The sequence below is a fragment of the Chromobacterium sphagni genome, from assembly GCF_001855575.1.
Taxonomy (GTDB): domain Bacteria; phylum Pseudomonadota; class Gammaproteobacteria; order Burkholderiales; family Chromobacteriaceae; genus Chromobacterium; species Chromobacterium sphagni.
The window spans coordinates 1,788,892-1,844,871 of the sequence record NZ_MKCS01000001.1; the positions used below are offsets into that span (position 1 = coordinate 1,788,892).

Here is a 55,980-nt window from a genome sequence, read left to right on the forward strand (position 1 = left end):
TTTTATCCCTAGGATACGCCAAGCCACCGACCATGCAGACACTCACCCTGATCCGCCCCGACGACTGGCACCTGCACCTGCGCGACGACGCCGCGCTGGCCGCCGTGCTGCCCGACACCTGTCGCCAGATGGGCCGTGCCATCGTTATGCCCAATCTCAAGCCGCCGGTCACCACCGTGGCCGCCGCCGCCGCCTACCGCGAGCGCATCCTGGCGGCGCGCCCGGCCGGCAGCGCCTTCGAGCCGCTGATGACGCTATACCTGACCGACAAGACCAGCCCGGATGAAATCCGCTTGGCGAAGTCCAGCGGTTTCGTCCATGGCGTCAAGCTGTATCCGGCCGGCGCTACCACCAACTCAGACCATGGCGTCACCGATGTTGCCCGCGCGATGCCGGCGTTGCAGGCGATGGCGGAGGTCGGCATGCCGCTGCTGGTGCACGGCGAAGTGACGGCGGCGGAAATCGACGTGTTCGACCGCGAGGCGGCGTTCATCGAGCAGGTGATGAAGCCGCTGCTGCAAAAGCTGCCGGATCTGAAAGTGGTGTTCGAGCACATCACCACCCGCGAGGCCGCCGAGTTCGTCGCCGCCGCGCCGGCCAATGTCGCGGCTACGATCACCGCCCACCACCTGCTGATGAACCGCAACGCGCTGTTTGTCGGCGGCATCCGTCCGCATCATTACTGCCTGCCGGTATTGAAGCGCGAACTGCATCGACAGGCGCTGGTCAAGGCAGCCACGTCGGGCTCGGCCAAGTTCTTCCTCGGCACCGACAGCGCGCCGCACGCCAAGGGCGCCAAGGAGGCGGCCTGCGGCTGCGCCGGCATGTACACCGCCAATGCCGCGATAGAACTGTACGCCGAGGCCTTTGAGGCGGCCGGCGCGCTAGACAGGCTGGAGGCATTCGCCAGCCTCAACGGTCCGGCCTTCTACGGCCTGCCGGCCAATCCGGACCGCGTCACGCTGGTGAAGGAAAGCTGGACCGTGCCGGCCGAGCTGGTATATCCGGGCGATACGCTGGTGCCGCTGCGCGCCGGCGAGGAGATCGCCTGGCGTTTGCAGCGCTGATTGCAGAAATGCAGTCGCAAAAAGCCGCTTTTGGGCGGCTTTTTGCATTTTATGCGATTGGGACGGGGGAATTAGCGAAAGCAGCATAGCCTGCAAATCAGGGGATGATGATCCGGCTGGGAACGCAGCGGCGGCGGACGTCTTTGCATCATGATATTTGCTCGGATCAGGCAATAGCATTCGACATGGCTGCATGTCGTGCGTATAAAAAGACATGCATAATCAAGCCATTGATTTGCATTGATAGTCTATTGTCGGACAAATTGTCCGGCGTGAGAAAAATGAATGGCACATTATGGGTTTTGGGGCTTGAAGTATTCAAAACCCTCTGCGCATAATCTGCGGACCCACTCTGGATACAATCGAGTGAAAAAATTCGAACAACCCGTTGTCACGGGATGCTACAGAATCAGGAGAGTAGAGATGTCTAATAAGCAATCGCTGCAGGTGATCGCCGCCGCCGTCGCGCTGGCCATGGCCTCGGGTTCCGTGTTTGCCGCCAAGGTGCCGGCCGGCGTCAAGCTGGCCGCCAAGCAGGAATTCACCCGCAACACCGGCTCCGAGCCGGAAACCCTGGATCCGGTGGTGGCCGAATCGGTTCCCGCCAACACCATCACCGCCGATCTGTTCGAAGGCCTGACTGGTCTGGACGCTTACGGCAAGGTTGTGCCGGGCGTGGCCGAAAGCTGGAAGCAGACCGACGCCACCACCTGGGTGTTCCACCTGCGCAAGAACGCCAAGTGGTCCGACGGTAGCGGGGTGACCGCCGGCGACTTCGTCTATGGCTGGCAGCGCTTCGTCGATCCGAAAACCGCTTCGCCGTACGCCACCACCTACGGCATGTTCATCGTCAACGGCAAGGAAATCGCCGAAGGCAAGAAGCCGGCCGCCACGCTGGGCGTGAAGGCGGTGGACAAGTACACGCTGGAAGTGAAGACCCCGTATCCGGTGTTGTTCCTGCCGTCGCTGGTGGCCAATACCCAGCTGGCCCCGCTGCCCAAGGCCGTCATCGACAAGTACGGCAAGGACTGGACCAAGCCGGGCAAGATGGTCAGCAACGGTCCGTTCCAGCTGAAAGACTGGCAGGTCAACAGCAAGATCATCACGGTGAAGAACCCGAGCTACTGGGGTGCCAAGGATGTGCAGCTGACCAAGATCACCTATCTGCCGATCGAGGACAGCAACGCCGACGTCAAGCTGTATGAGTCCGGCCAAAACGATTATGTGCAGCAATTGCCGCCGGGCACCTTCGACAAGTACAAGGCCCAGTATCCGAAGGAAATCCGCAACGCCGAATTCCTGGCGCTGCGCTACTACTCCTTCAACAACAAGGACCCGCTGCTGAAGGACGTGCGCGTGCGCAAGGCGCTGTCGATGGTGATCGACCGCGACATCCTGGCCAAGAAGATCACCGCCGATGGCCAGATTCCGGCTTATAGCGTGATGGTGCGCGGCATCTCCGGCGCCGACGCCTCCACCTACGACTGGGTGAAATGGCCGATGGCCAAGCGGGTGGAAGAGGCCAAGAAGCTGTTGGCCGAAGCCGGCGTCAAGCCTGGAACCAAGGTCACCTTCACCTACAATACCAACGACTATCACAAGAAGATGGCGATCTTCGCCGCTTCCGAGTGGAAGTCCAAGTTGGGACTGAACACCGAGCTGGAGAGCCTGGAGTTCAAGGTGCTGCTGAAGAAGCGCCATGACGGCGACTACCAGATCGCCCGCAACGGCTGGAACGCCGACTACAACGACGCCACCACCTTCCTGGCATTGGTGCAGTGCAATAACGACCAGAACGACAACAAGAACTGCAACGCCAAGGCGGAAGAGCTGATCAAGCAGGGCAACCAGTCGCTGGACCCGGCCAAGCGCAAGCAGCTGTTCTCCCAGGCCACCAAGATGATCATGGACGACTACCCGATGCTGCCGTTGCTGCAATACACCGCGCCGCGCCTGGTGAAGTCCTATGTGGGCGGCTATGGCAAGAGCCCGCTGGATCGTTACCAGGGCAAGGACCTCTACATCATCGCCCACTGAGCGTGATGCAAGCGGCCAGCGCTAGCGCTGGATGAACAGAGGCCGGAGGCCCGCCTGGCGGACTCCGGCCTGCGATGTAGATTGGCGGCCAGTCCGGCCCGCGCCTAGGCGCGCGGTCGCCCTGCGCCTGCCAAGCGGAGTTTGATATGTGGTCTTATACTTTCCGACGCATTCTGGCGACGATCCCCACCTTGCTGGCGGTCATCACGGTCTGTTACCTGCTGCTGCACCTGACGCCGGGCGGCCCGTTCGACGGCGAGCGCAAGGTGTCCGCCGCGGTGCTGGCCAACCTGCAGGCCAAGTACCATCTTGACCTGCCGCCGTGGCAGCAATACCTGTATTACCTCAACAGCCTGCTGCACGGCGATCTGGGCGCCTCCTTCCGTTATGCGGACTGGAGCGTCAACGATCTGGTGAGCAAGGCCTTGCCGGTGTCCGCCAGCATAGGCGGCGGAGCCATCCTGATCTCGCTGGTGCTGGGCGTGCTGTTGGGCACCATCGCCGCGCTGCGCCAGAACAGCCTGATCGACTACTTGGTGATGCTGTTCGGCAATATCGGCGGCGCCTTCCCGTCCTTCGTGTTGGGGCCGGTGCTGGTGATGATCTTCGCCATCTGGCTGAAATGGCTGCCGGCTGGCGGCTGGGACAATTTCAATCCCAAGTTCATGATCCTGCCGGTTTCGCTATTGGTGTTCATCAACGTTTCCACCATAGGCCGGGTGATGCGCGGCAGCCTGATCGAGGTGCTGAACAGCAATTTCATCCGCACCGCGCGCGCCAAGGGCCTGCCATTGCGCACCATCGTGCTGCGCCACGCGCTGAAACCGGCGCTGATGCCGGTGGTGTCGGTGATCGGCCCGCTGGCCATCTCCTCCATCACCTCGGCGGTGGTGACCGAGACAGTGTTCGGCCTGCCGGGTCTGGGCAAGCTGATCGTCAACGGCGCATCCAACCGCGACTACACGCTGGTGCTGGGACTGGTGGTGCTGGTGACGGTGATCACCGTGTTGTTCAACCTCCTCGTCGACCTGGCCTACGCGCTGCTCGACCCCAAGATCCGTTACTGAGGGGGATTCCGCAATGATAAAGACAAAACAAGCCGCCGCGGCCGTGGCGCTGGAAAACGGCCTGAGCGAAGCCGCGGTCGAAGGCCGCAGCCTGTGGCGCGACGCCCGCATCCGCTTCTTCCGCAACAAGGCGGCGGTGGTCAGCCTGGTGATACTCAGCCTGATCACGCTGGCCTGTATTTTCGGTCCGATGCTGCTGTCCAGCGGCTATGCCGACACCGACTGGGATGCGATGAGCGAGGCTCCGACCCTGCACAATATGCACCTGTTCGGCACCGACGCGCTGGGGCGCGACCTCTTGGTGCGCTGCCTGGTGGGCGGCCGCATCTCGCTGATGGTGGGCCTGTTGGCCACCATCGCCTCGGTGATCCTGGGCATCGTCTGGGGCGCCACCGCCGGCTTCCTGGGGGGCAAGATCGACTCGCTGATGATGCGTGTCGTCGACATGATGTACGCGGTGCCCTATCTGTTGATCGCCATTCTGATGGTGACCCTGCTGGGCCGCGAGTTCTACCTGGTGGTGCTGACCATCACCGTGTTCTCGTGGATGGACATGGCGCGGGTGGTGCGCGGCCAGGCGCTGGCGATCAAGTCCAAGGAGTACGTCGAGGCGGCGCACGCCATCGGCGTGTCCACGCCGGTGATCATCTTCCGCCACATCGTGCCCAATCTGCTGGGCATCGTGGTGATCTACACCACGGTGACGGTGCCGGGCGTGATCCTGACCGAGTCGGTGCTGTCCTTCCTGGGCCTCGGCGTGCAGGAGCCGATGACCAGCTGGGGCGTGCTGATCCAGGACGGCGCCGGCGTGATGGACTCCACGCCGTGGATCCTGCTGTTCCCGGCCGGGATGTTGTCGCTGACGCTGTATTGCGCCAACTATATCGGCGACGGTCTGCGCGACGCGCTGGACCCGAAAGACCGCTGACCCCCGCAGGATAGATGAGGCAAGCCATGAGCATTCTGAAAGTAACTAACCTCGGGGTTCAGTTCCAGACCAACGACGGCGTGGTCAATGCCGTCAACGGCGTGAACTTCGAGCTGAACAAGGGCCAGACCCTGGGCATCGTCGGCGAATCCGGTTCCGGCAAGAGCCAGACCGTGCTGGCGATGATGGGCCTGTTGGCCAAGAACGGCAAAACCAGCGGCGAAGCGTTGTACCACGGCCAGAACCTGCTGACGATGGGCGCCAAGGATTTGAACAAGATCCGCGGCGATCGCATCTCGATGATCTTCCAGGACCCGATGACCTCGCTCAACCCCTACCTGACGGTGGAGCGGCAGATGACCGAGGTGCTGGAGCTGCACAAGGGCCTGAGCCGGCGCGCCGCCAAGAAGCGCGCGATCGAGCTGCTGGACGCGGTGCGCATTCCGGAGGCCGCGCGCCGGGTGGGCATGTATCCGCACGAGTTCTCCGGCGGCATGCGCCAGCGGGTGATGATCGCGATGGCGCTGCTGTGCGAGCCGGAAGTGTTGATCGCCGACGAGCCCACCACCGCGCTCGACGTGACGGTGCAGGCGCAGATCCTGACCCTGCTGAAAGACCTGCAGCGCGACTTCGGCACTTCCATCATCATGATCACCCACGATCTGGGCGTGGTGGCGGGGCTGTGCGAGAACGTGCTGGTGATGTACGGCGGCCGGGCGATGGAGTACGGCCGGGCCGACGACATCTTCTACCACCCCAGCCATCCCTACACCATAGGCCTGTTGGGCGCGCTGCCGCGGCTGGACCACGATGGTTCCGAGTTGGTCAGCATTCCCGGCAATCCGCCGAATATGGCCAATATGCCCAAGGGCTGCCCGTTCTCCGAGCGCTGCGTGCACAGCAGCGCGCGCTGCGTGAGCGAACTGCCGCCGCTGTCGGCCAGCAGTCTGAACCCGCAAATCCTGCGGGCCTGTCACAAGCCGGCGGAAGAGCTGGTCAAAGCCGCCGAGGAGGTGACGCATGTCTGAAGCAGTCAAGCAGCCGATCCTGTCGGTGCGCAACGTCAAAGTGCATTTCCAGGTCAAGGGCGGCGACGCCTGGCCGTGGAGCCCCAGAAAGACCCTGAAGGCGGTGGATGGCGTCAGCTTCGACCTCTACGCCGGCGAAACGCTGGGCGTGGTGGGCGAGTCCGGCTGCGGCAAGTCCACCCTCAGCCGCGCCATCCTGAATTTGATTCCGGCGACGGAAGGCGAAATCATCTGGATGGGCAAGGACCTGCGCCAGGGCAGCGACAAGGACTGGCTGAGTGTTCGCAAGGACATTCAGATGATCTTCCAGGACCCGCTGGCGTCCTTGAACCCGCGCATGACCATCGCCCAGATCATCGGCGAGCCGTTGCGCGTGCACAAGCCGGAGCTGTCGGCGGACGAGGTGATGAAGCGGGTCAAGGCCATCATGAAGCGGGTGGGCCTGCGTGAGCAGATGATCAACCGCTATCCGCACGAGTTCTCCGGCGGCCAGTGCCAGCGCATAGGCATCGCCCGCGCGCTGATCCTGGAGCCCAAGCTGATCATCTGCGACGAGCCGGTGTCGGCGCTGGACGTGTCGATCCAGGCGCAGATCATCAACCTGTTGAAGGAGCTGCAGCGCGAGATGGGATTGGCGCTGATCTTCATCGCCCACGATCTGGCGGTGGTGAAGCACATCTCCGACCGCATCCTGGTGATGTATCTGGGCCGCGAAATGGAGCTGGCCAAGAAACACGCGCTGTACGACGTGCCCTCGCACCCGTATACCCGCGCGCTGCTGTCGGCCATCCCGATCCCGGACCCCAAACTGGAAAAGAACAAGGTGATCCAGATCCTGCAAGGCGATCTGCCCAGCCCGATCAATCCGCCGTCCGGCTGCGTGTTCCGCACCCGCTGCCCGCTGGCGGTGGAGCGTTGCGCACAGGAGGTGCCCAAGTTGCGCAAGCTGTCCAGCGATACCCAGTCGTCCTGCTTGCTGGCCTGAGGCCGGTTCATCCATCAGTCGCCGCCGCCCTTCCTCTCGGATCGGCGGCGGTTTCGTTTTCATGCTTGCGCGCTGGTCCAGCTGGTATGCTTGCAATGTGAATTATCACGGGAGAGGGCGATGGCAAAGCATCTTCCCGTCACGCTGGCCTGCCGTTTCACGGCCAGCCAATGGACGGAGCAGTTGCTGCAGCAAACCGACGGCGCCGGAGAGCTCAAGCGCGCCAGCATCGTCAACGCGCTCAGCGGCAGCCTGGAGGGCGAGGGCTGGCTGGAGTACCAGCTGCTGTATCCGCAGGCGGCGGGCGGCGACGTGCCTTTCATCGGCTATGAGCGCGTGGTGGCGCGCTGGGGGGAAAGGCGGGGCAGCCTGGTGCTCAAGCACGACGGCATATATTCGCCGGAGCATGGTGTCAGCGGAACGCTGACCGTAGTGCTCGGCAGCGGCAGCGGCGACTTCGCCGGTCTGGCAGGCGACGGCCGCATCGTCGCCAGGGCGGGCGAGCATGGCGGCGAATATCTGCTGACGCTGCGCCCGGCCTGAAGCGCGGCGGACCGTGTTGGAAATGCGTCATAAATCCCGCCTCCCTGGCGGTTGGGGCTAGCTTTTTGCCTGATTCTTTTGAGTTTTTCACGAGCAATGGTTAGGATCTTGACCTTCTAGGTAGAAATATTTCAGGCGATGCCGTCACCGGCATCGCTGCTCGCCGCCGCCGCGGCGGGAAGTCAAAGCCAATGCCGCCAGCCGACTGCTGGCGGCTTGTCGTTTCATCGGAACCAGGAATGCACTACGCGCAACAAGAATATTCGGTGCGCCTGCAATGGGGCATGGAGGCCGCGCGGCAGTTAAGCCGGCTGGCGGAGCATTGCGTAGTTATCGATGTGTTGTCGTTCAGCACCTGCGTCGACATCGCCTGCGGCAGAGGCGCTCAGGTGCTGCCCTACCGCCACCAGGCCGATGGCGCCCAGGCTTTCGCCGACGAGAGCCGCGCGCTGCTGGCCGGCAAGCGCAGCCATGCCAAGCCGTCCCTGTCGCCGGTTTCGCTGCAGACTCTTGCCGCCGACAGCCGGCTGGTGTTGCCATCGCTCAACGGCGCGGCGATCAGCCTGGCCAGCGAGGCGGAGCAGACCCTGGCCGGTTGCCTGCGCAATGCCGATGCCGTGGCCGAATATCTGAATCGGCAGGGCGGTTCGGTGCTGCTGATCGCCGCCGGTGAGCTCGGCCCGGATGGCCGGCTGCGCTTCGCCTACGAGGATTTCCTCGGCGCCGGCGCCATCATCCGGCAATTGGCCGGCGGCAAGTCGCCCGAAGCGCTGGCGGCGGAGGCCGCCTTCACGCTGGCGCGCCACGATCTGGAGCGCCAGCTGGCGCAGGGCATGTCCGGTTGCGATTTGAGCCAGCGCGGCTTTGCCGGCGATGTGGAGCTGGCGGCGCAACTGAGCGTCAGCGGCTGCGTGCCGGTGTTGCGCGACGGCGCGTATCGCGCGCCCAGCCTGGGCGCCGCCGCCTGACGCGGATGCCGGCGCGCCGCCGACCGGCTAACATGGCGGGATGGCGCGCGACCGCGTTGCCGTTTCCCTGCTGGAGAGTCCCATGCTGCCTGCCAAAATGGTTACCACCACTTTCGATCTGCCCGGCTACCGGGTGACGGCCAATCTGGGGGTGGTGCGCGGCATCACCGTGCGCTCGCGCTCGATTGTCGGCAATTTCTTTGGCGGCCTGCAGTCGCTGTTCGGCGGCAACATCACCATCTATACCAGCCTGTGCGAGCAGGCCCGCTCGGAAACCTATGCGCTGATGTGCGAGCACGCGGCGGCGCTGGGCGCCAACGCGGTGATCGGCATGCGCTACGACGCCACCGACGTGATGGCGGGCTTGACCGAGGTGCTGTGCTACGGCACCGCGGTGCGGGTGGAGCCGCTGGACGCGGCTCGCCAGCTCTAGCCCGGAGCGGCCGTGGTCTGCAGTTCCAGTTGGTGCAGCCGCTCGGCCTGGGCGTCGCAAAACCGGATGGCGTCGCCGCGCTGGCCGCGCAGGAACAGCAGCAGCCAGCCGTCGCCGGCGTCCGGCAGCAGGCCGCCGAAGCCGAAGCCGGCCTGCCGCAGCGCGGGCAGCAGCGCCAGCGCGTCGGCGCTCAGCGCCAGCTTCAGGTAGAGCAGCTGGCCGGCGGGCAGGGTGGCGATCTCCGCCAGCCGTGCCGCGGTCGGCTGGTGGACCGTGATCTCCAGCCGCTGGCCGTGGCGGGCCAGACTCAAGCCGGGCAATCTGGCCGACGGAGCGACGGCGGCGCGCTGTCCGAAGGCCTGCTGCAGCGGCTGCAGCCATTCGCGCCATTCGGCGGGCCAGGCCAGGTCAGGCAGGGGGCGCGGCTGCAGCGGCAGGCAGCCCAGCACGATGCTTTCCGGTTCCGGCTTGCCGAACGGCGAGTCGACGTAGTCCAGCATCAGCGCGCTGGTGTGGAAGCCCAGCGTTTGCGCCACGTACTGGCTCTGCGGATGCGAGCATACCTGTTTGATGGTCAGCAGCGCGACGCCCTGCACCGCCGCGGCCGCGCGCAGATGGCGTCCCAGCAGACTGGCCACGCCCTGGCCGCGCGCGTCCGGGTGCACCACGTTCAACGCCAGTTCGGCCTGCCCCGGCCGCGCCGGGTCTTGCCACAGCGTGGCATGGCCCACCAGCCGGCCATCCAGCAGCGCCACCGCCGAGCGCCATTGCCCGCTGGCGTTGCGTTGCTGGATCTGGCTGGGCAGATAGACGTCGGGATAGACGTAGTGGTCGCCGTAGACGGCGCGGAACAGCGCGCTGACCGCGGCGGCGTCTTCGGCCTGGTAGTCGCGCGCCCAGGCGGAGGCGGGGTGGCGGGCGCTCATGGCTGCGCCTCCTCAGGCTGGTAGTCGCGCCGGTCCACCACCCGCATCAGCTTGCCGGAGCGCGGATGGGTATGCATCTGCTCCGGACTGGTCTGCGATACCTCCAGTTGCAATTGTCCGGCGGCGCACAGCGCCGCGATGGCGTGCTGGGCGGCCAAGACGTCCTGGCGCAGCGCGGCGCAGTCCAGCTGCCGGCGGCTGGCCAGCAGCAGGCCGAGGCAATCCATGCCTTGCCGCCGTTCGATCACCAGCTGCCAGGCCAATAGCTCGGCGTGTCTTTCCAGCAGCGGCGCTAGCTGCTGCGGGAACAGCGACAGGGTGCCGACGCGGATGCGGTGGCCGTTGCCGGCGCGGCCCTGCAGCGCGAACTTGCGCCCAGGGCCGGGTGGCTCGCGCCAGCAGGCCAGGTCGCCGGTGGGGTAGCGGATCACCGGCATCAGCCGGCGCTGCAGATTGGTCAGCACCAGCAAGCCGCTGCGGCCGGTTTCTTCAATCGTCTCGCCGCTGGCCTCGTCTATGATTTCCACCAGGCTGTCGCCGTCGAACACCCGGTGCTCGCCGTGGCGGCAGCCGGGATCGGCGTAACCTATCAGGCCGGCGTCGACGCTGGCGCAGCCTACCGAGGCGATGCGCGCCTGCGGGAAAGCCTGCTTCAACAGCGCGATCTGCTCGCCGAACAGGCTCTCGCCACCGTAAAGCACGGTGTCCACCTCGTCCAGCGTTGTGTTCTTGCCGGTCAGGTGGTGGGCGAAGCGCAGCAGCTGCGCCGGCACGCCGGCCAGCGCGTTGATCCGGTGCTGGGCGATGGCGTCTGCCAGCGCCGCGTCGTCGACATTGCAGGTGAACGGAAACTCCACCACCGGCAGCGGCGCGTGCGACAGCGCGCCGTGGATGAACAGCAGGCTGGTGTAGAGGTCGCCGGCGAAGAACAGATTGGCGACGCGGTCGCCGGCCTTCAGCTGGCGGGCGATGCCGCGGCCGAAGGCCTGGACGAAGGCCTGCCATTCGGCGCGGCTGAACACCGACAGCTTGCCCTCGCTGGTGGAGCCGCCGGTCTTGAACACGTGGCCGTCCTGCAGCGGCGCGCTCAGCACCGGCCAGCTGCGCAGTGTTTGCGAGCCGCGCCAGTAGTCGGCAGGGTCCGCCAGCGGCAGGTCGGACAATGTCCAGCCCTGGTCGGGCAGCGAGCGGTACAGCTCGCGGTAGAACGGCGAATGATGCAGGGCGTGGTCGACTAGTTGTTTTAGTTTGGAATTCATGATTGCGGCTTTGGCGCCGGCGCCGCGAGGACGCCGGCGCGGGGGTTAACGGCGCAGGTCCATCACCAGCGGCGTTTTGCCGCTGTGCGGGTGGCGGCGGAATTCGGCGGCCGGGGTGGCGGTGACTTCCAGTTGCAGCAGGCCGCCGCCTATCACTTCGTTCAGCATCGGGTCCTGCAGTAATTGGGTGCGGATCCGGTTCGGATCGCCGTCGGCCAACAGATGAATGCGGTCGCAGCCGCTATCGGCCTGGTCCACCAGCCACTGCAGCGGCAGGCCTATCTCCTGGGTCAGTTCGCCCGGGTTGACGAAGATGGTCGCCACCCGCAGCAAGGCGCCGTGGCGGCCGGTGAGCTGAAAGCGCGGCGTGGCCAGGCCGCAGGCGCAGCGGCCGGACAAGCAGCGGCCCAGGTCGCCCAGGTCGTAGCGCGCCACTTGCTGCGCTTCGCGTTCGCGCGAGGTGAACACCAGGCGGCCGATCTCGCCGGTGGCGGCAGGACGGTCGCTGTCCTGCTCCAGAACTTCCAGCCATTGGATATCCGCCAGCAGGTGGAATTCGCCGTCGGCGCCGTGCGGGCAGCCGTGGCCGAGCGGACCGGCGTCCACCGAGCCGTAGATGGCGGAGCGGATCAGCTCCACGCCGAAGCTGCCGATGTAGGCGCGCTGGCCGTCGCTGATGTGCTCGCCGCCGAAGAACACCTTGCGCACGCCGCCGTAGCGGCGCAGCAGCTTGTGTTCGCATTCGAATAAGCGGTGCAGGGTGCCGGGCATGCCGACCAGGGTGTTGATCTTTTGTTCGACGATGAAGCGGGCGATTTCGCCGAAGTCGTCGTCGGACGGGCCGCCCATCGGGTATTGCACCGCGCCCATCTGGTCCAGGATGGTGAAGAAGCTGAGCATGCCGCCGTACAGTTTGCCGCCGTACAGCAGGTTCATCACCCGGTCTTCGGCCGGGTTGAGGCCGGCGGCGAACAGGCCGTCGGCGGCCGCGCGCATCTGGCGGCGGTAATCGCGGTAGCTGAAGCCGGCCAGCTTGGGCGCGCCGCTGCTGCCGCCGCTGCGGAAGAACAACTGGGCCTTGTCGTTGGCGCCCTGGCGCTGGAAGTCGGATTTGTCCATCACCGGCAGCGCGTCGAGGCCGGCCGGGGCCGGCGGCGGGGCGTCCAGCTGGACATGGCAGCCGGCCTGGCCGGCGTCCAGGCTCACCGATACCCGGCGCGACAGCCGTGCCAGCGCGTAGACGCCGTCGTGCGGTTCGCCGTGGTAGCCGTCGTGCATGCGGCCGGCCGGCGCGATGCGGCTGACGCCGGCCGCCAGCAGCATGCGGCTCAGCTCAGGCAGCTGCGCCGCCGGGGCGATCAGGCCGCAGCTTTGCAGATGGGTGCGCCAGGGGCGCAAGATGGCCGCCAGTTCGGCGCGCGGAGCCGGCCGCATCTGCAGGGTGCGGAACAGCGGCGACGGCGCCAGTTCCCGGCGCGTGTTCCACGCCAGCCGCCAGCCTTCGCCCCGCAGCACTTCGCCGTCCAGCTGGGCAAAGGTCTGATCCAGCCGCTGGAAGGCCATCTGGCTGCTGATCTCGGCGGCTTCCTGGATGTCCGGCGTCAAGGCCGGCCACAATGGCGCGCGGCGGGCCAGCGCGGCGGCCATTTGCGCGGCGGCGCGGCGCAGCGTGGCCGGGTCGTCGCTGTCGACCAGCAGGCATTGCGGGCTGGAACAGGCTTGTTGGTCGTGGCGGCAGATGTCGTCGGCCAGCGCGTCGAGCTGCTGCTCGCCAGCGGCGGGGTCGAGGTAGGAGAAGCTGATGCGGTGGCCCCAGTCTATCCAGCGGCAGCCGGCCGGCAGCTGCGCGCGAATGGCGGACAGCGCGCCGTCGCCGCCCCAGGCGGACACCGCGTCGGCGTCGGCCAGCAGTCGGCCCAGCTCGCCGCTTGGCAGCGGCAGCACCGCGATGCGGGCGGCCAGCCGGCCGCTGCGGTCGTGATGCAGGAACTCCGCCAGCAGCCGCGCGCTCAGGCCTTGGTCGCTGGTGCTGGGCCGCAGCCAGTTGATATTGCCGGCCAGCAAGCTTTCGAGCACCGCCATGAAGGGCAGCAGCGGGGCGTTGGCCGGGGTGATATGCACCACCAGGCCCAGCGGCTGCCAGGCCTCGAAGCGCGGCTGGCGGTAGTCGTGCCGGCGCAGCGAGAACGGCTGTTCGCCCAGTTCGCGTTCCAGCTTGGCCTCCAACGCCTCGCGCTGGCAGAAGCCGGCGAGCGCGGCGCGGCCGGCCTCGTCCAGCAGCGGGTGCTGGCTGGCGCTGGACAGCGCGTCGGCGAAGCGCTGCGCGCAGTCCACCACCAGGTCAGGCATCGGCGTTTGCGCCAGCGTGGCGGGCAGTTGCCGGCGCAGGTCGAGCAGCAGGACGGCGAGATCAGTGGCGGCGTGCAGGGTGCCGTGGCTCAGGTACATGTTCAGGACTCCTTGATCAGTTCGGAAGCGGCCATCGCGCAGCTGCGGCTCTTGCTGGTGCCGGCGCGGCCCAAGAGTTCGAACCAGTCGGTGGCCAGGCCGCAGCCGCATTGCCCGGCCGGTTGCAGCACAGCCAGGTCGCTCATCACCATGCTGTGCGCCGGGCTGGAGGTGATGTAGGGCGACACCAGATGCAGGAAGCCGGGTTCGCCGTAGGGCTGGCGTTCCAGGGTGGCGGTGTGGCGGATGTAGGCGCGGGCGTAGCTGGGCACATGGAAACGGTGGTTCGGGCATTCGACATAAGGCACTGGATGCTCGACCGCGCCGTAGCCGTCGCGGCAGCGCGCGTCCGGCAGGCCCAGTTGTTCGCCCAGCCGGCGGTACAACTCCAGCTTGGGGATGGCCTGGTCGGCGTGGGTTTTCCAGCCGCCGCCGAGGAAAACCAGCGAATCCGGATGCAGCTGCAAGGACGGCAAGCCCATTTCCTGCATCCGTTCCAGCGTGAACCACAGGAAAGCCGGGAAGCCGAAGATGCGCACCGGCAGGCCTTCGGCGGCGAACTCCTGCAGCGCGCGGATGGCGCCGAAGGGATCGAACTCGTTGCCCTTGCCGTTGTGGCGCAGCGCGTAGACGGCGCGCTTGACCGGCGCGTACTTGCAGAGGAACTGGTCGGTGTAGGCGGTGCCCAGCGTGATGGCGCCGGCCGGCTCGTAGCTGAGCAGCAGGTAGTTGGCGGGCTGCTCCGGGGTGTTCCAGCCGTAGTGCTCGAAGATGCGGTCCACCATGCGCTGGGCGGCGCCTATGCTGCGCGCGTCGTAGCGCATGCGGCTTTTCTGGCCTGTGGTGCCCGACGAGGTCAGTTCCAGCGCGTCCTCGCCGGCCTTGCTCAGCAGCAGCTTGCGCTTGAAGTAATTGGCGAAGATGGGCGGCAGCTGCGACCAGTCTGACAGGCCGGCCAGCCGCTCCGGCGTCATGCCGTTCTGTTGCCGCCAGCGGCGGTAGCCGGGGCTGTGCTCGCAGTGGTAGTCGACCAGTTCGCGCATCGCGGCGTCGAACAGGCGGTCGCATTCGGCGTCGGCGCGATAGGGATGCTCCAGGCTGCAAAGCGCTTCGACATGGGCAAGTGTGTTCATTGTGACTCCGGTGTCGATGGGAAAGAGGGATCAGACGGGGCTAGGCTGCGCTTGCGGCGCGCGCAGCAGCCGCCACAGCAAAGGCGCGGCCAGCACTGCGGCCAGGCTGATGCCGGCGGCGAAGCGTTGCGGGCTGGCGCCGGCGTCCAGCCAGGCCAGCAGCGCGGCGCCGCCTCCCAGCGTCGCGGTGGACAGCATGCCCAGCATGGCGGCGACGCTGCCCTTGGCGCTGTCGCTGGCGAACAGGGTGAGCCGGTACAGCGCGGCGTTGCCCAGGCCCAGGCCGAAGGCGTAGACGGCAAGGCCGGCCACCAGCGCCGGCAGCGTCGGGTGCAGCGGAGTGAGCGCGCCGATCAGCAGCAAGCCGCAGCCCATAGGCGCCAGCGCCAGCCGCAGCACCTCGGGCAGATTCTTGCGGCCGGCCAGCCGGTTCAGCAGCAGGTTGCCGGCGATCACGCCGCCGAATACCGGCAGCTGCCACAGGCCGTATTCCAGATTGCTGTAACCCAGCTGGCGGACCAGCAGCAGCGGCGACAGGCCTATCCAGGCGATCAGGGGCAGCGTCAGCAGGCCCAGCGCCAGGCTGCCGCACAGCACGGTGGGATGGCGCAGCAGCGCCAGGTAATTGGCCAGCGCGGCGCGCAGCCGCAGCGGCGTCGGCGGCTGCATGCTGCCGTCGCGGCGGGGAACGCCCACCGTTTCCGGCATCAGCCGCCACAGGCCCAGCGTCACCAGCAAGGTGGCGCAGCCCAGCGCGGCGAACAGTTCCCGCCAGGACAGCGCGCCCAGCAGTAGGCTGCCCAGCAGCGGCCCGGCCAGCGGCGACAGCAGCGCGATATTGGCCAACAGCGCCATCAGCCGCACCGCGTCCTCTTCGGCGAAGGTTTCCTGCAGCGCCGGGTAGCTGACCACCACGATGAAGCCCAGGCCGATGCCCTGGGCGAAGCGCAGCAGGTTGAACCATTCGATCGCCTGCGCGCCGGAGGCGGCGAAACAGGCGGCGGCGAAGCCCACGGTGCCGGCCAGCAGCAAGGGGCGGCGGCCGAAGCGGTCGGACAGCGGGCCTATCAGCCACTGAAAGGCGACGCCGCCCAGTAGGAAGGCGTTGAAGGCGGTGGGCACGTGGCGGCTGTCGGCCCGCAGGTCCTGGGTGACGCGCAGCATGGCCGGCATCACCATGTCGCTGGCGAGGTAGGTGAGCAGCTCGAAGGCGGTGAGCAGCAGGCAGAACAGCAAAGCCTGGCGGCGCGGGATCGCTAGCAGGGGACGGAAGGTTTCGGCGGACATGGGGAACGGCTTTCTTGCTGCAGCGGCAAATAACGACGGCTGTGGGCGGGCATGGATGGGCGTCGGCCTGGCGGCGGAGCGTCCCGTCATTCAATCGGCGCACAGGATAGGTCAATAACGCAGATGCAATGCCTGTACTTAAGTATGGTTTTCCTATGCTTGTTGCTTGATTTTTTACTTTTATGGAATATGACGTCGCTTATTTGTATTTGATTGATATCAATGTGTTCTGGCAAACCGCGCTGCGGCATGGTTGCCGACAGGAGGAGCCATCCGTTTTCGGGATTGGGGCTTGGCTGGCGCCGGACCGCGGCGCTGAAGGCGGCTGCGGCGAGGGCCATGCTCATGTTATTTTCTGTGGCGGAGGCGGTTTTCGCCGCAGAAGGACAATCCATGGCGAGGGTGGTGATGAGAGGGTACGGTTTGTGGTCGGCGGCGTGGTTTGCCGCCTGGGCGAATCAGGCGGCGGCGCTGGACCTGGCTTCGATGTGGAATTTCGACCAGCCGCAGGCCAGCGAGCAGCGTTTCCGCGCCGCGCTGGCGACGGCCAGTCCGGATGAGGCGCTGATCCTGCAAACCCAGATCGCCCGCAGCCACGGCCTGCGCGGCGACTTCGCCGGCGCGCGGGCGATACTCGTTGCGATCGCGCCGCAATTGCCGCGGGCCGGCGCCGAGGCGCAGGTCCGCTACCAGCTGGAATGGGGGCGCAGCTGGATTTCGGCCACCCACCCGGCGGCCTTGCAAACCGATGCGGCCAGGGCGGAGGCGCGGCGCGCCTATCTGCGCGCTTTGGAGCTGGCGCGCGCGGCCAAGCTGGACGCGTTGGCGGTGGATGCGCTGCATATGTTGGCCTTTGTCGATGCCGAGCCGGCGGCGCAACTGCGCTGGGACCGGCAGGCGCTGGAGCTGGCACTGGCGTCCGGCCAAGCTGAGGCCAGGCAGTGGCAGGCCTCGCTGCGCAACAATATCGGCTATGCCTTGTACCAGCAGCGCGATTACCCCGCCGCGCTGGCCGAATTCCGCCAGGCCCTGGCCTTGCGGCAGCAGGGCAAGGATGCCGCGGCCACCCGGGTGGCGTGGTGGATGGTGGCCTGGACCCTGCACGCCGGGGGCGACGACGACGAGGCGCTGGCCATCCAGTTGCGGTTGGAGCGGGAAAACGACGCCGCCGGCGATCCCGACCCCGATGTTTTCGACGAACTGGCCAAGCTGTATCGCGCGCACGGCGATTCCGGCCGGGCGGAGTATTATGTCCGGCGGCGCCAGGAAGCCGCCGACCACGTTAACCACTGAATGCGATGGATGATGAAGAGACGACTCGTGTTGTGCGCCAGCCTGTGCGGCCTGCTATTGGCCGGCGTGTCCTACTATGCGGCGGCCGACAGCGACGCCTTGTGGCGTATCGTCGGCGAGCAGTGCGTGCCCAATCAGCAGCAGCAAGGCAGGCCGGACCCCTGCGCCGAGGTCAAGCTGCAGCGGGGCGTGGCGGTGCTGAAGGACCGCAACGGCGCGCTGCAGTACCTGCTGATTCCCACCAGCCGGGTCAGCGGCATCGAGAGTCCGCAGCTGCTGCGGGACGGCGTGCCGGATTACTGGCGCGAGGCCTGGCAGGCGCGGCGCTACATGGACCAGAAGCGCGGCGCCGCCTTGCCGCGCCAGGCGGTGTCGCTGGCGGTCAATTCGCAGTATGGTCGCAGCCAGAACCAGCTGCACATCCACATTTCCTGCGTCGACCCCACCGTGCGCCAGCAGATAGACGATCTGGATGACAGCCTGCCGAGGCGCTGGCGCCAGCTGCCGGTGGAGTTGCAAGGGCACGCCTATTGGGCGCGGCGCGTGGATGCCGATCCGGACGGCAATCCGGAGGGTGACCCGTTTCGCTTGCTGGCCAACGAACTGCCCGGCGCGGGAACCGAAATGGAGCGCTACGGCCTGGCCCTGTTGCCGGCGCGCTTCGCCGACGGCGACGGTTTCGTGCTGCTGGCCGGCCGCGCCGATCTGTTCCAGGTGAACCGCGGCTCGGCGGAAGAGCTGCAGGACCATGACTGCAAGGTGCTGGACCGCTAGGGTACGCCATCCGCCGCCGGGGAGCCATCCGCGGTATCATCGCGCCCTCTAAATCATGGCGTTGCCGGTTCCGATGCGGGGCCGGGGGCGCCGGCAAACGCGAAGGGACAGGCATGAAGCAGTCGTTGGGGCTGGTGTCGCTGGTGGTGCGGGATTACGACGAGGCCATCGATTTTTACGTCAACAAGCTGGGTTTCGAGCTAAGCGACGACAGCGCGCAGCCGGAGCAGAACAAGCGCTGGGTGGTGGTGACGCCGCCGGGCTCGCAGGCTGGCCTGCTGCTGGCTCAGGCCAGCAACGAGCGGCAGGCGGCGTTTATCGGCAACCAGGCCGGTGGCCGGGTGTGGCTGTTTCTCGACACCGACGACTTTTGGCGCGATTACGAGCGCTACCGCGCGGCCGGCGTGGAATTCGTCCGCCCGCCGCTGGAGCAGGACTACGGCACGGTGGCGGTATTCCGCGACCTGTACGGCAACCAGTGGGATTTGATCCAGCGCGGGGGCTGAGCAGGCTTTACTTCGCCTTGCGCGGCGGCTTGGCCAAGTCGGTTAGCACCCGCGATGCGGCGAACAGGCCGAAGCTGGCGGTCACCACCATGCCGGCGCCGAAGCCGGCGCAGGATAGGCCCTGCGGGCCGCGCGCCGGGTCGGCGTCGCAGGCCTGGGCCTGCGGGTAGATCAGCTGTTCGGTGGAGTAGACGCAGGGCACCCGCATCTTCTTGGCGTCGCGCTCGAAGCCGTGGTGGCGGCGCAGGTTGTAGCGCAGCTTGGACAGCAGCGGGTCCTGGGTGACTTCGGCGAGGTCCGCCAGCTTGATCTTGCTCGGGTCCATCTGGCCGCCGGCGCCGCCGGACACGATGAAGGGCTGGCGGCGCTTCACGCACCAGGCCGCCATCGCCGTCTTCACCCGCAGATTGTCTATGCAGTCGACGACGTAGTCGTAGCCCTGGCCCAGCATTGCATCCAGATTGTCCTCGGTGACGAAATCCTCTATCTCCACCACCCGGCAGGCCGGGTTGATGGCGCGCGCGCGCTCGGCCAGCGCGGTCACCTTGGCCATGCCGTACAGCGGGTCCAGCGCCGGCAACTGGCGGTTGGTGTTGGATTCGGCGACATTGTCCAGGTCGATCAGGGTCAGCGCGCCGATGGCGCTGCGCGCGAGCGCCTCCACCACCCAGGAGCCGACGCCGCCCACGCCCACCACGCAGACATGGGCGCCCTGGAAGCGGGCGAGCGCGTCGTCGCCGTACAGACGGGCAATGCCGCCGAAGCGGCGTTCTAGGTCGGCTGAGTGGTCCATCGGGATAACCTGTTGCGCGAAAAACGGCCAAGGATAACCAAGGCTGCGGCTTGGTGCCAGCCCCGCCGCGTTTCTCCTGCCGGCGGCGGGGGGCCGGTTTGGGCGCGGTGTGGCGTTTTCGGCCGGCGTGAAGATTTTTTTACAATCCAACTGCTTGATTGCGTGGAACCTTTTCCGCATTGGCCGTATCTTGACTGATACGCGTCCGGTTACTGGTGGGCGCGCGTCAGGGACCGGCATGAAGCGCCATCGGCGCGTCCTCCGCCGGCCAACTCTCAGCATTAGGGAGATTCCGATGAAGCAGCAAAGATTCGATATCGATCTGGACAAGCACTACAACGCCACTGTGGTGATCGCCTGCGAAGAATGCGGACGTGAAACGCGCCAACATCTGAGAACCATCCTTCCGGACCATCCCCTGCAGTGCAGCTGCGGCGCCGACATCTCGATGGCCGCGCCCGACATCCAGAAAGCCGAACGCCAGGCGGACGCCATCCGACAATCGTATCGAATACACTGATTTCAGTCTCTGACAATTGATCACGCTGCAACCGCCGGCAGCCTTAGCCGGCCTTATCGGGCTTAGGCTCGAATCCAGGAAGCACCAATAGACGCGGCGGCCATTCGGCCGCCGTTCCGCTTGGATGGCTTTGCGAGGCTGGGAATGGCGCGCGCTATTGCGCCAGCTGGGCGTCGTATTCGCGAAAACCGTTCTCCACCGCCGGGATGATGTCGAGGAATTCAAAATAGGGCTCGGTGCCTATCTTGCTGTCGCGCAGCGCGTCGATCAGGTAATAGAAATCCTTGATCGACTTGGTTTCGAACAGGGCGATGTCGCTGCAGCGGCCGGTGAAGGCCTCGGCGTCGAACCAGCGCATGCGCACGGCGGCATAGCGGGCGTAGATCGGCTGCAGCACTTCGGCTTCGAAGCGGCGGCGCTCCGGGCGGCTTAGCCGCAACCAGTTGGGGGTGACGCGCAACAGCGCGAAGAAAGCGTAGGTTTGCTGCATGGGTCAGGCTCCTGTGAAAGTGAAACCACGCAAATGTTTGCAGCCCCAACTTTAAGTTGGTTTGCATGAGGAAAAAACTCGTGTTTCACTAGACCGATGCCCTCCATTCCGCAAGCCCGAAAACAGCCGAGTCAGGCCCGTTCCCGCCACGCCGTCGCCGCCATCCTAGAGGCGGCTGCTCGCATTCTGGCGCGCGACGGCTATGCCGGCATGACCACCAACAAGGTGGCCGAGCTGGCCGGCGTCGCCATCGGCTCGCTGTATCAATACTTTCCCAATAAGCAAGCGCTGGTGGCCGCGCTGCACCGCCGCCACGGCGAGGAAACGCTGGCCGTGGTGGAGGCTACGCTGCGGCGCGGCGCGGCGCTGTCCCCCAGGCGACAATTGGCCGAACTGGTATCGGCGGTGCTGGCCCTGCATCAGCGCGAACTGGGCCTGCACCGGGTGCTGGAACGCGAGTGGCCGGCTTTCGACGAGCCGCCGCCCAGCAATCCGCAGGACGCTGCGCTGCGCGGCTGCGTGGCCGCCTGGCTGGACGGCATCGGCGTCGGCGCCGACCGGGCCGAAGTGCTGCTCAGGATGGCGGACAGCCTGATCCACGGCCTGCTGCTGGACGCCGAGCCGCCGCCGGATCTGGCGCAACTGATTAGCGACGCGCTGGCGGGCTTTCTGGGCCTGCCGGCGGAGAATTGACACCACCTGGGAGTGCGAATGATGAAGTGGATAGACCTGCGCAGCGATACCGTCACCCATCCGACGCCGGCGATGCGCCAGGCGATGTTCGACGCCGAGGTCGGCGACGACGTCTACGGCGACGATCCCACCGTGATCCGGCTGGAGGCGCTGGCGGCGGACAAATTGGGCAAGGAGGCGGCGCTGCTGGTGCCCAGCGGCACCTTCGGCAACCAGCTGGCGCTGTTCAGCCACTGTCGGCGCGGCGAGGAAGTGATCGTCGAGGACAGCAGCCACCTGGTCTGGCACGAGGCCGGCGGCGCGGCGGTGATCGCCGGCGTGCAGCTGCGCACCATCGAGGGCCGGGACGGCGTGATGGCGGCGGCGGACATCGAGCGGCGCATCCGTGTCGGCGACGACATCCATGAGCCGCGCACCGGCCTGATCTGTCTGGAAAACGCCCATGGCAACGGCAAGGTGCTGCCGCTGTCGGCGATGGCCGACACCGTGGCGCTGGCGCGCGCGCATGGCGTGCCGGTGCATCTGGACGGCGCGCGGGTGTTCAACGCCGCCGCCCACCTGGGCTGCGACGTGCGCGAGATCACCCGTCATGCCGACAGCGTGATGGCCTGTTTGTCCAAGGGCCTGGCCGCGCCCATCGGCTCCATCCTGGCAGGTTCCGTTGACTTCATCGCCCTGGCGCGCCGCAAGCGCAAGCTGCTGGGCGGCGGCATGCGCCAGGCCGGCGTGATCGCCGCGCCGGGCATCCTGGCGCTGACCGAAATGGCGGCGCGGCTGCCGGAAGACCACGCCAATGCCCGCTACCTGGCCGAGCGCCTGGCCGGCCTGCCCTGCATCGACATCCGGCCGGACGAGGTTCACATCAATCTGGTGTGGTTCCGCTTCAACGCCGACATCGACGGCGCGGAACTGATGGCGGCGTTGAAGCAGGCCGGTTTCCTGGCCAATCCGCCGCATCAGGGCATGATGCGCCTGGTCACCCACTGGCAGGTGGACCGCGACGATATCGACCGGCTGGTGGAGACCATGCGGCAAGTGCTTTGCGATTGAGCGGCGAGAGCCGGCTATAAACAAAGCGTGAATCGATGGGAGCTGGCCGCATGTGGCATCGCTTGCTGTCTGGCGCGCTGCTGGCGGCCGGGCTGTGCAATCCCTGGCTCCAGCCGGCGGCGGGAGAGGTCCGCGCCGCCGGGCTGGACGAGGTGAAGATCTATACCGACGACGATCCGCCCTACGTGATGGTGGCGGCGGACGGCGCGGTGGCGGGCGGCACCACGGTGGAGAAGGTGACGCGGGTGATGCGCAAGGTGGGGCTGCCTTTCAGCGCTCTGCAGGCGGTGCCTTGGGCGCGCGCCTACCAGGAGGCGAAAACCCGCCCCTACGCGATGGTGTTTCCCATCGCCAAAACCCGCGAGCGGTTGAAATACCTGGACTTCACCTTCAAGATCATCGATGCCGAGGTTTATTTCTATTGGCGGAGGAGCCGCGCCGATATCCAGCTGGCGTCGCTGGACGACGCCAAGAAATACTCGGTGTGCGTGGTGCGCAACGACTACCGGCAGGAATATCTGGAGAGCGAAGGCTTTCTCAAGCTGGACACCGCCGGCGACACCACCGAGAACGTCAGGAAATTCCTCGGCGGCCGCTGCGACCTGATCGTTTCCACCGAGACCGGCATGCTCAGCAAACTGAAGGCGCTGGGCGCGGAACGGGCGCAACTGGCGCGCGGAATGAAGTTGGACAAGTTGGACAGCGCCCTGTACGCGGCATTCAACAAGAACACTCCGCCGGAGGTGATCGCCCGCTTCAAGGCCGCCGCCGCCGAGGTGGAGTGAGCGGCGCGGATCGCCGCGACCCGTCGCTTTCCAGGAGATCTGCCGCCATGTTCCACAAACTGCTGTGCCTGCTCTGCGCTTGCCTGCTCGCCTGCCCGACGCTGGCCGAGCAACTGGTCAGCGTGGACAGCCGTCCCGGAGTGACGGTGCGCTTCCTGCTGCTGGAGCCGGCGGGGCCGGCGCGCGCCAGCCTGATCCTGTTCACCGGCGGCGAAGGGCAGCTCAAACTGTCCGACAGTGGCGAACTGGGCGCGGGAAAGAGCAATTTCCTGGTGCGCACCCGCCAGGGGTGGGCTGACATGGGTTTTAGGGTGGCGGTGGTGGACGCGCCGTCGGATCAACCGCGCGGCCTGCTCGGCGACTTCCGCGCCAGCGCCGAGCACGCGCGCGACATCGCCGCCGTCGCCGGCTATCTGAAACAGGGCGCGGCGCTGCCGCTGTGGCTGGCGGGCACTAGCCGCGGCACCACCTCGGCGGTGGCGGTGGCCTTGCAGCTGCCGGACCAGGTGAGCGGCCTGGTGCTGACCTCCAGCATAGACAGCGGCCGCGGCAGCCTGTCCGGCTTCGCGCTGGAGCGGTTGAAGGTGCCGGTGCTGATGATCCAGCACCGCCGCGACGAGTGCCGCTCCAGCCGCGCTTACGCTCTGGGCGCCATCATCGACAAGCTGCGTTCGGATCAGCCGCGCGAGCTGATGCTGATGGACGGCGGCAAGAGCGAGGGCGACCCGTGCCAGCCCTGGGCTTGGCACGGCTACCACGGCATCGAGCCGCGGGTGCTGAAGCTTGCCGGCGCCTGGATGCTCGCCCACGGCGCGCGCTAGCCGGCCGATTTGGCAGCCGCCGCCGCCGGTGCTACCCTCGCCGCCATTCCTTGAGTTTCCGGTATCGCCATGAACCCGTCCCACGATTCCCATCTCTGGCTGGAAAGCCTCGATTCCGAAGCCGCCGCCGCCTGGGTGGCGCAGCAAAACGCCCGCACCGAAAGCGTGCTGGACGCCGACCCGCGCTTTGCCGGCCTGCGCGCCGACATCCTGGCCCACCTGCGCGACACCCGGCAGATTCCGTACTTCGCCGAGCATGCCGGCTGGCTGTACAACTTTCACCAGGACGAGGCCCATCCGCGCGGCATCTACCGCCGCAGCACGCTGGACGCCTACCGCGCCGGCAGCCAGGACTGGCAGACGGTGCTGGACATCGACGCGCTGGCCGACGTCGACGAGCGCGACTGGTATCTGGATGGCGTGTCGCACTGCACGGTGATGCCGGAGCGGGCGCTGGTGCACCTGACCGACGGCGGCGGCGACGCCACCGTGGCGCGCGAATACGACATCGAGGCGCGGCAGTGGCTGGAGCAGGGTTTCCGCTTTCCGGAAGGCAAGAACCACATCGCCTGGCGCGATCCGGACAGCGCCTTCGTCTGCCCGGGCTGGAAGGGCGCGCCGCTGACCCGCGCCGGCTATCCGCGCGAAGTGTGGCTGGTGACGCGCGGCGCCGACGGCCAGCACGGCTGGACCCAGCTGTTCGCCGCTCCGGAGGACGCGATGATGGTGGCGGCCTGGCGCTTCCTCGACAGCGACGGCAGCGCGCTGGACCTGATCGAGGCCTCCGACGGCTTCTACCGCAAGACCTACCATCTGCTGGACGGCGCGCTGGAAACCCATGCCTTGCCGCTGCCGGACAAGGCGGAGATCGAGGCCTATATCGCCGGCGACTTCATCGTCAAGCTGGCAGAGGACTGGAACTGGCGCGGCGAGCGCTATCGCAGCGGCAGCCTGCTGGCGGTGAGCCTGGCCGGCCTGCTGGGCGAGGGCCCGGCGCCGCAGCTGCTGCAGGCGCCTCAGCCGCGACTTGCGGTGGCGGCGGTGGAAACCACCCGCAGCCTGTTGCTGGTCAACCTGCTGGACAATGTCAAAAGCCGGCTGCTGGCCTTCGCCAAGCAGGACGGCGTCTGGCTGCCGCGCGCCTTGCCTGTGCCGGAGGGCGGGGTGGTCGAGTTTGCCGACCAGCCCTGGCAGAGCGACATCCTCTACTACAGCTACAGCGACTTCCTCACGCCAGGCGGCCTGTACCGGCTGGATGTCGCCTGCGGCGAGGGCGAGTGCCTGCGCCAGCAGCCGGCGGCCTTCGACCCCGCGCCCTATGTGGCCGAGCAATGGCAGGCGCGCGCGCCGGACGGCGAGATGATCCCCTACTTCGTGGTGCGCCGCCGCGACGCGGCGTTCGACGGCGGCGCGCCGACGCTGCTGTACGGCTACGGCGGCTTCGAGGTGCCGATGCTGCCGTATTACATTGAAAACTTCGGCCCGCACTGGCTGGCCAAGGGCGGCGCCTTTGTGCTGGCCTGCATCCGCGGTGGCGGCGAGTTCGGTCCGCGCTGGCACCAGGCGGCGCAGGGCGCCAAGCGCCAGGTCAGCTTCGACGATTTCCTGGCGGTGGCGCAGGACCTGATTTCCCGCAAACTGACTTCTCCGGCCAAGCTGGGGATAGAGGGCGGCAGCAACGGCGGCCTCTTGGTGGGCGCGGCGATGGCGCAGCGACCGGAACTGTTCGGCGCGGTGGTGTGCGAGGTGCCGCTGCTGGACATGCTGCGCTACACCGAGCTGCTGGCCGGCGCCAGTTGGATAGACGAGTACGGCGATCCGGACGACGAGGCCGAGCGCGCAGCGCTGGCGGCCTATTCGCCCTACCATCACCTGCGCGCCGACGCCCGTTACCCGCTGGCGCTGTTCACCACCAGCGGCAGCGACGACCGCGTCCATCCCGGCCACGCGCGCAAGATGGCGGCGCGGCTGTTGGAGTTGGGCCATGACGCGCTGTTCTACGAAACCAATGGCGGCGGCCATTCCGGCAACGCTGGCCAGGACGACACGGCCACCGAACTGGCACGGGTACTGGTGTACCTGTACCAGCGGCTGATGGACTGAGTCCGCCGCGGCCGCAGTAAAAAAGGGCGCTTCGACGTCCTTTTTTGTCGTCTGCCGACCGGCGGGCGGACGGACGGACTATCGATGCGGATCGCATGGATTCGATTGCTGATTGCCCGCCGCGCGGCGTACCATCGGGCATCGGCGGCGCGGCTCGCCGCCGGCACAAAACGATAAAGAGGAAAACCATGCAAGCAAGAAAATTGCTGCCGCTGGCGCTGCTGTTGTGCCTGCAGGCGGCCTGGGCCGATGGCGGCGGGCTGGATTACGGCAGCTACGGCATAGACTTCAAAGGCATCGACCGCTCGGTGCGCATCCAGGACAACATCTCCTTGTACGCCAACGGCGCCTGGATGAAACAGACCGAGATCCCGGCCGACCGCTCGTCCACCGGCGTGGCGGAGCTGCTGTACGACCGCAATCAGCAGCGGGTGCGGGAAATCATCGAGCAGGCCGGCAACGACGGCTCCACGCCGGAGGCGCGTCAGATCGCCGATCTCTACCGCAGCTTCATGGACGAAGCCGCCATCGCCCGCGCCGGCCTGAAGCCGCTGGAGTCCAAGCTGGCCGCCATCGCCGCGTTGGCTAACCAGCAGCAGGCCATCGCCTATATGGGCAGGCTGCAGAACCAGCCCGAGGACACGCCGTTCCGCTTTTACGTGGCGCCGGACGCCAAAAACTCGTCGGTCTACCTGGCTGGCGTCAGCCAGTCCGGCCTGGCTATGGACCGCGACTACTATCTGGGCAAGTCGGCCGATTTTGCCGCCGCGCGCAAGGCCTATCAAGGCTATTTGACCCGACTGCTGACCCTGGCCGGAGAAAAGCGCGCCGCGCGCCGCGCCGCCGCGGTGCTGGCGCTGGAAACCCGCATTGCCCGCATCCAGTGGAGCAATGTGGAAAACCGCGACATCCAGAAGACCTACCACAAGGTGCCGGTGGCTGATCTGGGCACACAGCTGCCGGGCTACGACTGGCCACGGCAACTGGCTGACGCCCAGTTGTCCGCCGCCAAGGATGTCAACCTGGACCAGGCGAGCTACCTGGCGAAGCTGCCGGCGGTGCTGCTGGCCACCCCGATAGCGGTGTTGCGCGACTATCTGACCCTGCGCACGCTGGACGCCTACGCCGGCTATCTGGACAAGTCGTGGGCCGCCGCGCGCTTCGACTTCTACGGCAAGGCGCTGGATGGCCGCAGCGTGGACAGGCCGCGCTGGAAGAAGGCGGTGACGCTGGTGGACGAGGGCATAGGCGAGGCGGTGGGCAAGCTGTACGTGGCCAAGTACTTCACGGCCGAAGCCAAGCGCCAGGCCGACGAGCTGGTGCGCAATCTGCTCAGCTCCTACGACCAGAGCATAGACAAACTGGCGTGGATGAGCCCGGAAACCAAGCAGGAGGCCCATCTGAAGCTGTCCAAGTACACGCCCAAGATAGGCTATCCGGATAGCTGGCGCGATTATTCCAGCTTGGCGATCCGGCCGGACGACCTGGCAGGCAACGTCGCGCGCATTTCCGAGTTCAACTACCGCCGCCAGAGCCAGCATCTGGGCCAACCGGTGGACCGCAAGGAATGGGGGATGACGCCGCAGACCGTCAACGCCTACTACAACCCGTCCAACAACGAGATCGTGTTCCCGGCCGCCATCCTGCAGGCGCCGTACTTCGACCCGGCCTACGATCTGGCGGTCAACTACGGCAGCATAGGCGCCACCATAGGCCACGAGATCAGCCACGGCTTCGACGACCAGGGCCACCAATTCGACGGCGACGGCAATATGCGCAACTGGTGGACGCCGGCCGACGAGAAGCGTTTCCGGGAGGAAACCGCCCGCCTGGTGGCGCAATACAGCCGCTTCGAGCCGGTGAAGGGCCAGCACGTCAACGGCGAACTGACGCTGGGCGAGAACATCGCCGACAACGCCGGCCTGGAGGTGGCGTACAAGGCCTACCATCTGGCGCTGGGCGGCAAGGAGGCGCCGGTGATCGACGGCCTGACGGGAGATCAACGCTTCTTCATCGCCTTCGCCCAGTCATGGCGCAGCAAGGCCCGCGACGCTTCGGTGCTCAAGCAGCTGGTATCCGACCCGCACACGCCGGACCTGTGGCGGCCGATCGGCACCGTCAGCAATATGGACCCGTTCTATCAGGCTTTCGACGTCAAGCCGGGCGACAAGATGTACCTGCCCAAGGAGCAGCGCTTCCACCTGTGGTGGTAAAAAAGCCGGGCTCCGTGAGGAGCCCGGCTGTCGGCATGGCGCGCGGCTCAGCCCTTACCACTTGTCCTTGTCGGCGGCGAACATGCCGCCTTCGGACTTGTGCTTTTTGGCGGCGGCCTTCTTGCCGGCCGCCGGCGCGGAGGCTTCGGCCCTGGCCGTCGGCGCGGTCGCCAGCTCACGTAGTTGCAGGCCGCCCGGGGGCACCTGTTCCAGCGGCATCCGCACATTTTCCAGATGGCCTTGCGACATCGTCGGCGTGACTTTGTCCACCACCACTTCGCAGCAGTCGTACTCGGCGCGGCCCAGCGATTGCCCAGTCTGCGGGTCCTTCACTTCCTGGCCCAGCGAAACCAGCTTATAGCGAGAGCCTTCGCGGACGGACTGGCCGCCCTGGCTGAGGATCACGTTGTTGCCGGTGCGCGAGGCCACGGTGATCGGAAAGGTCCTGACCAGGATGGCGCTGACGATGCGGTCGACGATCTGGCCCTCCATGCCGCGGCGGATGCCGTCGGCGGCGCCGTCGCCCAGCTTGCCGCTATTGCCGCTGAGCATGCTGGACAGCTGCACTTGGCGGTTGGCCACGTTGATGACGCGCTGGGACAGGTTCCAGCTACCCTTGCCCTTGTCGTAGCCGAAGGCCGTGATGTGTCCGGTCCAGATCAGGTCCGCGCTGAGCGCCTGGCTGATCTTAGAGCGTTCGGCCGACGGTGTTTGCCCAGAGCTGATCATGTCCAGCTCCTGCTGCACGTCATCGCTCAGCTCGCGGTCCAGTACCGAGAAACGCCCGGTGTTGGTCAGCGCGTCCAGCGTCTGCTGGTGGATTTCGCTGGCAATCTGCGCGGCAGGCACCTGGATGCCGGCTACTTTGAACGCCTCCTTGTCGATGTACACCGGGCCGACCACGATCTTCAGCTTGCCGGCGCTGGCAGGCTGCGAGAACTTGGCGATCTTGGCTTCGATCGTGGCTTTGTAGCTCTTGCTCAGCAGACCGGGCTCTTCCATCTTCACCAGCTTGAAGCCGGTGACCACGCCGCCGGACTCCTGCGCGACGTACTCGGTGAAAGCATGGGCGCTCAGTTGCTCGGCGTCCTTGCCGGCGGCGGCGGACAGCACCATCTTGACCTGTTCCGAGGCCATGTCGAAGGATGCGCCGTTGGTCTGTTTGATGGCCAGCTTCAGCGCTTCCTCCACCGCTTCGGCGGCGGAGGCGCCGTTGCCGGTCGCGGTGGCCGCCACCGAGTCCAGCTTGCCTACATCCGGCAACGCCTGGCCTGCGGCGCTGGCCGGCTCAGGCCTGGACGCGCTGGCGGCGTCGTCTTTGTGCGAGCACGCCATCAGGCCCAGGGCCAGTGTGGCTGCGCCCATCACCTGTCGCAATTTCATGTCGTCTCCTTAGGATGGCGTCGCTGCGATCACAGCGCCGAAGTGGCGTCCTTGGGAACCGGGATGTCGTTGCTCTTGGCAAAGCTCACCGCCTGTTTCAGCGCCTCATAGAGGTTCTTGCTGTTGGACGGCAGGCTAGTGACGATGTAAGCGCCGGAAGACAGCTTGGGCAGGTCAAGCGGAGAGGCGGCGGCCAGCGCGTTTTTGAAGCCGCTGAACTGGTTGGCCATCTTGGTGTACTTCAGCATGCCCTTGCCCAGCGAGGCGAGGCCATCGGCGTAGGTTTTCTTGGACTCGGCGTCCATGGCGCTGCCGGCATTCTTCTGGCGCTCGCTGATGATCTTGGATACATCGCTCTGCACCGAGTCGGCCTTGCTCAGGTTGTCCTTGGTGGCGCCGGAGGTCAGGGCGTCGGCCTCGGCCTTGGCCAGCGCCGCCGCGTCCTTGGCGCCCAGCGCCGAGGCCATCAGCGACTGCGCCATCAGTACCTGCTTGTTGGCGCCGGTGTAGGACTCCACCAGTTGCTGTTGCTGGCCGACCAGATCGCCGCCGCTGGCGTTGCTGCCGGCCGCGCCGGTCAGGCTGGTCACGGCGTCGAACATGCCGGCCTGGGTTTGGATGGAAGTCAGGGTCAGGGCGGCCAGGGCCGATACGATCAAAGTCTTGCGCATTTTCATCTCCAAAATATTCAAATTTTCAGGTGGAACGGGGAAATACCGGCTTATTTGATGCCGTTGTTGGTCATCTGGCTCAGTAGCTCGCGGGCCACTTCTTCAGCTGCCTTTTTCAAAGCGTTGGTTTGCGCCTCTTCTTCGGTGGGGCCGAGACCGGCGGCCTGGATCGGACCGACTTCGGCCTTGGTTTCCGGGATGGCGTCGCTGGCATCCAGCAGTTTGCCGGTTGCGGCGACCGATACCCGGAACATGCCGGTGGCCGGATCGGTGTCGGCCAGGCGCACGTCCAGCGTGCCGTAGGCGATGTAGGGCACCTTGGCGTTCTGCAGGCCGGCGGCGACGTCGCGCTCGGTCTTGGGCTGCAGGTCATTGCCGGACTTGAAGTCGGCTTCGACGTTCTTGATCTTCAGCAGGCCCTTGCTGTACGGCTCCAGATAGGCGGCGTCCACCACCTTGAAGCCGGCGCCGGCGAATACGCCGTTGAACACGCTTTTCAGGTAGTTGCTGGGGAAGATGGCGTAGGTCTTCTTGGTGGCTTTGCGGGTGGTGCTGCCGCCGGTTTCGGCGGATTCGCGGTATTGCGCGCCGCCGCGGCCTGCCTTGCCCTGGGCTTTCACTTCCACCGACTGGTATTCGCGATCATCGAAACGCTGCGAGGAGTCTGTCTGGCGCGAGACGAAGATGAAGGTCAGCTTGGATTTCTGGCCGTTGTTGGCTTGGGCGACTCCCGACGACGCCTTCACCGCGTTATTCAGTTGCGAGACATTGAGGGTGGCGCGGATGGTGACGGTGTACTGGCCCATGTCCGGACGGTCTTCTTCATTCAGGATGGTGCTGTCCAGGATGTAGCGGTCCGGGTCGGCCTTCACTTTCTCGCGGATGGCGTCCAGGTTTTGCGACTGGGCATCGCCGGCTTCGGCGTAGTACTTATCGATGGCTTTCAACTGGGCCTGCAGCAGCGCTTGCGCCCGCACTTCGGGGGTGACTTTCCGGCCGAACAGCGAGGATTCGTATTTGACGGTAGCTTGGCCTTTCGCAGTGGCGGTGGCGGCTAGCGCCTGCCCGCCGCACAGCAGCATGAGGGCGATGAGAAGGAAGCGGATCATTGACAGGCTTTCAATAATTGTTGAGTGGTGGTGATCTGTTTGTCGATGTCGGGGGCGTTGGTCGCGGACTTCAGCCAGTCGCTGCGATTGCCCGCCAGATTGTCGGCCAGCTTGGCGAACAGGCCCTTGATCGCGTCGTGATAGGCCGGATAGTCGTCGATATTGTCCTGGCTGGCTGGAACCAGCTTGACTTCGCCGTTCTTGAAGTCGGCGTCGAGATAGCTTTTGCCGGAAACCGGCTCCTGGATGTTGACGTGGGCATAGGCACCGTAGATGTAGCTGCTGCCCGCGCTGGCCTCGCCGCTCTTGATGCGGCGGAATTTCGGAATGTCGAGGGCGATGCTGTAATCGGCTTCGGGCAGCTTGAGCATGAAGACTTCGCCGTCGGAGATGCGCATGGACATGACATTGCCGATGGCATAGCCCTTGCTGTACGGCAGCAGCGGCACGCCAGTCTTGCTGGACAGGTTTTCCGCGAACAGATCGGCGGCCCAGGCCTCGGCTGTGCCCGGAATCCGGGTCAACTCGGCCGGCAGTGCCTTGCGCGCCTCGTCACCGATGTTCACCTTGGCAACTTGCAGAAAACGCGGCACATGTTCCGGAATGCTGGCGTCGCGCATGATGTCAGCGAAACGCTGGATGATGCCCGGCTTGCCCTGGTCGCCGTAGTACAGCGAGGCAAAGCGCTGCTGCATCTCCTGCGGGCTGGGGTCATGGTCGACCAAGTCCAGATAGGTGAAGCTGAATGGATAGGCGCGCAGCACGGTCATGTTCTTGAAGTCGAAGAACATCGCCTGGGCTCGGACCTGGGTCATCAGCTTGGCTACGCCGTCGAAGCGTTCTTTGGATACGGTTTCACCGGTGATCAGCAGGGTGGCTACCACCGCCTGATCCTGTCCTTTCAGCGTGGTCAGCCCGTTCCGGTTCAATTCGAAATGCTGCGGTTTGTCCTGCGCTAGCTTGGCCGCCAACTGCTGATTGAGCGGCTTGCCTTGCGTCGCCAATGTTTTTTCCAGCAACAGGCTGTATGGGAAGCGGGCCGGGATGGATTTGCTGTCGCCGGAATAGGATAGCCCGGCGAAAGTGACCGTAGCGGCATCGCCGAGAACCGGCGCCAGCAGCAGACAGGCCGTCAACAATAGAGAGCGGAGTGAGGTGTGCACAGAGAGGTGTTTCCTTGGGTTTGATCGCGGCAGGCGGGGCCTGACCGCGCGCATGGCCAATACATTCAATATGTTGAGATTATACTATTAGGATAGAATTTTTGAATATTGTAAATATTTTGAAACTAGTATTGTCATGAACTGGGGCAAGGTGAAGGGATGTCAGCTGCGGGGAGGGGAAATAAGAAAGCGGCTCCGCTGTGGGAGCCGCTGTAGCGGGTACCGCCGCGAGGCGGACCTAGAAGCTCAGGCCGGCGCCCAGATAGGCGCCGTCGGCCAGCCGGCGGCTGCGGCTGTCGTCCTGGCGGCGGATGTCGAAATAGCGGTAGCCGGCTTCCACGCTGACCGGGCCGAGCACATTCCAGCGCACGCCGGCGGAATAGTCGCTGACGCGGTTGACGCTGCCGCTGGCGAAACTGTCGGGCGCGTAATAGGCCTGGCCGAACAGATTGATCTTGGGCGCGATCTCGAAATTGGCGCGGCCGCCCACCAGCGCGGCGGTGGCGGAGCCGCTGTCCGGCGACAGCGCCATCAGCTTGCCGCCAGCGGCCACCGTCAGCGGGCCCAGCGGCAGCGCGAACTCCAGGCCGGCGCCGCCGGCGCCGCCTTTGTGGTCATCGTGCAGATAGTCCAGATTGAGGCCCAGGCCCAGGCCGTTGGGGGTGCGGGCGAATTGCTGGGTGCCGTTGCCGGCGCCGAAGATGTAGTCGGCGGCATGGACGCCGCCGGCCAGGCTGGTCAGCGCCAGCGCGAAAGCCAGATGTTTCATTGGTCACATTCCTGGAATTGTTTAAGCAGTAACAGATAGTGACCAATTGCTAAAAAACAAGTTCAGCTCTCCAAATGTTGCTCCAGCGACAGCAGGCGGGCTTTCAGCGCCGCCACCTCCGCCTCCAGCGCGGCGACGCGGCCGGTGAGGCCGACGTCTATCATCTCGCAGGGCGCGGCGGTTTCCGCCAGCTGCGGCTCGCCGCACAGCAGGTGGCACCAGCGCGCCTCGCGTTCGCCGGGCTGGCGCTCCAGCTTCTGCACCAGCGGCGGGTATTTGTCGGCCAGCGCCGCCAGGGCGGTTTCCACTTCGTCCACGCCGGAGAAGCCGTAGATGCGGCCGGAGCGGGTGCGGATCTCGGCGCCGGTCTGCGGGCCGCGCAGCATCAGCAAGGCCAATGCCGCCTGCCTGGCGCCGTCGATATTCCACTCGTAGCTGAGGCGGTGCTCGTACTTGGCGACGCGGCTGCCGGCCGGCAGCCTCTCGCCCACCAGCCGTTTGGCGATCAGCGCGTCCAGCGCCGCGCTGATGTCGGCGTCGGACAGCTGCATCACCGGTTCGCGGCTGGTCAGCTGGTTGCAGGCGCTGGAGAGGCCGTTCAGCGTCATCGGATAGGCGTCGGGCGTCAGCGCCTGCTTCTCCACCAGCGCGCCCAGCACGCGCACTTCGATCGGGTCCAGTTGGTGCGTGTCCATACATCCTCCACTGCTAGATTCAATACAGACATCATCGCACCAAACCCAGGCCCGGCCCAGCTTTTCAGCCCTGCTCGCGGCGCTCCAGCGCCTCCAGCTGGCGCAGGCGGCGGATCTCGCGCTTGCGGCCGTCGCGCTCCTCCTCATCCAGCGCGCGGTACAGCGACACCGCCATGCCTATCATGATCAGCATGAAGGGCAGCGCGCTGACGATCAGCACCGCCTGCAGGCCCTTCAGGCCGCCGCTCTGCAGCAGGATCAGCGCCACCGCGGCCAGCAGCACGCCCCAGATCAGCTTGACCTTGTGGCTGGGGTTGAGGCTGCCGCCGCTGGTGAACATGCCCAGCACGAAGGTGGCGGAGTCGGCCGAGGTGACGAAGAAGATGATCACCAGCGTCATCGCCAGCAAGGACAGCAGGCGGCCGCCGGGCAAGTGGTCGAACATCACGTAGAGCGCGGTGGAAACGTCGCTCTTCACCGCGCCGACCAGATCGGCGCCGGCGAACAGCTGCAGGTCCAGCGCGGTGCCGCCGAAGGCGGAGAACCAGACGAAGCTGGCCAGCGCAGGCACCAGGAGCACGCCGACGATGAACTCGCGTATGGTGCGGCCGCGCGAGACGCGGGCGATGAACATGCCGACAAACGGCGCCCAGGTCACCCACCAGGCCCAGTAGAACAGCGTCCAGTTGGCCATCCAGGTGCCCTGGCTGAACGGCGACATGCGCAGGCTGGTGCTGGTGAGGTTGCCCAGGTAGTCGCCCAGCGTGGTGGTGAAGGTGTCGAAGATGAAGCCGGTGGGTCCCAGCACCACCACCGCCAGGAACAGCAGGATGGCCAGCAGGATGTTGAGGTTGGACAGCCACTTGATGCCGCGCGACAGGCCGGTCAGCGAGGACAGCAGGAACAGCAGGGTGGCGATCGCCACGATGGACACCGTCAGCAGCGTGGACGGCGCGATGCCGAACAGCATCTTCAACCCGCTCTCGATCTGCAGCGTGCCGAAGCCCAGCGTGGTGGCGACGCCGAACACGGTGGCCAGCACCGCCAGCACGTCGATGGCGGTGCCGATCGGGCCATCGACCTTGTCGCCCAAGAGTGGGCGGAAGGCGGCGCTGATCAGGCCGGGCTGGCCGCGGTTGAACTTGAAGTAGGCCAGCACCAGCGCGGTGAGGCTGTACACCGCCCACGGATGCAGGCCCCAGTGGAAGAAGGCGTGGCGCATCGCGGCGCGCGCGGCGTCGGCCGATTGCGGGGCGACGCCGCTGCTTGCCGGCGTGGCGAAGTGGGAGATCGGCTCGGCCACGCCCCAGAACACCAGGCCTATGCCCATGCCGGCGGAAAACAGCATGGAAAACCAGCTCAGCCGCGAGAATTCCGGCTCCTCATCCTCCTTGCCCAGGCGGATGTGGCCGAAGCGGCCAAAGGCCAGATACAGCGCGAACACCAGGAAGCCGAACACCGACAGCAGATAGAACCAGCCGAAGCGGGAAATGGTGAAGCTCAGCCACTGGCCGGTGGCCGAGGCCATCTGGTCGGGCGCCAGCACGCCCCACAGGGCGAATAATACGGTGAATAACAGCGATAGTCGTAAAACCATCAGGGCTCCTCAGGATGGCGGCGACGCCGAAGCCTCGCGCGAGGCGCGTCGTCGCATAGGGATGGGAAGATTGACGACTCGAGTCGAGCGCCGCTGGCGGGGCCGGTAAAAGCCGTGGCGTCCCGCGCTGCCCGGCAGTTGCGGGCGGATGGCAGACGGACTCAGCCTGTTTGCATGGTCGGTCGTCGAGAAGGCGCGGCGACCGCCGGATTTTAGGCTGTATCCGATTGAATAATTGAATAAAATCAATCAATTGTTTTTTAGATTAACATTATTAGCATTTTCTTGTAAACCTTTGCGGCGCAATTGGCCGGATCGCGGCGGCGCGGCGCGGGCGCTTGACAGCGCCCGGCGGCTTCTCCACCCTGTCGCGTTTCATTGCCAAACCGCCGCGGGGAGCGCGCATGATACGAATCGATATTCTGCTGGTGGAACAAGGGCTTGCCGCGTCGCGCACCGCCGCGCAGAACCTGATCGCCGCCGGCCGCGTCAGCCATCAGGGCGTGGTGGTTGTCAAGCCCAGCCAGAAGTTTCCGCCGCACGCGGAATTCGCGGTGGTGGCCGATGCGGCGGACCGCTATGTGTCGCGCGGCGGCCTGAAGATGCTGGGCGCGCTGAAAGCCGCCGGCCTGAGCGTCGATGGCTGGAGCGCGCTGGATGTCGGCCAGTCCACCGGCGGCTTCAGCGATTGCCTGCTGCAATCCGGCGCGCGCCGGGTGGTGGGGGTGGATGTCGGCCACGACCAGTTGCACCAGCGCTTGCGCGACGACGCGCGGGTGCGCTATTTCGAGGGCGTCAACGCCCGCGCGCTGGACCACGCCGCGCTGCTGGCGGCCAATGATGGCGACGGCTTCGACCTGATGGTGTGCGACGTGTCCTTCATCTCGCTGAGCCTGGTGCTGCCATCGGCGCTGCCGTTGCTCAAGCCGGGCGCACGGTTGCTCTGCCTGGTCAAGCCGCAGTTCGAAGTGGGGCGGGAGGGATTGTCCAAGGGCGGCATCGTCCGCGACGCCAGCCTCTATCCGCTGGTGCAGGACAAGATCAACCGGGTGCTGGCCGAGCAGAACATGCGGGTGCTGGCCTGGTTCGACAGCCCGATCAAGGGCGGCGACGGCAACCACGAGTTCTTCGTGCATGCCGTACGTCGCTGAGCGGGATCACTCCACGCTGATGTCTTCATCTTCCTGGCTGCGCACGATCAGCAACGGGCAGTGGCTGCGGCGCAGCACGTCCTGGGCGAAGCTGCCCATGAACAGGTGGGCAAGGCCGCTGCGGCCGTGGGTGCCCAGCACGATCAGATCGGCCTGCTGCGCGCGGGCATAGCCTATCAGCAGGTCAGCCAAGTCGTGGCCGCCTTCCCAGCTTTTCTCCAGATGGCTGAGCACATTGACGAGGCCGGCGTTGCGCGCCAGTTGCTGCGCGCGCGCCAGCGCCTCCTGGCCCTGTTGCAGCGCCAGGTCGTAGCCGGGGTCGCCGGCGTAGACGCCCAGGCTGTCCACGACCAGATCGCGCAGGCTGGCGATGTGCACCAGCGTCAGCCGGGCGTCGCTGAACTTGGCCAGACGGATGGCCTCGTGCAAGGCTTTGTCGGAGTTGTTGCTGCCGTCTATCGCGGCGATGATGTGGCGGTACATCTGCAGCTCCTTCGAGAAACACCAACTTGGTGGGATGCCTTCAGCATAACCCGGCTTGACTGGCGGCGTCTCGCCGGGAGTGAGCAGGAGTGTTGATCCAGAGCAATCAAGCGAGTGTTGCCCTGCAGTTGGAGACGCATGCAATTGGATTGCCGTGTCGGCAGCCACCATATCCTCTTTGGCCTGTGCCGGCAAAACAGCCTTGGGGCAGGGGCTTTAAGCCGCAGTTTTTTTGATCGGCGGCTTCCTGACGCAAGGCTGTTTTGTCGGGGTTTCTCGGGCCGCAGGGGGCGCCCGGGGTGGTCAGGGGGCTGGCGAGACAGTCCCCTGACCCGTTCGGCGGGCGGAACCGCCGTGGAAATCATCGTCCGCGCAGCGGACTCCATCGCCTTTGCATTGGCGGCTCCAGACGGTTGCCAAACGCCATGCCTGCGATCAGGCCAGCAAGCCCAGATACTGCCGCTCCCAGGTGGTGACCTGGCGGTGGTAGTCGTTCAGCTCCACCTCCTTCACCGCCAGATAGGCGCGGCAGAAGTCGGCGCCGAACAGCGTCTCGCCTATCTGTCCCGCCGCCATCGAGGCGCAGGCGGCGTCCAGCGTGGACGGCAGGCTGGCGGCTTGCTGCTTGAACACATTGCCGTGCGCCGCTTCGTCCGGCGTCAGTCGCTGCTCGATGCCGGCCAGGCCGGCCCCCAGGCTGGCGGCCAGCGCCAGGTAGGGGTTGGCGTCGCAGCCGGGCAGGCGGTTTTCCACCCGCCGCGCCTCCGGGCCGGACACCGGCACCCTGAGGCCGACCGAACGGTTGTCCAGGCCCCAGCTGAGGTTGACCGGCGCCGCCATGCCCTTGACGAAGCGGCGGTAGGAGTTGGGATTGGGGCAGAACAGCGGCATCAGCTCGGGCAGGTAGCGCTGCAGGCCGGCGATGAAGCCGAAGAAGGCCGGGCTGGCTTCGCCGCCTTCCTGGCTGAACACATTGCGGCCATGGCGGTCCACCAGGCTCTGGTGGATGTGCATCGAGCTGCCGGGCTGGCCGGGCAGCGGCTTGGCCATGCATACCGCGCTCAGGCCGTGGCGGTGGGCGATTTCCTTCAGCGCGGTCTTGAACAGGAAGGTGTGGTCGGCCAGTTGCAGCGCGTCGCCGTGCTTGAGGTTGATCTCGAACTGGCTGGGACCCATCTCGTGCACGCAGGTGTCGGTGGCGATGCCCAACAGCTCGCACGCCTGGTACAGCTCGTCGAAAAAGGCCTCCAGTTCGCCCAGCGCGGAAAAGCCGAAAGCGTCGAAGCCGGTTTCGCGCCGGCCGCAGGGCAGCGCCGGCGGCTGGAATGGCTGAGCCGGGTCGCCGTGGGCGGCGAACAGGTAGAACTCCAGTTCCGGCGCCACGATGGGGGTCCAGCCGTGGGCGGCGTAGCGCGCCAGCAGCTGTTTCAGGATGGAGCGCGGCGCCAGCGGCGACAGGCCGCCGTCGTGGTCGACGCAGTCGCAGATCACCAGCGCCCGCGGCGTCTTGGCCCAAGGAACCAGACGCAGGGTGTCATAATCCGGGACGAGCGTGACGTCCGGATCGTGTTCGCCATAGAAGCTGTAATCGGGGAATTCGCCGATACAGCTTTGCAGCGGCACCGCGCGGGCGATGCGCAGCTGCTGGCCCTTGATGAAGGCCGAAGCGGGCAGGGTCTTGCCGCGGGCGAAGCCGTGGACATCGGCGAAGGCGAGTTCCACATCCCTCGCCTTGCTGTGTTGCAGCCATTCGATGCGGCCTGCCGGCATGCGGGCATCAGACATACTTTTCTCCACTGAGCGTGCTGGGTTCCTGTCCGTCCTCAGTATTTTTCTTGCTGTCATGGAGCTTTTGCCCGCATCCATTATGCCAGTCGCAACGGCGACGGCAAGTGCCGCGACGCCTACAGCCGGAAGCGGCCCACCGTCCGGTGCAGATTGGCGGCCTGCTGGTCGATGTCGCGCACCGCCTCCACCGCGTTGCTGACCGAGTTCTGCGTCTCCTCCACCACGCCGGCCACCTGTTCCACATTGCCGGCGATATTGGTGCCGGCCTGGCTTTGCTCGCCCATCGCCACCACCACGTTGTGGACGTTTTCCAGCGCGCTGCTGGCCTGGCGGCTGATGGACTCCAGCGTCTGCGCCGCCTGTTGCACCTGTTCCACGCCGGCCTGCACCGCCGGGCGGATCTGATCCATGTGGCTGGACACGCTGCCGGTTTCGCTGATCACCGCCTGCACGATGTTGCTGATTTCGTCGGTGGCGCTGGCGGTGCGTTCGGCCAGCTTGCGCACCTCGTCGGCCACCACCGCGAAGCCGCGGCCCATTTCGCCGGCGCGCGCGGCCTCGATGGCGGCGTTCAGCGCCAAGAGATTGGTCTGGTTGGCGATGTCGCGTATGGTTTCGGCGATGCTGCTGATGCTGCGGCTGCGCTCGGCCAGCTGCCCCACCATGTCGCTGGCGCTGTGGATCTGGTCGGCGATCTGGCGGATGCCGTCGGCGGCGTTGCCCGCCAGCGTCTTGCCTTCGCCGGCCAGTTGCGCGGTGTCGCGCGCGCCGTTCTCGGTGTCGCGGGTGCTGGCGCTGACGTGGTCTATGCTGACCGACAGTTGTTCGATGGCGGCGGCGGCCGAGGTGGTGGACGAGCTGGCGATGCCGGACACCTCATGCACCTTGTCCATGTCGCTGGACAACTGGCGGCAGGATTGGTTGATGCTCTGGGTGGCCTGGCCTATCTCCTCTATCATCCGCCTGAGCTTGCCCTGCATGTCCTGCATGGCGCCGAGCAGGCTGCCGGAGCCGCCTTTCACCTCTATGGCCAGGCTGAGGTCGCCGTCAGCGATGGCCTTGACCACTTCGGCGGCGTAGCTGGGCTCGCCGCCCAGCGATTTCAGTATCGAGCGCGACATCCAGCCCACCAGCGCGCCCAGCACCACGATGCATAGCACCGCCACCAGCAGCAGCGTGCGCGCCTCGCTCCAGAACAGCTGGTCGATGTCGTCGATGAAGATGCCGGTACCTATGGTCCAGCCCCAGGGGTCGAAGCGGAACACGCCGTTGAGCTTGGGGAATTCTTCCGCGCCGCTGCCGGCGCGCTTGGTCTGGATGGTCAGCACGCCGTAGTGGTCCTGCTGCATCGCCTCCTCGTAGGCCTGCACCGTGGTGCGGCCATCGGGCAGCTTGCTGCCCATGTCCACTTTGCCCACCCGGTCCTTGCTGGGGTGGAACAGCACCAGGTTGTCGCGGTTGCGGCCGAAGAAATAGATGTCTCCCACTTTCAGCGCGGAGAGCGCGGCGATGGCTTGGCGCTGCGCCTCCTGGCGCGGCATGCCCTTGGCCTCCTGTTGCTGGAAGTGGCTGAGGCTGTTCTCCGCCATTTTCAGCAGATGGACGATTTGCTCGCGTTTTTCCTGGTGCAGGGTGGCGCGGGTGGAGAACAGCGCCACGGTGGCGATGCCTAGCAGCGCCAGCAGGCTGGCGGCGATGATGATGATCAGGCGGGTATTCAGCTGCATTTTCAATACTCTGATGGGGTAGGAACAAGCCGCCTGGCAGGCGGCGATGCCCGCTATGACTGCAGCGGCGGGCATCGACTGGATTATGCGTTTCTGTGGTTACAGTCTAGTTCAGAGTAAGAAAATCAAAATTGGAAGTTTCCCTTATGTCAACGTGTTGCCGGCGCGCACGGCAAACGGCCGCTCTGGATGGCGGCGTCGAACAGCCGGTAGTCCGCCTCCACCTGGTCGGCATAGGCCTGGGCGTAGTCGGCCAGCGCCTGGTCGAACTTGTCGCTTTCGCCCAGATAGCCGGCGATTTCGGCGGCGCAGCCGCCCGATTTTGCATGGGCGCGCGCCAGCGTCCAGGCGCAGGCCTGGCCGTAGCTGGCCAGCTCGCCGGCGCTGGCGAAGGTTTCCAGCGCCGGCGCGCCCTTCATGTCGCGCAGCTGGCGCATGTAGAAGTGGCGGTCGTCGGCGCAGTGGGTCCAGCCCAGGAACAGGTCGCTGGTCGCCTGCATCAGGCGTTGGCCGAACACCACCCGCTTGCCCTGGTTGCCGTGCACGCACTCTTGGGTGAAGGCTTCCAGCACCGATGGCCTCGCCTCTTTCAATTGCAGGAACAGCGGCTGGTCGTAGTCGTCCTGCAGCAGCAGCACCAGGCAGCGGGTGCCGACGCTGCCCACCCCCACCACCTTGAAGGCCACGTCCACCAGGCGGAAGCGCTGCAGCAGTTCGCGGCGGTCTTCCTTCAAGGTGGCGATGTAACGGTTCAGCATGCCCTGCACCTTGGCCAGGCTGTCGTCGCCCAGCCAGTCGTCGCAGGCCGCTAGCGGGCCGCCGGCCTGGTCCAGGTGGAAGATCACCGGCGGGTTGTCGCGCAGGCGCAGGCCGCCGTCCTCGTTTTCCGTCATCTTGGGCAGCAGCCGTTCCTGGGTCTGGCTGCGCGCCTTGTCGGCCACTTTCTGCAATTGCTGGCGCGTCGCCTCGTCCGGCGCGTGCGACAGCAGCTCCTCGAAGCCCACCCGGCAATACCACAGTTCCAGCTGGCTCATCTGCGAGAAGGCGTGCAGGCGGCGGCGGTAGGTTTCGGCGAGCCGCAGCACGGTGGCGCGCGCCTCGCCGGCATTGAAGCCGCGGCTGCGCGAGGCCAGCACCAGGCTGACAGCCAGTCGTTTGACGTCCCATTCCCACGGACCGGGATGGGTTTCGTCGAAATCGTTGATGTCGAACACCAATTGCCGCTCCGGCGAGGCGAAGAAGCCGAAGTTCATCAAATGGGCGTCACCGCAGATCTGCAAGCGAAGGCCGCTATCGGGACCGGCGGCCAGATCGGCGGCCTGGATCATCGCCATGCCGCGGAAGAAGGCGAACGGCGAGGCGCGCATGCGGGCGTAGCGCAGCGGTGCCAGCGCCGGCACCCTGCCCTGGGAGGTGGACTCCACCAGCGCCACCACGTCGCGGTCGGCCGCCAGGGGGCAATCGGCCTGGCTGGCGCGGGGACAGCTCTGGCGGCGGGCCTTGCCGTCGGCGTAGTGCTGGTCGTACTTCGGATGGGAGGCTGCTGGCATCGGATGCATCCATGGTTGGGTGGTAAGCCGACAGTGTAAACCGCGGCGGCGTTCCGCGCCGTCTGAGCGCTGTCAAGTTTGTCCACAGCTTGTTCCGGAACTATCCACACTGTGCACAGGTGCTTGTGGATGGTTTTTTTATCCACAGATCGGTCACGAAATGTCACGATTTAAGAGTGGTTTTACACAGAGTTATCCAGTTTTATCCAGACTATCCACAGGGGGGAAGGGTTTTTCCGACTTGTTCACAGCTTCTTGCCGCTGCAGCTGTGGATCAGCCGCTTCCAGGCCGGGCTCAGCGGCAGGCCGTTCAGCTGGATTTGCAACCGGCTGCCATCAGCCTGCGGCAGAATCTCGACCCGGGTGCCGGAGGCGTCGCTGGCCGGATTGCGCATCGCCAGGCTGTGGCTGCCATCGCTGGCGTCGCGCCGTTCGATGAAGTCGTTGGGGATGTGCAATTTTTGCAGGCCCTGCTGCAGGCAATCGGTCAGTTGGGCGGGCGGGCGGGATGAGTCGAGCGCGGGGCCGGTGGTGGCCGCGCGCAGCGGCGTGGTGCAGGCGAGCAAGGGCAGGGACAGGACAAGGGATAGCAACAGGCGGAACTTCGGCATCGGTGTGGCGCTTCTGGCTGAGTGGCGATGCCTTGTTGGTGGCCGGCGGGCGGCCGGGGTTCCGGCTGCCCGCGCGGCAAGATGTTAAGCGATATTACGCGAAGCGTTCGCCCGGCTGCGCGCGGCGCAGGAAGGCCAGCATCCCGGCCACCCGGGCGTCGCCTTCGGCCGGCGACCATTCCGCCAGGTCGGTGGCCGGGATCGGTTGATAAGGGCCGCGCTTCACTTCGAACACCACGCTGCCCGGTTCAAGCGACACCACCGAGTGCCAGGTGTTCGCCGGCGCCTCGAACACGCGCACGCCGCCTTCGCCCAGGCGGTAGCGGGCGACCACGGTTTCGCCCGCGGCATCAAACTCGATCCAGTCCAGCGCGCCGGATAGAACGATCAGCAGTTCCGGGCTGCCCGGATGGCGGTGCGGACGGACATAAGTGTCCGGCTCCATGGCGATGGCCAGGCGCTGGATAACGTCGTCCAGCTCGCTATGGATATTGTGGTGGGCGCGCAGGCGCGGGGCACAGGCGGCCTGGGCGGACAGCGCGGCGAGGTCTTGGTTGTTCAGGGTTTTCATTTTGACAAGGCGGGCGTGAAAGCAAAGCGCGATTATGGCGCGAAACGCCTTGAACGTCTTGTTTCCGAATGCTTATCGATAATCGAGAATATTTTGCGATGACTTGAAATCGATGACCTTGGCATCAATATCTGCTTCCTACCATTTGCTTGCTAATTATCAGGACGCGGCTGATGGCGCTTGTCCGACCGGCCGCCCGAGGCCGGCATCGGAGAAGGCGTCGGACCTGTGCTGATCCCGCGATGGCCGCTGCGGATTTTCGCCGCGATTCACACCAACCGGCCTACCTTCAATGGCTAGCCAAGCCAAGCGGCTGTTGGCCTGGGGCCGGCCAATAAAAAAGAAGAGGAACATTGATGAAAGCAAAGACATCGTTGCTGGTTGCGCTGGCATTGGCGACGCTCGCCAGCACTGCGTCGGCGCAGCCTGCTCCGGCTGCCGCGGATCAGCCGCAGATCCAGGCAGCCGTGCCCGTGATGCCGCAGGCCAATGGTTTCGTCGCGGTAACCGCCCGGCTCAACGGTATCGAAGGACGTTTCTTGCTCGACACCGGAGCGCGCATCACATGCGTCAGCCGTACCCAGGCGGCTCGCTTTGGCCTGGAAAAGGATGGGGAGGTCAGCAAAAGCAATGGATCGGCAGGCGCAACCTCGGTGAAACAAGTCGCCGGCAATCGCCTGGAATGGGGCGGGCAGCCGGCGGCAAGCAAGCTGAAAGTCTATCTGACCGATTTTTCCGCGATCAACCATGGCCTGGCGGAGGATGGCGTGGCGGCTGTGGATGGCGTGATTGGCATGGACGTGCTCCGGACGCAGCATGCGGTGCTCGATTATTCCAGGCGACAGTTGCGATCAGGCAATGCAGCCATGCCATCCGCTGAGTATGAGGTGTTGCCGCTCAATCCGATCGGGGAGGCGCAGTTGACGGTGGAAGGGACGATCAACGGGGTGAGCGGCCGCTTCGTCCTCGACTCTGCCGCGGGGGGCACCTTGTCCACCGACGATGCGCATGCGGCCAAGTTCCACCTGGTCAAACAGCCCGGCAGCGGCAAGGTTGAGGGCATAGGCGGCAGCGTCGACAGCAATATCTATCTGCTGGACCGCCTGCAGCTGGGACCACGATTCGTGATGAGGCAGGAGAAGGTTGCCACCTTTGATCTGGCAGGCATCAACGCCGCGCTCAAGGCTAAGGGGGAGGAAGAGGTGGATGGTTTGCTGGGCGCCGGCGTGTTGAACCGGGGGGAGGCAATTCTGGACATGGGGCAACTGCAGTTGCAGCTTAAATCATCGATGTGATCATGCGGCCGGCGATGTCCGGCGTCCCGCCAGGCGCCGCGGATGCGGGATCGAGGGAAGGTCTGCGGCTTGCTCAGACCTTCCCCGCGAGCAGGATCTGCATTTGCGCCCCTCTTTCCCAATCCCGTCCCAAAGAGGGCCAGGCGCGGGGAGAGGGGCGGCGGGGCAGTTTAAGACGCCGACTTACTGCCGGATCTGCCCATCCCCCAGCACGATCCACTTCTGGCTGGTGAGGCCGGTCAGGCCGACCGGGCCGCGGGCGTGGATCTTGTCGGTGGAGATGCCTATCTCCGCGCCCAGGCCGTATTCGAAGCCGTCGGCGAAACGGGTGGAGGCGTTGACCATCACGCTGGCGGAGTCCACCTCGCGCAGGAAGCGGCGCGCGCGGCCGTAGTCTTCGCTGACGATGGCGTCGGTGTGGTGGCTGCCCCAGTGGTTGATGTGCTCGATGGCTTCGTCGATGTCCTTCACCACCTTCACCGCCAGGATGGGCGCCAGGTATTCGCTGGCCCAGTCATCGTCGGTGGCGGTCTTGACCTGATCGCCCAGGATGGCGCGGGCGCGCTCGCAGCCGCGCAGCTCCACGCTTTTTTCCCAGTAGGCCTCGGCCAGCCGCGGCAGGATGAATTCGGCGAAGGCGGTGTGCACCAGCAGCGTTTCCATGGTGTTGCAGGTGCCGTAGCGGTGGGTCTTGGCGTTCAGCGCGATGCTGAAGGCCTTGTCCGGATTGGCGGTGTCGTCGATGTAGACGTGGCAGTTGCCGTCCAGGTGCTTGATCACCGGCACCCGCGCTTCGCTGCTGATGCGGGCGATCAGGCCCTTGCCGCCGCGCGGCACGATCACGTCTACGTATTCCGGCATGGCGATCAGTTCGCCCACCGCGGCGCGGTCGGTGGTTTCCAGCACCTGCACCGCTTCGGCCGGCAGGCCGGCGGCGTTCAGCCCCTCGTGCACGCAGGCGGCGATGGCCTGGTTGCTGTGGAAGGCTTCCGAGCCGCCGCGCAGTATGGTGGCGTTGCCCGATTTCAGGCACAGGCCGGCGGCGTCGGCGGTAACGTTGGGGCGGGCCTCGTAAATGATGCCGACCACGCCCAGCGGCACCCGCATCTTGCCCAGCTGGATGCCGGACGGGCGGTAGGCCATCTCGCTCACTTCTCCCACCGGGTCGGGCAGCGCGGCGATCTGGCGCAGGCCGTCGGCCATGGCCAGCACGCCATTGGCGGACAGCGTCAGCCGGTCCAGCATCGCCGCGTCCAGGCCGGCCAGGCGCGCGGCGTCGAGGTCCCGCCGGTTGGCGGCCAGCAGTTTGTCCTGATCGCGGACGATGGCGTCGGCGATGGCGATCAGCGCGTCGTTCTTCTGCCTGGTGTCGGCGCGGGCGAGCAGGCGCGAAGCCTTGCGCGCGGCCTTGCCCAACTGCTGCATGTATTCTTTCACGTTCATGACGGATGGCCCTGTTTGCTCTCGTTTTTCAGATTGGTTCCAGCTTAAACCAAAGCGCAGCCTGCGGCCAGAGACTGTCCGCGTACGGATTGGCTATTGTCGGGCAGGCGGCGCGCGCCAGCGTTCGGGCGGCACCACCACCGGCTCTGCCGGCTGTTCGGTGAAGTGCGGCGACAGGATCTGCACGCCGAATTCGTTGAAGGCGTCCAGGATTTCGCCGTGCAGCGCGTCGCGCACCACCGGCGGCTGGTGTTCCGGCAGCGCGCGCAGCTGCAGCTCGTATTCGATGTAGAAGTCCTGCAGCGACAGCTTGCGCACCTGCGGCGCGCAGGCGGGGTCCACCCCCGGGCAGCGGCGCGCAGCCAGCTCCAGCATGGCCTGCACCTGCCGCCACGGCGCGTCGTAGCCTATGGTGACGCGGGTGGAGATCATGGCGCCCGGCCCTTCGCCGTGGCGGCTGTAGTTGCTGACCTTGCCGCCCACCGCCACCGCGTTGGGAATGGTGATTTCGTAGCCCTGGCTGGTGAGGATTTTGGTGGACAGCGCCGACAGCTCGCTGACCGTGCCTTCCACCTCGCCAAGCTGCACATAGTCGCCGCGCCGCAGCGCGCGGGCATAGATCAGCACTAGGCCGCTCATCGCGTGGTTCATCACGCCGGCCGAGCCCAGCGTCACCATCAGGCCGAAGAACACGCTGACGCCCTTGAAGGCGTCGCTGTTGGCACCCGGCAGGTAGGGGTAGGCGACGATCAGCGCGAACAGCCACAGGATGACGGAAGCCAGCCGGCGGGTGGCGCCCACCGTTTCGGCGTGCAGGCCGGGCAGCTCCAGCTGGCCGCGCTCCACCGCGCCGAACAGCAGCGCCAGGCCGCGTCCGATCAGCCGCGTCAGCAGGAAGATCACCGCCACGGTGGCCAGCCCCGGCAGCGCCGACAGAATGTCGTCGGCGATGGTCGCCAGCAGCTGATAGAAGGAGTTGCCCAGCTTGCGCCCCAGCGGCCGGGTGTAAGGGAAGAGTCCCAGGGTGTAGCTCAGCCACATATAGCCGGCGAACAGCGCGCACAGCAGCGCGGTGATGTCCACCAGCTGGCATTCGGCGGAGCGCAGGAAATGGCGCAGGTCGAACCTGCCGCTCAGCCATGGCAACCGGCCTATCGGCTGCAGGTGCAGCCGGCGGCGCGAGGCGCTGCGGCCGCGGGCGATCAGATACAGCGCGCCGGCGAACACGGCGGCGGCCAGCAGCGCCAACAGCACGGACAGGGCGATCTGCCGCGGCGAGCGTTGTTCCAGCGCGGCTTGGCGCAGCTCGTTCAGTCTGGCCTGCGCCCGGGCGGCGGCCTGCTCCAGCGTCAGTTGGTCGCCGGGGTCGAGGTCGTCCTCCAGTATGGTGAACAAGGGCCGGCCGTGGATGCTGACGGCGATGCCGCGCAGATGGCTGTCGGCCAGCGGCGCGGTTTGCACCGGTTGCTGCAGATCGTCCGGCGTCAGCTCGCGGATGCGCTCCAAGGTGCGCTGCAGCCGTTGCTCCGGGCCGAGGCTGGCCTGATTGGCCAGAAACAGGAAGATCGGGCGGTTGTCCAGCACCAGGGTGCGGGCGCTGTCGGCCGGCGACGGGTTGGCGCGGGGCTCGGCGGCCAGCGCCGGCAGGCACAGCGTCAACAGCAGGCAGAAACGGATCAGGGCCATGGAATCTCCGAAAGAGCGGCGAGGCCGGCCCGTTTGGGGGGACGCGGCCGGCAATGCCCATATCATGGCACAGCCGGCCAGCGCCCGGCATCCCCCGCGCTCAGCCGCGCAGCATCGCCCGGCGATAGCCTTGCGGCGCGAAAGCGCTGGTCAGCAGCAGCAACAGCGCCACTGCGGCCGCCAGCGCCAGCCAGGCCAGCTGGAAGCTGGCGGTGAGGTCGCGCAGCCAGCCGGCGGCGAACGGCGCGCAGGCGGCTATCAGATAACCGACGCCCTGAACGAAGGCTGCCAGCCGCCCGGCGTCGCGGCTGTCGTCCAGATGGCCCAGCGTCAGGATCATGCTCAGCGGGAACAGGCCGCCGACGCCCAGCCCCAGAAGCCCCACCCACAGCAGCATCGGGCCGCCAGGCTGCGCCACCATGCCCAGCAGGCCGGCGAGCGTGCAGCACAGCGTCAATGCCAGCCAGCCGCGCAGATCGGCATGGCGGGCGGAGAGCAGCGGCAGCGCCAGGCCGGCCACCACCTCCATCGCGGTCATGTAGCTAAGCATCAAGCCGCCTTGCTGGCCGCTCCAGCCCAGCTGCACGAAGAAGGGCGGCAGCCAGGCCAGCGAGCAGGTGTAGACCGCGGTACCCAGGCCGAAATAGCCGGCCAGCAGCCAGGCGCGCGGCAGGCGGGAAAAGGGCGCGGCTGGCGCGGAGGGGGAGGCTGAGGACGTGGCGGCCGGAGCATGCCGCCACCAGAAAACGCCGGCCAGCGCGGCGGGCAAGGCCCACGCCGCCAGGCCGAGCTGCCATTGGCCGCTGTGCCGCGCCAGCCACGGCGCGCCGGCGGCGGCCAGCGAGGCCCCGCCCATGATGGCGGTGACGTAGAGACCCATCAGCAGCGATACCCGTTGCGGGAAGTGGCGCTTGATCAGGCCGGGCAGCAGCGCTTGCGCCAGCGCGATGCCGCCGCCGGCCAGCAGCGCGGTGGCGAGCAGGCCGGCGTAGCTGGGGGCCAGCAGCGCAGCGCGCAGGACAGCAGGATCATCCGCAGCGCCAGCAGCACGCCTAGGCGCGCGCCCAGCAGGGCCTCCAGCCGGTGGCCGGCGAAGGCGCCGGCGCCCATGGCGGCGATGGGCAGCGTGGTGAGCAGGGCGGCTTCGCTGAAGCGGATGCCGGTGGCGGCGCGGATAGGCTCCAGCAAGGGACCGATGGCGGCCAGGCCGGGGCGCAGATTGAGGCCGACCATCACGATGGCCAGAGTCAGGCCCAGCGGGCGGGCGAGTGGGATCGAGGACATTTGGGCTCCGCTTCAGTGCGTTTGCAGGAAGGCCAGCAGGGCGGCGTTGAAGGCGTCGGCGCTGTCGATGTTGGCGACATGGGCGGCGCCGGCCAGGCTGATATGGCGCGCTCCGGTCACTTGGCCGGCCATCCATCGGCCAATTTCCGGCGGCGACACCGCGTCGCATTCGGCGCTCAGATACAGGCTGGGAGCGCGGATGGCGGACAGGCGGCCAGAGATGTCGAAGCAGCGCAGTCCTTCGCACACCCAGGCTTGCGAGGGGCCGTCGGCCTGGGCAGCCTGGGCGTGCCATTGCAGATACAGCTGCCGGCCGGCGTCGCTGGCGCGGAAGGCGGCGTTGACATTGCGCGGCCAGCTGGCTTCCAGCCGCCGCAAGGGGCCGTCTTCGCCGCGCAGCGTCTGCCGCCAGTCGTCCAGCAGCGCCTGGGCCTCGGCGCCGGTCGTGGAGCAGAAGCTGTTGGCCACGGTCAGGCTGCGCACGCGCTCTGGCGCGGCCAGCGCCAGCTGCTGCGCCGCCATGCCGCCCAGCGACAGTCCGACGACATAGACCGCGGCTATCCGCAGATGGTCGAGCAGGGCCAGGCAGTCCGCCGCCAGCTCGGGCACGCCGTAAGGCTGGTTCAAGGAGGCGGAGGCGCCGTGGCCGGCCAGGTCGGGCAGGATGGCGCGATAGCCGGCGGCGTTCAGCGCCGGCAGCTGAGGCAGCCAGGCGCGGCCGCTGTTGCAGATGCCGTGCAGCAGCAAGACCGGTATGCCGTCGCCGCACTCCATGTAGTAGAGCCGGCGGTCTTGATGCAGGTGATAAGCCATCGTTTTCTCCTTGCGGCGCGGACGGCGGGCAAGCCGGGGGCGGCTGGCGCCGCGGCGTCAGGGGTGGGAAACAGGTGGAGGGAAGGATCAGCCGGTCGTTTCGCCGGGGAAGCCCTGCAGCCACTGCTTGAGCAGCGCCGCCAGTTGGGCGCGCTGTTCCGGCGCCAGCGCGGCGAGCGCGGCTTCCTGGGTGGCGAGGTGGGCTTCCAGCGCTTGGTCCACCAGCGCTCTGCCGCTGGCGGTCAGTTGAACCCGCATGGCGCGGCGGTCGTCTGGATGGGGTTGGCGCAGCACCCAGCCGGCGGCTTCCAGCCGGTCCAGCCGCTTGCTGATGGCGCCTGAGGTGAGCAGCAGGCTGGTGTAGAGCTCGGTGGGAGACAGCTGACCGTCGTCGCCTGCGCGGCGCAGCGTGGCCAGCACGTCGAATTCGCCGTCCTTCAGGCCGAAGCGGGCGAAGTTGTCGGCCAGGGTTTTCTCAAGGTGGCTGACCAGCCGGCCCAACCGGCCTATCACCGCCATGCTGGCGCAGTCGAGATCCGGCCGGGCCTGCCGCCATTGCGCGAGTATCAGGTCTATCTTGTCCATGAGCTCATCATGGCACATAACTATCTTCCTTGGAAGTTATTTCCTGAGAAGATAGTTTCAGTGCTGCTCGGGCATCAGCTTGGCCAGTTCGACGGCGCGCGCGGCGGTGGCGGCTAGCGCGCAGTCGGCGGCGGCCAGCGCGGCGGCGGTGCCGCCGGCGGGGTCGGCGTACAGGCGGCAGTTGGCGTCCCGGTAGCGCAGCCACAGCTGTTGCGCCTCACGCAGTTGCGGCTGGCGCGGCGCGGTCAGCGCGGCCATCAGCTTCTTGTAGTTGTCGTTCAGCAGCTTGTCCTGGCCGGCGTGTTCGGCGGCTATGCAGTCCTGCATGGCGGCGGTGGAGGCGGCTTGCTCCATGCACTGATCGTAGCTGCGGCTGTATAGCGCGGCTTCGTCGCCGCAGGCTTGCGCTTGGACGGACAGCAGCGCCAGCAGCATGGCGCTAGGGAGAAGGGGGAGGATTTTCATGGCGGAGCCCTGGTGCGGTGAAGGCAGCGAATATAGCAGAAACCAGCAAAAAGCCCGGCAGCGGCGGGCTTTTTGCGGCTATCTCGCGTCTTTAGAACTGCAGCGCGCCGGTCAGGTCGCCCGGCGGCTGGGCGCCGCGCTCGCGGAAGGCGGCGTTGCGCACCTTGACGCCCTCCAGCTCCGGCAGGCCGTGCAGGCGGCTGATGAAGCGGATGATGGAGGTGGTGTCGTAGAAGGTGTGGTCGACATGGCCCTTCTTGGAGAACGGCGACACGATGATGGCCGGGATGCGGCTGCCCGGGCCCCAGCGGTCGCCCTTGGGCGGGGCCACGTGGTCCCACCAGCCGCCGTTCTCGTCGTGGGTGATGATCACCACCATGTTCTTCCACTGCGGGCCGCTCATCAGGTGCTGCAGGATGTTGGCGACGTGGCGGTCGCCGCTTTCCACGTCGGAGTAGCCGGCGTGCATGTTGAGATTGCCCTGCGGCTTGTAGAAGGCCACCGCCGGCAGCTTGCCTGCCACCGCGTCGGCGATGAAGCGGTTGCTGATCGGGCTGTCGCCCAGGCCGCCGTCGCGCAGGTGCCGCTCGCGGGCCTGGGTGCCGGGCGCGAAGCTCTTGAAGTAGTTGAACGGCTGGTGGTGGTACTGGAAGTTGGGGGCGTCGGGGCCGCCCTTGCCGTCCAGCGCCGCCTGCCAGCTGCCGCCGTACCACGCCCAGTCGACATTCTTGCGCGACAGCAGGTCGCCTATGGTGTCGTAGGTCTGCGGCGGCAGGGTATTGTGGTTTGCCGGGTCGGCGTAGCGCGGGTCGCCGCCTTCGGCCGGCTTGACGTAGCTGGGCTGGAACGGCGGCGCCATGGTGTTGACCGCGTAGCCGTCCGGAGTGATGGCGCCGTTGTTGACGAACTTGGGCGGGCCGTCCATCGCCGAGCCGGGTTCTTTCACGCTCAGCCGGTGGCCCTGCGGACCGTCGTCCAGCACCGCGATCTTGCCCTTGGCCGGGCTGGTGGCGGCGTTGAAGTATTCCGGCGTGCGGGCCGAGATCAGGAACTGGTGGTTGAGGTAGGAGCCGCCGAAGGCCGCCATGAAGAAGTTGTCGCACAGCGTGTAGTGGCGGGCGATCTGCCACTGGTTGAGGTTCTTGGCGGTTTCGCCGTAGTAGCCCATCACCAGGCCGCCGGAGTCGGCCCAGGCGGCGAACTGGTTGTTCTTGCCGCCGTTGATCTGCATCTGGTTCTGGTAGAACAGGTGCCACAGGTCGCGGGTGACCACGGCTTCCGGCAGCGGCTCGCCGTCGGCGTCCTGCAGCGGGAAGGGGCCGTTGGGCAGGTTCTTGATCTTGTCTTCGTCTATCAGGTAGTACTTGCCGGCCACGGTCTGGCCGCGCTGCACCATGCCGCCCCAGATCTTGGGCAGGGTCTTCAGCGCGCTGCCGTCGCGGTCCAGTTGGGTACAGGCTTCGGCGCCGGCCTCGGCCAGCGGGTATTTCACGCCGGGGAAGTTGCCGTACAGGTTGTTGAAGCTGCGGTTTTCCAGGTAGATCACCACCACGTTCTTCACATGGTGGCGCAGCTTGGCGTCCAGGCCGGCGGAGGCCGCCGGCGCCGCTTTGGCGTTGTCGCTTGCGACTGCCGGCAGCACGCTGGCGGCGCCGATGGCGGCCAGGCCTTCGAACAGGCGGCGGCGCGACGGGTCTTGCGGCGTGGTTTCGTCTGGGGAAGTAAGCTTATCGGGGTCTGACATGGCGGCGGTCCTGTGTCCATTGGCCGGGTAGGAAAATTCAGCCGCCACTTTACTCCGCTTCGATGAATAGCTGAAGCCGTTCAGACGGTTTGCATGCGGCTCAGCCGCGGCGCTGGTGGGCGATCAGCCGGGCCAGCGCTTGGCGCACCTCGGCGTTGCCTATGCTTTCGGCGGCCTGCTCCATGCCGTCCAGCGCGTTTTCGCTGATGGCCAGCGTTTTGGGTTTTTTCGGCCGCACCAGTTTGAGCACCACTTTCACCTTGACCTTGCTGGCGAGATAGCCCTGCCTGGCCAGTTGCGGCAGCAGGCCGGGGGCGGTCATCCGCAGCCGGGCGGCGACGATGCCGTTGTCGGCGTGCAGCACCAGCTCGTCGTCGCGGATGCGCACCGCGCGGCAGGCTTCAGCCATTCCCTGCGGGATCAGCTTCTTAAAGGCGCGGTCCAGCGCCATCAGCTCGTTGGCGGCGGCGGTGAGGAGGGCCAGGTGGCTGTCCTGGCGGGTGATGTCTTGCAGCGGGCGTCCGTACATGGCGTGGGGCTGGGTGGGGATGCCCGATTGTAGCCTGTCCCGGCGGCTGGCCATAGCGCTAAAGCAAAACGGGCGCGCCGTTGCCGGCGCGCCCGCATGTTCCTTAGCGGGGAAGGTTTACAGCGCGCCTTCCACGTCTTCCAGGCTGAAGGTTTCGGTGTGGTCGTTATAGGAGAAGATTTCGGCGTAGCGGCCCCAGCTGATCACGGTGTCCAGCGTTTCTTCGGCCGCCTGGTCGGACAGCGAATCTTCCAGCTCCTGGGCGAAACGCAGCCGCGGCGCCCGCTGGCCAGGCCGCTCCTGCAGCACCTTGCGGATGTGGGCGGCCATCGGCACGTTGCGCAGCAGGTGCTCGGCGAACAGCACCTTGCGCTCCTGGGTGCCGTAGTCGGCGAACAGCTTGCCGGCGTTGGTCAGCAGCATGTCGCCGTCTTTCAGCTCGATGAAGCCCAAGTGCTCCAGCACTTCCGCCACCGGGAACAGGTCGTCCACTTCCAGCAGCAGCTTTTCCGCCACTTCCGGCATGTCGGCCTTGCCGAAGTACGGCTCCTGCGCGACTTCCTCGATCAGGCCGGCCATCAGATTGGTCGACACTTCGATCAGATGGCTGCCGATTTCCAGCGGCAATTTGTGCAGGGTGTGGGCGCTGCGGCGCGCGGTCATCAGCGCGTAGATGTCGTCCACCATCTTGCGGAAGGCCGGGTCCAGCCGGTTGCGGCGATGCGGGAACGGCACCTTGATCTCGGCCACCACCCGGCCGGGGTTGGACGACAGCACCAGGATGCGGTCGCACATGAATACCGCCTCCTCGATGTTGTGGGTGACGATCAGCACCGACTTGATCGGCAGCTGGCCTTCGCTCCACAGGTCCAGCATGTCGGTGCGCAGCGTTTCGGCGGTCAGCACGTCCAGCGCCGAGAACGGCTCGTCCATCAGCAGCAGGGTCGGGTTGACCACCAGCGCGCGGGCGAAGCCGACGCGCTGGCGCATGCCGCCGGACAGCTCACGCGGGTAGGCGTTCTCGAAGCCGTCCAGGCCGATCAGGTCGATGGCCGCCAGCGCGCGCTTGCGGCGCTCCTTGGCCTCCACGCCCAGCGCCTCCAGGCCGGCTTCGACGTTTTGCAGCACGGTCAGCCAGGGGAACAGCGCGAAGGTCTGGAACACCATCGCGACGCCCTCGGCCGGGCCGGTCAGCGGCTTGCCGCGGTAATTGACTTCGCCGCCGCTTTGCTGGATCAGGCCGGCGATGATGCGCAGCAGCGTGGACTTGCCGGAGCCGGAGCGGCCCAAGAGGCCGACGATCTCGCCCTCGTGCAGCGTCAGGTTGACGTCGTCCAGCACCTGGATCTCGTCGTTGCCCTTGGCGAAACCGCGGCAGACGTTCTTCAGCTTGAAGATTTCTTGTCCCGGGGTGGTGTTGTCGATACTCATGCTTGCCCCCTTAGTTGAGACGGAGTTTGTTTTCGGCGATGGCGTACATCGGGCGCCACAGCAGACGGTTGAACAGGACCACGAACAGCGACATCGTGGCGATGCCGAGCAGGATCTTGGGGTAGTCGCCGGCGGCGGTGGTCTGCGCGATGTAGGCGCCCAGGCCGTGGGCCACCACCTTGTCGTTGCCCCAGGATACGAATTCGGACACGATGCTGGCGTTCCATGCGCCGCCGGAGGCGGTAATCGCGCCGGTGACGTAGTAGGGGAAGATACCCGGCAGCATGATGGTCTTCCACCATTGCCAGCCGCGGATGCGGAAGTTGGCCGCCGCCTCGCGGAAGTCGTTGGGGAAGGCGCTGGCGCCGGCGATCACGTTAAACAGGATGTACCACTGGGTGCCCAGCACGATCAGCGGCGACAACCAGATGTCGGGGTTGAGCTTGAAGTGGACGATGAATACCACAAACACCGGGAACAGCAGGTTGGCCGGGAAAGCGGCCAGGAATTGCGCCAGCGGCTGGATCTTCTCCGCCAGCGCCGGGCGCAGGCCGATCAGCACGCCCAGCGGCACCCAGATCACCGACGCCACCACGATCAGCAGGGACACGCGCACCAGGGTGATCAGGCCCAGGCCTAGCACCCGCAGCACTTCGGCGACGCCGACTTCGCTGGCGATGAAATGGACTAGGGTGTAGGCGCTGTAGAGCGCGACCAGGCCGACCAGCAGCCACCACACCACGTCTATGCCGCGCGATACCGGGGTGTGCGCCTCGGAATGGATGCCCCTGGGCAGGCTGAGGTTCAGCCGCAGCCGGGCGGCGGTCTTGATCAGCTTGCCGAAGGGCTTGAGCAGTTGCTGGATGAAGCGGGTGCGCTGGATCAGGTTCAGCACCCAGGATTCCGGCGCCGACTGGCTGGCGGTGTCTTCCAGGCGGAATTTGTCGGCCCAGGCCACCATGGGCCGGAACAGGAACTGATCGTAAATCAGGATCACCACGGTCATGGTCAGAATCACCCAGCCGACCGCAGCCAGGTTCTTGTCCTGAATCGCCAGCGCCAGGTAGGAGCCGACGCCGGGCAGGGTGACGGTCTTGTCGCCGACGGTGATCGCTTCGGACGCCACCACGAAGAACCAGCCACCGGACATGCTCATCATCATGTTCCAGATCATGCCGGGCATCGAGAACGGCACCTCCAGCTTCCAGAACTTCTGCCATGGCGACAGGCGCAGGTTGACCGACACTTCTTCCAGATCGCGCGGCACGGTGCGCAGGCTCTGGTAGA

At 66.3% G+C, this 55,980-nt stretch carries 53 protein-coding genes (1 of these 53 only partly in view); 21 read left to right on the forward strand and 32 right to left on the reverse strand.

Features of this window, described 5'->3' with window-relative positions; all coding sequences use genetic code 11:
* Nucleotides 1–32: 32 nt before the first annotated feature.
* The 9 genes from pyrC (at nt 33) to BI347_RS08495 (ending at nt 9,056) form a co-directional block, all read left to right on the forward strand.
* The gene (gene pyrC / locus BI347_RS08455; RefSeq protein WP_071115706.1) at nt 33–1,067 is read left to right on the forward strand and encodes a dihydroorotase; all 1,035 of its coding nucleotides are present in this window, start codon (nt 33–35) and stop codon (nt 1,065–1,067) included.
* A gap of 423 nt (nt 1,068–1,490) precedes the next feature.
* Nucleotides 1,491–3,104, forward strand: coding sequence for a peptide ABC transporter substrate-binding protein (locus tag BI347_RS08460; RefSeq protein ID WP_071111950.1), 1,614 nt, complete (start codon nt 1,491–1,493; stop codon nt 3,102–3,104).
* Nucleotides 3,105–3,250: 146 nt separating this feature from the next.
* On the forward strand, nt 3,251–4,171 hold the full coding sequence (oppB, locus tag BI347_RS08465; RefSeq protein WP_071111951.1) for an oligopeptide ABC transporter permease OppB: 921 nt from the start codon (nt 3,251–3,253) through the stop codon (nt 4,169–4,171).
* A 13-nt stretch (nt 4,172–4,184) separates the two neighbouring features.
* Complete coding sequence (locus BI347_RS08470; RefSeq protein ID WP_071111952.1) at nt 4,185–5,099, forward strand: ABC transporter permease subunit; 915 nt, start codon at nt 4,185–4,187, stop codon at nt 5,097–5,099.
* Nucleotides 5,100–5,125: 26 nt separating this feature from the next.
* The gene (locus BI347_RS08475; protein WP_071115707.1) at nt 5,126–6,127 is read left to right on the forward strand and encodes an oligopeptide/dipeptide ABC transporter ATP-binding protein; all 1,002 of its coding nucleotides are present in this window, start codon (nt 5,126–5,128) and stop codon (nt 6,125–6,127) included.
* Entirely contained in the window at nt 6,120–7,112 is a 993-nt protein-coding gene (gene oppF, locus BI347_RS08480; protein WP_071115708.1) for a murein tripeptide/oligopeptide ABC transporter ATP binding protein OppF, read from the forward strand. The genes BI347_RS08475 and oppF overlap by 8 nt, the downstream gene beginning before the upstream one ends.
* A gap of 120 nt (nt 7,113–7,232) precedes the next feature.
* On the forward strand, nt 7,233–7,655 hold the full coding sequence (locus BI347_RS08485; protein ID WP_071115709.1) for a DUF3224 domain-containing protein: 423 nt from the start codon (nt 7,233–7,235) through the stop codon (nt 7,653–7,655).
* 239 nt (nt 7,656–7,894) lie between these two features.
* Complete coding sequence (locus tag BI347_RS08490; protein WP_071111956.1) at nt 7,895–8,623, forward strand: 2-phosphosulfolactate phosphatase; 729 nt, start codon at nt 7,895–7,897, stop codon at nt 8,621–8,623.
* A gap of 82 nt (nt 8,624–8,705) precedes the next feature.
* Entirely contained in the window at nt 8,706–9,056 is a 351-nt protein-coding gene (locus tag BI347_RS08495; RefSeq protein WP_083338770.1) for a YbjQ family protein, read from the forward strand.
* Here BI347_RS08495 and BI347_RS08500 read toward each other — a convergent pair.
* The 6 genes from BI347_RS08500 to BI347_RS23510 form a co-directional block, all read right to left on the reverse strand.
* Complete coding sequence (locus tag BI347_RS08500; protein WP_071115710.1) at nt 9,053–9,982, reverse strand: GNAT family N-acetyltransferase; 930 nt, start codon at nt 9,980–9,982, stop codon at nt 9,053–9,055. The two genes, BI347_RS08495 and BI347_RS08500, sit on opposite strands and share 4 nt — an antisense overlap.
* Entirely contained in the window at nt 9,979–11,241 is a 1,263-nt protein-coding gene (locus BI347_RS08505; RefSeq protein ID WP_071111959.1) for a phenylacetate--CoA ligase family protein, read from the reverse strand. Before BI347_RS08505 ends, BI347_RS08500 begins: the two co-directional genes overlap by 4 nt.
* Before the next feature lie 45 nt (nt 11,242–11,286).
* The gene (locus BI347_RS08510; RefSeq protein WP_071115711.1) at nt 11,287–13,689 is read right to left on the reverse strand and encodes an acyl-CoA reductase; all 2,403 of its coding nucleotides are present in this window, start codon (nt 13,687–13,689) and stop codon (nt 11,287–11,289) included.
* 2 nt (nt 13,690–13,691) lie between these two features.
* Nucleotides 13,692–14,822 carry a LuxE/PaaK family acyltransferase gene (locus BI347_RS08515; protein WP_071111961.1) on the reverse strand — a complete coding sequence of 377 codons (1,131 nt, stop codon included), beginning with the start codon at nt 14,820–14,822 and terminating at the stop codon, nt 13,692–13,694.
* Nucleotides 14,823–14,852: 30 nt separating this feature from the next.
* Entirely contained in the window at nt 14,853–16,109 is a 1,257-nt protein-coding gene (locus BI347_RS08520) for an MdfA family multidrug efflux MFS transporter (RefSeq protein WP_071111962.1), read from the reverse strand.
* A gap of 86 nt (nt 16,110–16,195) precedes the next feature.
* A complete protein-coding gene (locus BI347_RS23510) occupies nt 16,196–16,456 on the reverse strand; it encodes a hypothetical protein (RefSeq protein ID WP_139166894.1) in 261 nt (86 codons plus the stop codon).
* A 46-nt stretch (nt 16,457–16,502) separates the two neighbouring features.
* Here BI347_RS23510 and BI347_RS08525 point away from each other — a divergent pair, with 46 nt between their 5' ends.
* The 3 genes from BI347_RS08525 (at nt 16,503) to BI347_RS08535 (ending at nt 18,682) form a co-directional block, all read left to right on the forward strand.
* Entirely contained in the window at nt 16,503–17,402 is a 900-nt protein-coding gene (locus BI347_RS08525) for a tetratricopeptide repeat protein (protein WP_139167196.1), read from the forward strand.
* Between the two features lie 12 nt (nt 17,403–17,414).
* A complete protein-coding gene (locus tag BI347_RS08530; RefSeq protein ID WP_071116377.1) occupies nt 17,415–18,176 on the forward strand; it encodes a CDP-diacylglycerol diphosphatase in 762 nt (253 codons plus the stop codon).
* Nucleotides 18,177–18,289: 113 nt separating this feature from the next.
* On the forward strand, nt 18,290–18,682 hold the full coding sequence (locus BI347_RS08535) for a VOC family protein (RefSeq protein ID WP_071111964.1): 393 nt from the start codon (nt 18,290–18,292) through the stop codon (nt 18,680–18,682).
* Nucleotides 18,683–18,689: 7 nt separating this feature from the next.
* Here BI347_RS08535 and BI347_RS08540 read toward each other — a convergent pair whose 3' ends face one another.
* Complete coding sequence (locus tag BI347_RS08540) at nt 18,690–19,475, reverse strand: tRNA threonylcarbamoyladenosine dehydratase (protein WP_071111965.1); 786 nt, start codon at nt 19,473–19,475, stop codon at nt 18,690–18,692.
* Between the two features lie 295 nt (nt 19,476–19,770).
* Here BI347_RS08540 and BI347_RS08545 point away from each other — a divergent pair, with 295 nt between their 5' ends.
* Nucleotides 19,771–19,995, forward strand: coding sequence for a hypothetical protein (locus BI347_RS08545; protein ID WP_071111966.1), 225 nt, complete (start codon nt 19,771–19,773; stop codon nt 19,993–19,995).
* 154 nt (nt 19,996–20,149) lie between these two features.
* On the opposite strand, the gene BI347_RS08550 is transcribed toward BI347_RS08545, so the two are convergent.
* Complete coding sequence (locus BI347_RS08550) at nt 20,150–20,485, reverse strand: darcynin family protein (protein ID WP_071115713.1); 336 nt, start codon at nt 20,483–20,485, stop codon at nt 20,150–20,152.
* A gap of 96 nt (nt 20,486–20,581) precedes the next feature.
* Between BI347_RS08550 and BI347_RS08555 the strand changes: the two genes are divergently transcribed.
* From BI347_RS08555 to BI347_RS08580, 6 genes are all read left to right on the forward strand, one after another.
* Nucleotides 20,582–21,178 (forward strand): TetR/AcrR family transcriptional regulator, encoded by a 597-nt coding sequence (locus tag BI347_RS08555; protein WP_071111967.1) that lies wholly within the window; start codon nt 20,582–20,584, stop codon nt 21,176–21,178.
* Nucleotides 21,179–21,196: 18 nt separating this feature from the next.
* Complete coding sequence (ltaE, locus tag BI347_RS08560; RefSeq protein ID WP_239690847.1) at nt 21,197–22,228, forward strand: low-specificity L-threonine aldolase; 1,032 nt, start codon at nt 21,197–21,199, stop codon at nt 22,226–22,228.
* A gap of 50 nt (nt 22,229–22,278) precedes the next feature.
* Entirely contained in the window at nt 22,279–23,013 is a 735-nt protein-coding gene (locus BI347_RS08565; protein WP_071111968.1) for a substrate-binding periplasmic protein, read from the forward strand.
* Nucleotides 23,014–23,060: 47 nt separating this feature from the next.
* A complete protein-coding gene (locus tag BI347_RS08570) occupies nt 23,061–23,834 on the forward strand; it encodes an alpha/beta hydrolase (RefSeq protein WP_071111969.1) in 774 nt (257 codons plus the stop codon).
* A gap of 69 nt (nt 23,835–23,903) precedes the next feature.
* Entirely contained in the window at nt 23,904–25,937 is a 2,034-nt protein-coding gene (locus BI347_RS08575; protein WP_071115714.1) for a prolyl oligopeptidase family serine peptidase, read from the forward strand.
* 188 nt (nt 25,938–26,125) lie between these two features.
* Nucleotides 26,126–28,150, forward strand: coding sequence for a M13 family metallopeptidase (locus BI347_RS08580; protein ID WP_239690848.1), 2,025 nt, complete (start codon nt 26,126–26,128; stop codon nt 28,148–28,150).
* A 54-nt stretch (nt 28,151–28,204) separates the two neighbouring features.
* On the opposite strand, the gene BI347_RS08585 is transcribed toward BI347_RS08580, so the two are convergent.
* From BI347_RS08585 to BI347_RS08615, 7 genes are all read right to left on the reverse strand, one after another.
* Nucleotides 28,205–29,533, reverse strand: coding sequence for a CsgG/HfaB family protein (locus tag BI347_RS08585; RefSeq protein WP_071111971.1), 1,329 nt, complete (start codon nt 29,531–29,533; stop codon nt 28,205–28,207).
* Nucleotides 29,534–29,562: 29 nt separating this feature from the next.
* Nucleotides 29,563–30,204, reverse strand: a complete 642-nt coding sequence (locus tag BI347_RS08590) for a hypothetical protein (RefSeq protein ID WP_083338772.1) — start codon at nt 30,202–30,204, stop codon at nt 29,563–29,565.
* A 50-nt stretch (nt 30,205–30,254) separates the two neighbouring features.
* The gene (locus BI347_RS08595; RefSeq protein WP_204378021.1) at nt 30,255–31,313 is read right to left on the reverse strand and encodes a hypothetical protein; all 1,059 of its coding nucleotides are present in this window, start codon (nt 31,311–31,313) and stop codon (nt 30,255–30,257) included.
* On the reverse strand, nt 31,310–32,476 hold the full coding sequence (locus BI347_RS08600) for a hypothetical protein (RefSeq protein ID WP_139166896.1): 1,167 nt from the start codon (nt 32,474–32,476) through the stop codon (nt 31,310–31,312). Before BI347_RS08600 ends, BI347_RS08595 begins: the two co-directional genes overlap by 4 nt.
* A gap of 238 nt (nt 32,477–32,714) precedes the next feature.
* Nucleotides 32,715–33,245, reverse strand: a complete 531-nt coding sequence (locus BI347_RS08605) for a YfaZ family outer membrane protein (RefSeq protein WP_071115715.1) — start codon at nt 33,243–33,245, stop codon at nt 32,715–32,717.
* Between the two features lie 62 nt (nt 33,246–33,307).
* On the reverse strand, nt 33,308–33,940 hold the full coding sequence (locus tag BI347_RS08610) for a YceH family protein (protein ID WP_071115716.1): 633 nt from the start codon (nt 33,938–33,940) through the stop codon (nt 33,308–33,310).
* A 64-nt stretch (nt 33,941–34,004) separates the two neighbouring features.
* Nucleotides 34,005–35,537, reverse strand: a complete 1,533-nt coding sequence (locus BI347_RS08615; RefSeq protein ID WP_071115717.1) for a glycine betaine uptake BCCT transporter — start codon at nt 35,535–35,537, stop codon at nt 34,005–34,007.
* A 404-nt stretch (nt 35,538–35,941) separates the two neighbouring features.
* Here BI347_RS08615 and BI347_RS08620 point away from each other — a divergent pair, with 404 nt between their 5' ends.
* Entirely contained in the window at nt 35,942–36,688 is a 747-nt protein-coding gene (locus BI347_RS08620; protein WP_071116379.1) for a TlyA family RNA methyltransferase, read from the forward strand.
* A 6-nt stretch (nt 36,689–36,694) separates the two neighbouring features.
* Here BI347_RS08620 and BI347_RS08625 read toward each other — a convergent pair whose 3' ends face one another.
* The 6 genes from BI347_RS08625 to BI347_RS08650 form a co-directional block, all read right to left on the reverse strand.
* Nucleotides 36,695–37,171 carry a universal stress protein gene (locus BI347_RS08625; protein WP_071111978.1) on the reverse strand — a complete coding sequence of 159 codons (477 nt, stop codon included), beginning with the start codon at nt 37,169–37,171 and terminating at the stop codon, nt 36,695–36,697.
* 435 nt (nt 37,172–37,606) lie between these two features.
* Nucleotides 37,607–38,956 (reverse strand): glutamine synthetase family protein, encoded by a 1,350-nt coding sequence (locus tag BI347_RS08630; protein ID WP_071111979.1) that lies wholly within the window; start codon nt 38,954–38,956, stop codon nt 37,607–37,609.
* A 119-nt stretch (nt 38,957–39,075) separates the two neighbouring features.
* Nucleotides 39,076–40,686 carry a methyl-accepting chemotaxis protein gene (locus BI347_RS08635; protein WP_071111980.1) on the reverse strand — a complete coding sequence of 537 codons (1,611 nt, stop codon included), beginning with the start codon at nt 40,684–40,686 and terminating at the stop codon, nt 39,076–39,078.
* A 149-nt stretch (nt 40,687–40,835) separates the two neighbouring features.
* Complete coding sequence (locus BI347_RS08640) at nt 40,836–42,236, reverse strand: DUF2252 domain-containing protein (RefSeq protein WP_071115718.1); 1,401 nt, start codon at nt 42,234–42,236, stop codon at nt 40,836–40,838.
* Nucleotides 42,237–42,481: 245 nt separating this feature from the next.
* A complete protein-coding gene (locus BI347_RS08645) occupies nt 42,482–42,847 on the reverse strand; it encodes a hypothetical protein (protein WP_071111982.1) in 366 nt (121 codons plus the stop codon).
* 94 nt (nt 42,848–42,941) lie between these two features.
* The gene (locus BI347_RS08650) at nt 42,942–43,418 is read right to left on the reverse strand and encodes a WbuC family cupin fold metalloprotein (RefSeq protein ID WP_071111983.1); all 477 of its coding nucleotides are present in this window, start codon (nt 43,416–43,418) and stop codon (nt 42,942–42,944) included.
* 356 nt (nt 43,419–43,774) lie between these two features.
* On the opposite strand from BI347_RS08650, the gene BI347_RS08655 reads away from it, so the two are divergent.
* Nucleotides 43,775–44,713, forward strand: a complete 939-nt coding sequence (locus BI347_RS08655) for an aspartyl protease family protein (protein WP_083338774.1) — start codon at nt 43,775–43,777, stop codon at nt 44,711–44,713.
* Between the two features lie 183 nt (nt 44,714–44,896).
* Here BI347_RS08655 and BI347_RS08660 read toward each other — a convergent pair whose 3' ends face one another.
* From BI347_RS08660 to BI347_RS08705, 11 genes are all read right to left on the reverse strand, one after another.
* A complete protein-coding gene (locus BI347_RS08660; RefSeq protein ID WP_071111985.1) occupies nt 44,897–46,156 on the reverse strand; it encodes a glutamate-5-semialdehyde dehydrogenase in 1,260 nt (419 codons plus the stop codon).
* A gap of 93 nt (nt 46,157–46,249) precedes the next feature.
* Nucleotides 46,250–47,842, reverse strand: a complete 1,593-nt coding sequence (locus BI347_RS08665; protein WP_071111986.1) for a mechanosensitive ion channel family protein — start codon at nt 47,840–47,842, stop codon at nt 46,250–46,252.
* Nucleotides 47,843–47,942: 100 nt separating this feature from the next.
* A complete protein-coding gene (locus tag BI347_RS08670; protein ID WP_338032391.1) occupies nt 47,943–48,860 on the reverse strand; it encodes an MFS transporter in 918 nt (305 codons plus the stop codon).
* Entirely contained in the window at nt 48,758–49,126 is a 369-nt protein-coding gene (locus BI347_RS24360; RefSeq protein WP_204378023.1) for an MFS transporter, read from the reverse strand. Before BI347_RS24360 ends, BI347_RS08670 begins: the two co-directional genes overlap by 103 nt.
* Before the next feature lie 12 nt (nt 49,127–49,138).
* Complete coding sequence (locus BI347_RS08675) at nt 49,139–49,939, reverse strand: alpha/beta fold hydrolase (RefSeq protein WP_071115720.1); 801 nt, start codon at nt 49,937–49,939, stop codon at nt 49,139–49,141.
* Nucleotides 49,940–50,026: 87 nt separating this feature from the next.
* On the reverse strand, nt 50,027–50,524 hold the full coding sequence (locus BI347_RS08680) for a MarR family winged helix-turn-helix transcriptional regulator (protein ID WP_239690849.1): 498 nt from the start codon (nt 50,522–50,524) through the stop codon (nt 50,027–50,029).
* A gap of 57 nt (nt 50,525–50,581) precedes the next feature.
* Entirely contained in the window at nt 50,582–50,989 is a 408-nt protein-coding gene (locus BI347_RS08685) for a lysozyme inhibitor LprI family protein (RefSeq protein WP_071115721.1), read from the reverse strand.
* 91 nt (nt 50,990–51,080) lie between these two features.
* Nucleotides 51,081–52,733 (reverse strand): acid phosphatase, encoded by a 1,653-nt coding sequence (locus BI347_RS08690; protein WP_071116380.1) that lies wholly within the window; start codon nt 52,731–52,733, stop codon nt 51,081–51,083.
* 100 nt (nt 52,734–52,833) lie between these two features.
* Nucleotides 52,834–53,262 carry a DciA family protein gene (locus tag BI347_RS08695; RefSeq protein ID WP_071111991.1) on the reverse strand — a complete coding sequence of 143 codons (429 nt, stop codon included), beginning with the start codon at nt 53,260–53,262 and terminating at the stop codon, nt 52,834–52,836.
* A gap of 117 nt (nt 53,263–53,379) precedes the next feature.
* Nucleotides 53,380–54,693: an ABC transporter ATP-binding protein gene (locus tag BI347_RS08700; RefSeq protein ID WP_071111992.1), complete on the reverse strand. Its 1,314-nt coding sequence runs from the start codon at nt 54,691–54,693 to the stop codon at nt 53,380–53,382.
* 10 nt (nt 54,694–54,703) lie between these two features.
* Nucleotides 54,704–55,980: the 3' portion of an ABC transporter permease gene (locus BI347_RS08705; RefSeq protein WP_071111993.1), read on the reverse strand. It continues 463 nt past the right edge of the window; 1,277 of the gene's 1,740 nt are visible here — the last part of the coding sequence; the start codon falls outside the window, past its right edge; its stop codon occupies nt 54,704–54,706.

Excerpts from the sequence above, each read along its gene's own strand:
- pyrC (WP_071115706.1), top strand. The coding sequence starts at position 33 with ATGCAGACACTCACCCTGATCCGCCCCGACGACTGGCACCTGCACCTG.
- BI347_RS08460 (WP_071111950.1), top strand. The coding sequence starts at position 1,491 with ATGTCTAATAAGCAATCGCTGCAGGTGATCGCCGCCGCCGTCGCGCTG.
- oppB (WP_071111951.1), top strand. The coding sequence starts at position 3,251 with ATGTGGTCTTATACTTTCCGACGCATTCTGGCGACGATCCCCACCTTG.
- BI347_RS08470 (WP_071111952.1), top strand. The coding sequence starts at position 4,185 with ATGATAAAGACAAAACAAGCCGCCGCGGCCGTGGCGCTGGAAAACGGC.
- BI347_RS08475 (WP_071115707.1), top strand. The coding sequence starts at position 5,126 with ATGAGCATTCTGAAAGTAACTAACCTCGGGGTTCAGTTCCAGACCAAC.
- oppF (WP_071115708.1), top strand. The coding sequence starts at position 6,120 with ATGTCTGAAGCAGTCAAGCAGCCGATCCTGTCGGTGCGCAACGTCAAA.
- BI347_RS08485 (WP_071115709.1), top strand. The coding sequence starts at position 7,233 with ATGGCAAAGCATCTTCCCGTCACGCTGGCCTGCCGTTTCACGGCCAGC.
- BI347_RS08490 (WP_071111956.1), top strand. The coding sequence starts at position 7,895 with ATGCACTACGCGCAACAAGAATATTCGGTGCGCCTGCAATGGGGCATG.
- BI347_RS08495 (WP_083338770.1), top strand. The coding sequence starts at position 8,706 with ATGCTGCCTGCCAAAATGGTTACCACCACTTTCGATCTGCCCGGCTAC.
- BI347_RS08500 (WP_071115710.1), bottom strand. The coding sequence starts at position 9,982 with ATGAGCGCCCGCCACCCCGCCTCCGCCTGGGCGCGCGACTACCAGGCC.
- BI347_RS08505 (WP_071111959.1), bottom strand. The coding sequence starts at position 11,241 with ATGAATTCCAAACTAAAACAACTAGTCGACCACGCCCTGCATCATTCG.
- BI347_RS08510 (WP_071115711.1), bottom strand. The coding sequence starts at position 13,689 with ATGTACCTGAGCCACGGCACCCTGCACGCCGCCACTGATCTCGCCGTC.
- BI347_RS08515 (WP_071111961.1), bottom strand. The coding sequence starts at position 14,822 with ATGAACACACTTGCCCATGTCGAAGCGCTTTGCAGCCTGGAGCATCCC.
- BI347_RS08520 (WP_071111962.1), bottom strand. The coding sequence starts at position 16,109 with ATGTCCGCCGAAACCTTCCGTCCCCTGCTAGCGATCCCGCGCCGCCAG.
- BI347_RS23510 (WP_139166894.1), bottom strand. The coding sequence starts at position 16,456 with ATGAGCATGGCCCTCGCCGCAGCCGCCTTCAGCGCCGCGGTCCGGCGC.
- BI347_RS08525 (WP_139167196.1), top strand. The coding sequence starts at position 16,503 with ATGGCGAGGGTGGTGATGAGAGGGTACGGTTTGTGGTCGGCGGCGTGG.
- BI347_RS08530 (WP_071116377.1), top strand. The coding sequence starts at position 17,415 with ATGAAGAGACGACTCGTGTTGTGCGCCAGCCTGTGCGGCCTGCTATTG.
- BI347_RS08535 (WP_071111964.1), top strand. The coding sequence starts at position 18,290 with ATGAAGCAGTCGTTGGGGCTGGTGTCGCTGGTGGTGCGGGATTACGAC.
- BI347_RS08540 (WP_071111965.1), bottom strand. The coding sequence starts at position 19,475 with ATGGACCACTCAGCCGACCTAGAACGCCGCTTCGGCGGCATTGCCCGT.
- BI347_RS08545 (WP_071111966.1), top strand. The coding sequence starts at position 19,771 with ATGAAGCAGCAAAGATTCGATATCGATCTGGACAAGCACTACAACGCC.
- BI347_RS08550 (WP_071115713.1), bottom strand. The coding sequence starts at position 20,485 with ATGCAGCAAACCTACGCTTTCTTCGCGCTGTTGCGCGTCACCCCCAAC.
- BI347_RS08555 (WP_071111967.1), top strand. The coding sequence starts at position 20,582 with ATGCCCTCCATTCCGCAAGCCCGAAAACAGCCGAGTCAGGCCCGTTCC.
- ltaE (WP_239690847.1), top strand. The coding sequence starts at position 21,197 with ATGATGAAGTGGATAGACCTGCGCAGCGATACCGTCACCCATCCGACG.
- BI347_RS08565 (WP_071111968.1), top strand. The coding sequence starts at position 22,279 with ATGTGGCATCGCTTGCTGTCTGGCGCGCTGCTGGCGGCCGGGCTGTGC.
- BI347_RS08570 (WP_071111969.1), top strand. The coding sequence starts at position 23,061 with ATGTTCCACAAACTGCTGTGCCTGCTCTGCGCTTGCCTGCTCGCCTGC.
- BI347_RS08575 (WP_071115714.1), top strand. The coding sequence starts at position 23,904 with ATGAACCCGTCCCACGATTCCCATCTCTGGCTGGAAAGCCTCGATTCC.
- BI347_RS08580 (WP_239690848.1), top strand. The coding sequence starts at position 26,126 with ATGCAAGCAAGAAAATTGCTGCCGCTGGCGCTGCTGTTGTGCCTGCAG.
- BI347_RS08585 (WP_071111971.1), bottom strand. The coding sequence starts at position 29,533 with ATGAAATTGCGACAGGTGATGGGCGCAGCCACACTGGCCCTGGGCCTG.
- BI347_RS08590 (WP_083338772.1), bottom strand. The coding sequence starts at position 30,204 with ATGCGCAAGACTTTGATCGTATCGGCCCTGGCCGCCCTGACCCTGACT.
- BI347_RS08595 (WP_204378021.1), bottom strand. The coding sequence starts at position 31,313 with ATGATCCGCTTCCTTCTCATCGCCCTCATGCTGCTGTGCGGCGGGCAG.
- BI347_RS08605 (WP_071115715.1), bottom strand. The coding sequence starts at position 33,245 with ATGAAACATCTGGCTTTCGCGCTGGCGCTGACCAGCCTGGCCGGCGGC.
- BI347_RS08610 (WP_071115716.1), bottom strand. The coding sequence starts at position 33,940 with ATGGACACGCACCAACTGGACCCGATCGAAGTGCGCGTGCTGGGCGCG.
- BI347_RS08615 (WP_071115717.1), bottom strand. The coding sequence starts at position 35,537 with ATGGTTTTACGACTATCGCTGTTATTCACCGTATTATTCGCCCTGTGG.
- BI347_RS08620 (WP_071116379.1), top strand. The coding sequence starts at position 35,942 with ATGATACGAATCGATATTCTGCTGGTGGAACAAGGGCTTGCCGCGTCG.
- BI347_RS08625 (WP_071111978.1), bottom strand. The coding sequence starts at position 37,171 with ATGTACCGCCACATCATCGCCGCGATAGACGGCAGCAACAACTCCGAC.
- BI347_RS08630 (WP_071111979.1), bottom strand. The coding sequence starts at position 38,956 with ATGTCTGATGCCCGCATGCCGGCAGGCCGCATCGAATGGCTGCAACAC.
- BI347_RS08635 (WP_071111980.1), bottom strand. The coding sequence starts at position 40,686 with ATGCAGCTGAATACCCGCCTGATCATCATCATCGCCGCCAGCCTGCTG.
- BI347_RS08640 (WP_071115718.1), bottom strand. The coding sequence starts at position 42,236 with ATGCCAGCAGCCTCCCATCCGAAGTACGACCAGCACTACGCCGACGGC.
- BI347_RS08645 (WP_071111982.1), bottom strand. The coding sequence starts at position 42,847 with ATGCCGAAGTTCCGCCTGTTGCTATCCCTTGTCCTGTCCCTGCCCTTG.
- BI347_RS08650 (WP_071111983.1), bottom strand. The coding sequence starts at position 43,418 with ATGAAAACCCTGAACAACCAAGACCTCGCCGCGCTGTCCGCCCAGGCC.
- BI347_RS08655 (WP_083338774.1), top strand. The coding sequence starts at position 43,775 with ATGAAAGCAAAGACATCGTTGCTGGTTGCGCTGGCATTGGCGACGCTC.
- BI347_RS08660 (WP_071111985.1), bottom strand. The coding sequence starts at position 46,156 with ATGAACGTGAAAGAATACATGCAGCAGTTGGGCAAGGCCGCGCGCAAG.
- BI347_RS08665 (WP_071111986.1), bottom strand. The coding sequence starts at position 47,842 with ATGGCCCTGATCCGTTTCTGCCTGCTGTTGACGCTGTGCCTGCCGGCG.
- BI347_RS24360 (WP_204378023.1), bottom strand. The coding sequence starts at position 49,126 with ATGTCCTCGATCCCACTCGCCCGCCCGCTGGGCCTGACTCTGGCCATC.
- BI347_RS08675 (WP_071115720.1), bottom strand. The coding sequence starts at position 49,939 with ATGGCTTATCACCTGCATCAAGACCGCCGGCTCTACTACATGGAGTGC.
- BI347_RS08680 (WP_239690849.1), bottom strand. The coding sequence starts at position 50,524 with ATGGACAAGATAGACCTGATACTCGCGCAATGGCGGCAGGCCCGGCCG.
- BI347_RS08685 (WP_071115721.1), bottom strand. The coding sequence starts at position 50,989 with ATGAAAATCCTCCCCCTTCTCCCTAGCGCCATGCTGCTGGCGCTGCTG.
- BI347_RS08690 (WP_071116380.1), bottom strand. The coding sequence starts at position 52,733 with ATGTCAGACCCCGATAAGCTTACTTCCCCAGACGAAACCACGCCGCAA.
- BI347_RS08695 (WP_071111991.1), bottom strand. The coding sequence starts at position 53,262 with ATGTACGGACGCCCGCTGCAAGACATCACCCGCCAGGACAGCCACCTG.
- BI347_RS08700 (WP_071111992.1), bottom strand. The coding sequence starts at position 54,693 with ATGAGTATCGACAACACCACCCCGGGACAAGAAATCTTCAAGCTGAAG.